54 protein-coding genes and 2 pseudogenes (1 of these 56 cut by a window edge) are annotated in these 55,732 nt (G+C 71.8%); 25 read left to right on the top strand and 31 right to left on the bottom strand.

What is annotated here, in order from left to right; translation table 11 throughout:
• Positions 1-289: the 3' portion of a nuclear transport factor 2 family protein gene (locus AB0F88_RS31400; RefSeq protein WP_362692206.1), read on the top strand. Its footprint begins 95 nt before the window's first position; the window shows 289 of its 384 coding nt (coding positions 96-384); its start codon lies off the left edge, out of view; it ends in the stop codon at positions 287-289.
• 83 nt (positions 290-372) lie between these two features.
• Here AB0F88_RS31400 and AB0F88_RS31395 read toward each other — a convergent pair whose 3' ends face one another.
• Entirely contained in the window at positions 373-720 is a 348-nt protein-coding gene (locus AB0F88_RS31395; protein WP_362692203.1) for a hypothetical protein, read from the bottom strand.
• Between the two features lie 1,003 nt (positions 721-1,723).
• Here AB0F88_RS31395 and AB0F88_RS31390 point away from each other — a divergent pair.
• Both AB0F88_RS31390 and AB0F88_RS31385 read left to right on the top strand, forming a co-directional pair.
• Entirely contained in the window at positions 1,724-3,136 is a 1,413-nt protein-coding gene (locus tag AB0F88_RS31390) for a serine hydrolase domain-containing protein (RefSeq protein ID WP_362692200.1), read from the top strand.
• A gap of 333 nt (positions 3,137-3,469) precedes the next feature.
• Positions 3,470-3,913 carry a recombinase family protein gene (locus AB0F88_RS31385; protein ID WP_362692197.1) on the top strand — a complete coding sequence of 148 codons (444 nt, stop codon included), beginning with the start codon at positions 3,470-3,472 and terminating at the stop codon, positions 3,911-3,913.
• A gap of 18 nt (positions 3,914-3,931) precedes the next feature.
• Here the strand turns inward: AB0F88_RS31385 and AB0F88_RS31380 are convergent, their stop codons facing one another.
• On the bottom strand, positions 3,932-4,114 hold the full coding sequence (locus AB0F88_RS31380; protein WP_362692194.1) for a hypothetical protein: 183 nt from the start codon (positions 4,112-4,114) through the stop codon (positions 3,932-3,934).
• Between the two features lie 266 nt (positions 4,115-4,380).
• Complete coding sequence (locus tag AB0F88_RS31375; protein ID WP_362692191.1) at positions 4,381-5,202, bottom strand: SDR family oxidoreductase; 822 nt, start codon at positions 5,200-5,202, stop codon at positions 4,381-4,383.
• Between the two features lie 86 nt (positions 5,203-5,288).
• On the opposite strand from AB0F88_RS31375, the gene AB0F88_RS31370 reads away from it, so the two are divergent.
• Together AB0F88_RS31370 and AB0F88_RS31365 are read left to right on the top strand one after the other, a co-directional pair.
• Positions 5,289-5,714, top strand: coding sequence for a MarR family winged helix-turn-helix transcriptional regulator (locus AB0F88_RS31370; protein ID WP_362692188.1), 426 nt, complete (start codon positions 5,289-5,291; stop codon positions 5,712-5,714).
• A gap of 87 nt (positions 5,715-5,801) precedes the next feature.
• Complete coding sequence (locus AB0F88_RS31365; RefSeq protein ID WP_362692184.1) at positions 5,802-6,851, top strand: hypothetical protein; 1,050 nt, start codon at positions 5,802-5,804, stop codon at positions 6,849-6,851.
• A gap of 188 nt (positions 6,852-7,039) precedes the next feature.
• Here AB0F88_RS31365 and AB0F88_RS31360 read toward each other — a convergent pair whose 3' ends face one another.
• Complete coding sequence (locus AB0F88_RS31360; RefSeq protein WP_362692181.1) at positions 7,040-7,999, bottom strand: DUF4394 domain-containing protein; 960 nt, start codon at positions 7,997-7,999, stop codon at positions 7,040-7,042.
• Between the two features lie 510 nt (positions 8,000-8,509).
• Here AB0F88_RS31360 and AB0F88_RS31355 point away from each other — a divergent pair.
• A complete protein-coding gene (locus AB0F88_RS31355; protein WP_362692178.1) occupies positions 8,510-8,809 on the top strand; it encodes a hypothetical protein in 300 nt (99 codons plus the stop codon).
• A 54-nt stretch (positions 8,810-8,863) separates the two neighbouring features.
• On the opposite strand, the gene AB0F88_RS31350 is transcribed toward AB0F88_RS31355, so the two are convergent.
• From AB0F88_RS31350 to AB0F88_RS31310, 9 genes and pseudogenes are all read right to left on the bottom strand, one after another.
• On the bottom strand, positions 8,864-9,451 hold the full coding sequence (locus tag AB0F88_RS31350; protein WP_362692175.1) for a recombinase family protein: 588 nt from the start codon (positions 9,449-9,451) through the stop codon (positions 8,864-8,866).
• A gap of 368 nt (positions 9,452-9,819) precedes the next feature.
• Positions 9,820-10,653 carry an ABC transporter permease gene (locus tag AB0F88_RS31345; RefSeq protein WP_362692172.1) on the bottom strand — a complete coding sequence of 278 codons (834 nt, stop codon included), beginning with the start codon at positions 10,651-10,653 and terminating at the stop codon, positions 9,820-9,822.
• Positions 10,650-11,543, bottom strand: a complete 894-nt coding sequence (locus AB0F88_RS31340; protein ID WP_362692169.1) for an ABC transporter ATP-binding protein — start codon at positions 11,541-11,543, stop codon at positions 10,650-10,652. The genes AB0F88_RS31345 and AB0F88_RS31340 overlap by 4 nt, the downstream gene beginning before the upstream one ends.
• A 122-nt stretch (positions 11,544-11,665) precedes the next feature.
• Positions 11,666-12,148, bottom strand: a complete 483-nt coding sequence (locus AB0F88_RS31335; RefSeq protein ID WP_362692166.1) for a Clp protease N-terminal domain-containing protein — start codon at positions 12,146-12,148, stop codon at positions 11,666-11,668.
• Positions 12,145-12,378, bottom strand: coding sequence for a hypothetical protein (locus AB0F88_RS31330; RefSeq protein WP_279779539.1), 234 nt, complete (start codon positions 12,376-12,378; stop codon positions 12,145-12,147). The genes AB0F88_RS31335 and AB0F88_RS31330 overlap by 4 nt, the downstream gene beginning before the upstream one ends.
• Before the next feature lie 109 nt (positions 12,379-12,487).
• Positions 12,488-12,730: pseudogene (locus AB0F88_RS31325) on the bottom strand (Tn3 family transposase); the annotation flags it as partial.
• A 25-nt stretch (positions 12,731-12,755) separates the two neighbouring features.
• Positions 12,756-15,320 (bottom strand): Tn3 family transposase, encoded by a 2,565-nt coding sequence (locus AB0F88_RS31320; protein ID WP_362692162.1) that lies wholly within the window; start codon positions 15,318-15,320, stop codon positions 12,756-12,758.
• A gap of 858 nt (positions 15,321-16,178) precedes the next feature.
• Complete coding sequence (locus AB0F88_RS31315; protein WP_362692159.1) at positions 16,179-16,760, bottom strand: dihydrofolate reductase family protein; 582 nt, start codon at positions 16,758-16,760, stop codon at positions 16,179-16,181.
• A 65-nt stretch (positions 16,761-16,825) separates the two neighbouring features.
• A complete protein-coding gene (locus AB0F88_RS31310) occupies positions 16,826-17,665 on the bottom strand; it encodes a helix-turn-helix domain-containing protein (protein WP_362692156.1) in 840 nt (279 codons plus the stop codon).
• Positions 17,666-18,160: 495 nt separating this feature from the next.
• On the opposite strand from AB0F88_RS31310, the gene AB0F88_RS31305 reads away from it, so the two are divergent.
• Positions 18,161-20,332: an ATP-dependent RecD-like DNA helicase gene (locus tag AB0F88_RS31305; RefSeq protein ID WP_362692153.1), complete on the top strand. Its 2,172-nt coding sequence runs from the start codon at positions 18,161-18,163 to the stop codon at positions 20,330-20,332.
• Here AB0F88_RS31305 and AB0F88_RS31300 read toward each other — a convergent pair.
• From AB0F88_RS31300 to AB0F88_RS31285, 4 genes are all read right to left on the bottom strand, one after another.
• Positions 20,307-21,062, bottom strand: a complete 756-nt coding sequence (locus AB0F88_RS31300) for a helix-turn-helix domain-containing protein (RefSeq protein WP_362692150.1) — start codon at positions 21,060-21,062, stop codon at positions 20,307-20,309. The two genes, AB0F88_RS31305 and AB0F88_RS31300, sit on opposite strands and share 26 nt — an antisense overlap.
• Positions 21,063-21,131: 69 nt before the next feature.
• Positions 21,132-21,467, bottom strand: coding sequence for an STAS domain-containing protein (locus AB0F88_RS31295; protein ID WP_362692147.1), 336 nt, complete (start codon positions 21,465-21,467; stop codon positions 21,132-21,134).
• 6 nt (positions 21,468-21,473) lie between these two features.
• The gene (locus AB0F88_RS31290; RefSeq protein ID WP_362692144.1) at positions 21,474-22,616 is read right to left on the bottom strand and encodes a cobalamin-dependent protein; all 1,143 of its coding nucleotides are present in this window, start codon (positions 22,614-22,616) and stop codon (positions 21,474-21,476) included.
• Entirely contained in the window at positions 22,613-24,295 is a 1,683-nt protein-coding gene (locus AB0F88_RS31285) for a SpoIIE family protein phosphatase (RefSeq protein WP_362692141.1), read from the bottom strand. Before AB0F88_RS31285 ends, AB0F88_RS31290 begins: the two co-directional genes overlap by 4 nt.
• A gap of 395 nt (positions 24,296-24,690) precedes the next feature.
• On the opposite strand from AB0F88_RS31285, the gene AB0F88_RS31280 reads away from it, so the two are divergent.
• Both AB0F88_RS31280 and AB0F88_RS31275 read left to right on the top strand, forming a co-directional pair.
• Complete coding sequence (locus tag AB0F88_RS31280; RefSeq protein ID WP_362692138.1) at positions 24,691-25,884, top strand: Ig-like domain-containing protein; 1,194 nt, start codon at positions 24,691-24,693, stop codon at positions 25,882-25,884.
• A gap of 249 nt (positions 25,885-26,133) precedes the next feature.
• A complete protein-coding gene (locus tag AB0F88_RS31275; protein ID WP_362692135.1) occupies positions 26,134-26,826 on the top strand; it encodes an HAD family hydrolase in 693 nt (230 codons plus the stop codon).
• 9 nt (positions 26,827-26,835) lie between these two features.
• Here AB0F88_RS31275 and AB0F88_RS31270 read toward each other — a convergent pair whose 3' ends face one another.
• The 3 genes from AB0F88_RS31270 to AB0F88_RS31260 all read right to left on the bottom strand — a co-directional run bounded on the left by AB0F88_RS31270 (position 26,836) and on the right by AB0F88_RS31260 (position 28,861).
• Positions 26,836-27,105, bottom strand: a complete 270-nt coding sequence (locus tag AB0F88_RS31270; RefSeq protein ID WP_362692132.1) for a hypothetical protein — start codon at positions 27,103-27,105, stop codon at positions 26,836-26,838.
• 219 nt (positions 27,106-27,324) lie between these two features.
• Positions 27,325-27,861 carry a malic enzyme-like NAD(P)-binding protein gene (locus AB0F88_RS31265; RefSeq protein WP_362692128.1) on the bottom strand — a complete coding sequence of 179 codons (537 nt, stop codon included), beginning with the start codon at positions 27,859-27,861 and terminating at the stop codon, positions 27,325-27,327.
• A 37-nt stretch (positions 27,862-27,898) separates the two neighbouring features.
• Positions 27,899-28,861 carry a radical SAM protein gene (locus AB0F88_RS31260; RefSeq protein ID WP_362692125.1) on the bottom strand — a complete coding sequence of 321 codons (963 nt, stop codon included), beginning with the start codon at positions 28,859-28,861 and terminating at the stop codon, positions 27,899-27,901.
• A 143-nt stretch (positions 28,862-29,004) separates the two neighbouring features.
• Here AB0F88_RS31260 and AB0F88_RS31255 point away from each other — a divergent pair, with 143 nt between their 5' ends.
• Both AB0F88_RS31255 and AB0F88_RS31250 read left to right on the top strand, forming a co-directional pair.
• On the top strand, positions 29,005-29,331 hold the full coding sequence (locus AB0F88_RS31255) for a multidrug efflux SMR transporter (protein WP_362692122.1): 327 nt from the start codon (positions 29,005-29,007) through the stop codon (positions 29,329-29,331).
• Positions 29,332-29,395: 64 nt separating this feature from the next.
• Positions 29,396-29,956, top strand: a complete 561-nt coding sequence (locus AB0F88_RS31250) for a GNAT family N-acetyltransferase (RefSeq protein WP_362692119.1) — start codon at positions 29,396-29,398, stop codon at positions 29,954-29,956.
• Positions 29,957-30,200: 244 nt separating this feature from the next.
• On the opposite strand, the gene chrA is transcribed toward AB0F88_RS31250, so the two are convergent.
• Positions 30,201-31,391, bottom strand: coding sequence for a chromate efflux transporter (chrA, locus tag AB0F88_RS31245; protein WP_362692115.1), 1,191 nt, complete (start codon positions 31,389-31,391; stop codon positions 30,201-30,203).
• A gap of 134 nt (positions 31,392-31,525) precedes the next feature.
• Here chrA and AB0F88_RS31240 point away from each other — a divergent pair, with 134 nt between their 5' ends.
• From AB0F88_RS31240 to nhaA, 9 genes are all read left to right on the top strand, one after another.
• A complete protein-coding gene (locus AB0F88_RS31240) occupies positions 31,526-32,329 on the top strand; it encodes an ArsR family transcriptional regulator (RefSeq protein WP_362692112.1) in 804 nt (267 codons plus the stop codon).
• Complete coding sequence (locus AB0F88_RS31235) at positions 32,326-32,733, top strand: VOC family protein (protein ID WP_362692109.1); 408 nt, start codon at positions 32,326-32,328, stop codon at positions 32,731-32,733. The genes AB0F88_RS31240 and AB0F88_RS31235 overlap by 4 nt, the downstream gene beginning before the upstream one ends.
• A 195-nt stretch (positions 32,734-32,928) precedes the next feature.
• A complete protein-coding gene (locus AB0F88_RS31230) occupies positions 32,929-33,789 on the top strand; it encodes an SDR family oxidoreductase (RefSeq protein WP_362692106.1) in 861 nt (286 codons plus the stop codon).
• A gap of 107 nt (positions 33,790-33,896) precedes the next feature.
• A complete protein-coding gene (gene abc-f / locus AB0F88_RS31225; protein ID WP_362692103.1) occupies positions 33,897-35,552 on the top strand; it encodes a ribosomal protection-like ABC-F family protein in 1,656 nt (551 codons plus the stop codon).
• A 284-nt stretch (positions 35,553-35,836) separates the two neighbouring features.
• The gene (locus tag AB0F88_RS31220) at positions 35,837-37,366 is read left to right on the top strand and encodes an FAD-dependent monooxygenase (RefSeq protein WP_362692100.1); all 1,530 of its coding nucleotides are present in this window, start codon (positions 35,837-35,839) and stop codon (positions 37,364-37,366) included.
• 120 nt (positions 37,367-37,486) lie between these two features.
• Entirely contained in the window at positions 37,487-37,837 is a 351-nt protein-coding gene (locus tag AB0F88_RS31215) for a DUF952 domain-containing protein (protein WP_362692097.1), read from the top strand.
• Positions 37,834-38,382, top strand: a complete 549-nt coding sequence (locus AB0F88_RS31210) for an NUDIX hydrolase (RefSeq protein WP_362692095.1) — start codon at positions 37,834-37,836, stop codon at positions 38,380-38,382. The genes AB0F88_RS31215 and AB0F88_RS31210 overlap by 4 nt, the downstream gene beginning before the upstream one ends.
• Positions 38,383-38,547: 165 nt before the next feature.
• Positions 38,548-38,817: a hypothetical protein gene (locus tag AB0F88_RS31205; RefSeq protein WP_362692092.1), complete on the top strand. Its 270-nt coding sequence runs from the start codon at positions 38,548-38,550 to the stop codon at positions 38,815-38,817.
• 422 nt (positions 38,818-39,239) lie between these two features.
• Positions 39,240-41,138 (top strand): Na+/H+ antiporter NhaA, encoded by a 1,899-nt coding sequence (gene nhaA, locus AB0F88_RS31200; RefSeq protein ID WP_362692089.1) that lies wholly within the window; start codon positions 39,240-39,242, stop codon positions 41,136-41,138.
• A gap of 167 nt (positions 41,139-41,305) precedes the next feature.
• On the opposite strand, the gene AB0F88_RS31195 is transcribed toward nhaA, so the two are convergent.
• Positions 41,306-42,478: a macrolide family glycosyltransferase gene (locus tag AB0F88_RS31195; RefSeq protein ID WP_362692086.1), complete on the bottom strand. Its 1,173-nt coding sequence runs from the start codon at positions 42,476-42,478 to the stop codon at positions 41,306-41,308.
• Positions 42,479-42,520: 42 nt separating this feature from the next.
• Here AB0F88_RS31195 and AB0F88_RS31190 point away from each other — a divergent pair, with 42 nt between their 5' ends.
• Positions 42,521-43,120: a TetR/AcrR family transcriptional regulator gene (locus AB0F88_RS31190; protein WP_362692083.1), complete on the top strand. Its 600-nt coding sequence runs from the start codon at positions 42,521-42,523 to the stop codon at positions 43,118-43,120.
• A 76-nt stretch (positions 43,121-43,196) separates the two neighbouring features.
• Here the strand turns inward: AB0F88_RS31190 and AB0F88_RS31185 are convergent, their stop codons facing one another.
• Positions 43,197-44,033 (bottom strand): class I SAM-dependent methyltransferase, encoded by an 837-nt coding sequence (locus AB0F88_RS31185; RefSeq protein WP_362692689.1) that lies wholly within the window; start codon positions 44,031-44,033, stop codon positions 43,197-43,199.
• A gap of 249 nt (positions 44,034-44,282) precedes the next feature.
• Positions 44,283-44,876: an XRE family transcriptional regulator gene (locus AB0F88_RS31180; RefSeq protein ID WP_362692080.1), complete on the bottom strand. Its 594-nt coding sequence runs from the start codon at positions 44,874-44,876 to the stop codon at positions 44,283-44,285.
• Positions 44,877-44,981: 105 nt separating this feature from the next.
• Here AB0F88_RS31180 and AB0F88_RS31175 point away from each other — a divergent pair, with 105 nt between their 5' ends.
• The 4 genes from AB0F88_RS31175 (at position 44,982) to trpA (ending at position 49,510) form a co-directional block, all read left to right on the top strand.
• The gene (locus AB0F88_RS31175; protein ID WP_362692078.1) at positions 44,982-45,983 is read left to right on the top strand and encodes an NAD(P)/FAD-dependent oxidoreductase; all 1,002 of its coding nucleotides are present in this window, start codon (positions 44,982-44,984) and stop codon (positions 45,981-45,983) included.
• Positions 45,984-46,095: 112 nt separating this feature from the next.
• Entirely contained in the window at positions 46,096-47,196 is a 1,101-nt protein-coding gene (locus AB0F88_RS31170) for a serine/threonine protein phosphatase (protein ID WP_362692075.1), read from the top strand.
• A 323-nt stretch (positions 47,197-47,519) separates the two neighbouring features.
• Positions 47,520-48,728, top strand: coding sequence for a tryptophan synthase subunit beta (gene trpB / locus AB0F88_RS31165; protein ID WP_362692072.1), 1,209 nt, complete (start codon positions 47,520-47,522; stop codon positions 48,726-48,728).
• On the top strand, positions 48,725-49,510 hold the full coding sequence (gene trpA / locus AB0F88_RS31160) for a tryptophan synthase subunit alpha (RefSeq protein WP_362692069.1): 786 nt from the start codon (positions 48,725-48,727) through the stop codon (positions 49,508-49,510). Before trpB ends, trpA begins: the two co-directional genes overlap by 4 nt.
• Before the next feature lie 66 nt (positions 49,511-49,576).
• Here the strand turns inward: trpA and AB0F88_RS31155 are convergent, their stop codons facing one another.
• From AB0F88_RS31155 to AB0F88_RS31125, 7 genes and pseudogenes are all read right to left on the bottom strand, one after another.
• A complete protein-coding gene (locus AB0F88_RS31155; RefSeq protein WP_362692066.1) occupies positions 49,577-50,227 on the bottom strand; it encodes a TetR/AcrR family transcriptional regulator C-terminal ligand-binding domain-containing protein in 651 nt (216 codons plus the stop codon).
• Between the two features lie 205 nt (positions 50,228-50,432).
• A pseudogene (locus AB0F88_RS31150) lies at positions 50,433-50,633 on the bottom strand (sulfotransferase); the annotation flags it as partial.
• A 117-nt stretch (positions 50,634-50,750) separates the two neighbouring features.
• Positions 50,751-51,926, bottom strand: a complete 1,176-nt coding sequence (locus AB0F88_RS31145) for an insulinase family protein (RefSeq protein ID WP_362692063.1) — start codon at positions 51,924-51,926, stop codon at positions 50,751-50,753.
• 1 nt (position 51,927) lies between these two features.
• Positions 51,928-53,148, bottom strand: a complete 1,221-nt coding sequence (locus tag AB0F88_RS31140; RefSeq protein ID WP_362692060.1) for a pitrilysin family protein — start codon at positions 53,146-53,148, stop codon at positions 51,928-51,930.
• Positions 53,145-54,044: a phosphotransferase gene (locus tag AB0F88_RS31135; RefSeq protein WP_362692057.1), complete on the bottom strand. Its 900-nt coding sequence runs from the start codon at positions 54,042-54,044 to the stop codon at positions 53,145-53,147. Before AB0F88_RS31135 ends, AB0F88_RS31140 begins: the two co-directional genes overlap by 4 nt.
• Entirely contained in the window at positions 54,041-54,622 is a 582-nt protein-coding gene (locus tag AB0F88_RS31130) for a flavoprotein (protein WP_362692054.1), read from the bottom strand. Before AB0F88_RS31130 ends, AB0F88_RS31135 begins: the two co-directional genes overlap by 4 nt.
• Complete coding sequence (locus AB0F88_RS31125; protein ID WP_362692051.1) at positions 54,615-55,628, bottom strand: LLM class flavin-dependent oxidoreductase; 1,014 nt, start codon at positions 55,626-55,628, stop codon at positions 54,615-54,617. Before AB0F88_RS31125 ends, AB0F88_RS31130 begins: the two co-directional genes overlap by 8 nt.
• Positions 55,629-55,732 lie beyond the last annotated feature (104 nt).

Genomic DNA, 55,732 nt, shown 5'->3' with positions numbered 1-55,732 from the left:
GACCGACGACATCGAGTGGACCGTGTTCGGCCACTACCGGATCACCGGCAAGGAGGCCTACGACGCCAACATCGAAGGGCCGGACCCGGTCGGCGTTCCCCCGAAGGTGACGATCACGCGGATGGTCGAGGAGAACGACGTCGTCATGGCGGAGATGGCCCTCGAAGCACTCCAGAAGGACGGCACCGTGATGCGCGCCGCGATGGGCGAGGTATTCGTGATGCGCGATGGTCTGATCCGCGAGCGCCGGGCGTACGTCGTGCCTCTGACCGAGAACGACTACAAGTGACGGACAGTCACGCAGCGGGGCTCTCTTCCTCGTTCCGATTCACCCCGCCTTCGCACCCCGAATAAGCAAGTTCACCTCATACATCACATATAGGACGATCCTGTCGCCAACATCTGCTTGCGCTGTTCACCGTGACCGCGATCATCGCTCCTGGACCGGACATGTTGTTCGTTCTGGGGTTTCGCGCCGTCCTCGGCCGCGCGGGTCAGCGCCGAGTGCCGGAGTTGGTGCAGTGTCCAGCCACCGGTGGCGCTCTCGAACAGCTCGGCCGCCCGACGATAGGACAGCCGCGCCTTCCCGCTGCCCGCGTCGACATCGGCCGGCGGCAGCTCCACCCGGACCCGCCGGTCGCGCAGATCCAGCTCCTCGACATCCAGACCCAGAGCCTCGGAGGACCGCGCCGCTGACTCATAGCTGATAGCCGACTTCACGCCGCAGGAAGGCAAGGCGCTGGCTGCCTATCTTTTCAGCAACAGCAATGCGGACTGGCACGACGCTGCGCTCCTGGCCAGCGCGTCCGACCCGAAAAAATTAGGTGAACGTGTCAGGCGAAAGCTGAAGCGGGCGATGACAAAACATCGGGAGTCGCACCCGCCTACAGCGTGCGCTCATGCGTTGGCTGACGACCAGAAGGACACGTGAGCTGGGCCGCGTGAGCGGACGGTATGGGACCGGGGAGGCGTAGCCGCAGACGATGATGCGGTGGCTGGCCAACGATCCGATACCGGTGCGGTCGCGCAGGCCGGGGCGACGGTGTGACCTCCCTCGGCAGGCTCTTGGCGATCGGGTCGCCCGCCGTCACGCGTGGGCGGTCCTGGCTTGCGCTTCAGCTATTCCGTGTTGCTAAGTACCAGTAGTCAGTGATACTTTCTACCAGTAGTCAGCAACGCTAGGTAGCTGGAAGAGGTGTTCCATGGGCAAGTAGATGACCGAGAGTTCTGGAAGACCTGGAGTTTCCTTGAGATCGTCGGGGACGACCCGGTGGAGTTCGCCGAGGCGTTCGTCAAGAACCACTTCGAAGGTGGCTACGCCCCGGCCCGGAAGCGCAAGCGGCTGATCAACGACATCGCGCGCCGCCGGCGAAGACACCGCAGACGACGGCAGGACTCTCTGATAACGACACAGCACATCGCGCCCCGGGGCCGTCGACAGGGCACCGCTTTCATCGGCTGTCTGCACTAAGCGGCCACGGGGTCATGTACGGCCGGCTACTTCCCGCCGCGTGTCAGTGGCGGCGTCAGCCCGGTGACGGCCCGGTATCAGCGCGGCCGGCGATGGTGGATGCGATGAACGGTTCAGCGACTACCGCCCTCGGGGCTGCGAACCGGCCACGCCGACCTCGCTCCCGGCCCTCGTGCGTCGCTGACGGCTGCCCATGAGCGCCATGCCGAGACGTGGCTCGCAAGATCGAAAACTGTGGATCGAACACTGTAGATGAGGACACTCATGATGGAACAAGGCAACCACGGCTTCTCCGCAGCAGGGCTGCGCAGACTGCGCGAGATGCTGGCACGGCATGTCGAGTCCGGGCGGATTCCCGGGCTGGTCAGCCGGGGCGGTCAGACGCAGGCCGAAGCGATGGGGACGATGCGCCGTGACGGTGGCGCGCCGAGGCGCCGGCACACCGTCTTCCGGCCGGTGGCGGTCACAGCGCTGGCGGCCGGGCTGCTGGCCGGGACGATCGCACCCGCGGTGGCCACGGCGGGTGCGGCCGCCGCGGACAGCAGCGCGGTCATGTCGAAGGACGCTCCCGGGCAGGACCGCCCGGAGCTGCAGAAGGCCGTCCAGGCGTTCATCGATGCCGGTCTCCTCGGTGTGCAGGTACGCGTGAACGATGAGCGGGGCGAGTGGGCCGGCAGCGCCGGGCGGCGCAAGCTGGGCGCGAGCGCGAAGCCGCCAGCGAACGGGCACTTCTGGGTGGGCAGCGTCACCAAGACCTTCGTCGCGACCGTGGTGCTGCAACTGGTGGCCGAGGGCGAGATCGGGCTGGACGCCCCGGTGGCCGGTTACCTGCCCGAGTTCGGGCTGGACCGGCGGATCACGGTGCGAATGCTGCTGCAGCACACCAGCGGCTTGTTCAACTACACCGGCGACCTCGACCCCGACGGGACATGGGTGCCCGGTCTCCCCGCGACGGGCGAGGAGTGGCTGGACAACCGGTTCCACTCCTACCGGCCACAGGAGCTGGTGCGGTTCGCCCTGTCCAAGCCGGTGAAGTTCGCGCCGGGGAAGGACTGGAGTTACTCCAACACCAACTACACGCTGGCCAGGCTGCTGATCGAGAAGGTCACCCGCCATTCGTTCGACGCGGAGCTGAAGCGGCGGATCGTGAGGCCGCTCGGGCTGAAGGGCACCGTGGTGCCGGGCAACCGGACACAGCTGCCCAACCCGTACGCCCACGGCTACTTCCGCTATCAGGACGCCGGCCAGTGGAAAGTGACCGACGTCTCCCGCCAGAACCCCTCCCTGCTGGCAGGCGCCGGTGACATGATCTCGACCACCAAAGATCTCCAGACGTTCTTCGCCGCGCTGAACGGCGGCAAGCTCCTGCCGGCCAAGCTGCTGGCCGAGATGCGCGAGCCGCACCCGAAGAGCGACCCCCTCTACGGCCACTACGGTCTGGGGATGTTCGTGAAGGACCTGGGTCCGGCCTGCGGCACCGTTCTCAACCACAACGGCAGCCCTCCGGCGGGTTACGCGGCGCTGATGTACAGCTCGCCCGACGGCGGCAAGACCCTGACCGCCTCGCTGACCACCGGCGACGCCGCATTCGACCTCGCCGCTTATCCGAAGCTGCTGGACGGGCTCGTCAAGGCGGCGTTCTGCGGCGGGCAGACCGCAAGCTGACCAGGCCAGGACGGCGGCAGTGGCCATCGGCATGATGCCGGTGACAGCTCCGACGCGCGCCACGACATGGCCACCGCCCGGCCGTCAGGCCCGGGGAGCACCCGAACCCCTGGGACTTTTGGCCTGAAGGCTCACCGCACACCACGACCCCGTCCGGCACGTCCGGCGGGGTCTGTTCACGCAGCTGATGGACACCGAGCGATGAGGGGTCGCGTATGTCTACCTGCATTCGCCGGCGGCCGGGTCCCGAAGTCCTCGATCCGGGTCACGTCGAAGGTTCCAGGGCTGTGGGGCTGAACGCCCTTAGTTTCTGGACACCGCCGGAGGCAGCCGGTGACCGTTTGGGCGTACGCGCGTGTCTCGACGCGTGATCAGAACCCGCAACTCCAGCTCGACGCCCTGGCGGCCAGCGGCTACGACGAGCTGGTCATGGAGAAGGAGTCGGGCAGGCGCGGGGTCGCGCGGCCGGAACGGGAGGCACTCCTGACGCTGCCCAAGGCGGGCGACACGCTGAAGTTCTGGAAGTCCGACCGGTGGGGCCGCTCGGCGGGGCACGTGCTGACCACGGTCAACGAGCTGCGCGACCGGGGCATCACCGTGGTGTCGCTGACAGAGAACTTTGATCTGGGTACCGAGGAGGGCCGGTTCATGTTCGCGGTTCTGGCCGCGGCCGCGGAGTACGAGCTGGAGCCGCGCGCCGAGCGCCAGGCCGAGGGAATCGCCGCCGCGTTCTGGCACCGCGCTCAACGGCCAACCACCCGCCAGCCGCGTCCCTAACCTCCCGAGTCAGTACGCCTAGCCGTCGTCGAGCCCGTCGACGTCGCCGGCTTCCTCGAGGCCACCACTGTCTCCTTCGGTGGCATCGCCAGCGAGCTCGTCGCCCACCAGGGCCAGCACGCGGCCGGTCGTCTCCGCATCCAGCCTGGCCGCGATCTTGGCGAACCAGGTCCCCTCCGCGTCGTGCAGAGCCGACCGCACGATCCGAGTGATCCGCCCCCGGACTCGGCGGCTCGATCCGAGGAAAGCGGCATGGACATTGAGGGAAGCGGCACGGACGCGCGCACGATCAAGAGCGCGGTCCCGTACCGGCGGGTGGTCTTCACCGTGAGCGAGATGAAGCGGCTGGGCCGCCGAGCCGCCGGCGATCGCCGGGGAACCGCGCCGTCACGACATCGAGCTGGAGCTGCCGGGCGGGCCTGCTCCGGAGCTCATCGCACAGACCCGGGTGGAGGCCCTGGCCGGCCTCAACGCCCCGAAGGGTCGATCTCGCGGGCACGGTGCAGGCCCAGTCTCCGGTTCAGGTGCCCGGTCAGCCGGGTGACCGTGGTGCGGGGCAGCGCGCGAGGGACCCACGTCGCCACCCTGTTGACCGCACGCCCCGGGTAGGAGTTGACGGCGCCTTTGGCGAAGGCGTCGAGGGTCTTGACCGCGACGCCTTCCGGCGCGTCGGTGAACGCCGGGTTCATGGTGGCGGAGGTGCCGTCGAAGAATCCCGTGTCGGTGGCTCCGGGGTGGGCTCCCATGACACGGACTCCCGTGCCGCGAAGCTCCTCGGCGAGCGACTCGGTGAACGACAGCACGAACGCCTTCGTCGCCGCGTAGCCGGCCTGGTACGGCATCGGCTGGAAGGCGGCCGTGGAGGCCACGTTGATGATTCCACCGTTCCCCCTCTCGACCATGCGGCCGCCGAGCACGTGGGTCAGGCTCATCAGGGCGGTGACGTTCAGCTCGACCGAGCTGACGTTCCGCCGGAGCGAGGAACTCAGAAACGGGCCGACGGCGCCGGCGCCCGCGTTGTTGACCAGCAGATCGACGGTACGGCCCCGCCGGTCCAGTTCCGCGATCAGACCCGTCACCCCGTCGGGTTCGGTGAGATCGGCCGTCACGGGGTCCACGTCGGCCTGGTGCGCCTCGCGGATCTCATCGGCGACCCTGCGCAGCGCGTCGCCGGAGCGGGCCACGAGCACGAGGTGAGCCCCTCTCCGTGCGAGTTCGTGCGCGTAGGCCGCGCCAAGTCCCTTGGACGCGCCGGTGACGAGTGCGGTGACACCGCGATATCTGTACATGATCGTCCAACTCCATTTACTTCGAGTCTCAAAGCAAAAGCAGGCTAACAGCTTCGAGCCTCGAAACAAACTGCTATCCTCCAGGCATGACGAACCAGGCGCTGGAGCAGGTGGTGCGGGCCAGTCATGAGGTCTTCATGCTGACCAGTGACCGCATCGCCAAGGCACTCGAGGAGCTCCGGCTCACGCACGCGACCGCGCAGGCCCTGTGGGCGATCGATCCCGAGGAGTCCGCACCGTCGATGAGGGTGCTGGCGGGCCGGCTGTTCTGCAACGCGCCCAACCTCAGTTTCGTCGTCAACCAGCTGACCGACCGCGGGTACGTCGAGCGTGCCGTGGACCCCGGCGACCGGCGTTCTCGAGTTGTCGTGCTGACCGAGCGGGGTCGGCGGGTGCGTGAGCGCGTCATCGACGTGACGCTCGCCGAGACCCCGTTCGCCGGCTGTGGCCCGGAAGATCTGAGCCGCCTCGCCGAAATCCTCCAGCGGGTCCTGAGCAGCACCGGCCGGTAAGGCCGGGGTTGTCCGGGTACGCGAACAAGACACTCACCTTCACCCCGTCAGCACCTTTGACCGCCGACCCTCGCACAGGAGCAGCGCATGGATGCCGATGACGTCGTCGCGCACTACCTGGACCTGTTGGACGAACACATCTGGCTGTCGAACGGCGGGCTCGGCTGGTCCGTCATCCAGAGGACCGGGGAAACCCGTTCGATCGAGCAACTGGCCTGCGAGACGTTCGGCGCGTTTCCCGAATTTCGCGACGTGGACTTCCGGGAGAGTGACCTGTTTCCCACCGTTGAGGTGTTCATCACCGGTGGCGACGGCCTTTTCCGCGTGCTGGAGCGCGGCGGCATCCATCAACGCCGTTCGGACTGGTTGCGCCGGCTGAGCCGGGACGCGCGGCTGTGGCACGTTTCATGGCACCCGCGTGGGGGCGAGAAACTCGCGTACGCCGTCGACGGGCGGGTGCTGGTCGACTACCCCCATTTCTGCATGGAGCAGGCGGTCTACGGCGACGCGCCGGACGCCTTGGGGGACGTGCTGCGTGTCCTCACCGCTTCCCCGAGCAGCGAGCGGCGCTTCAAGCGAGCCGCCGCCATGGCCGTGGTGGAGATCGCCGGTGGCCTGCGGCTGGGCGGGGACCTGCTCCAAGGCCGGCAACGCGCGCTCCTCGCCGACCGGCTGGTCGAGGACGCCCTCTCGCTGCGCGACGTCGACCCGGAGCTCCATGAGGCTCTGATCGCGACAGGTGCCCCCCATCGTCGCTGGATCTGCAAGCTCATCGCCGATCGCATGATCCAGCGATATTTCACTCAATGGCCGGAAGTAGCCAAGGCCACGCGGGCGGCGGCCGACCGGGACACCGCAACGGTCACCGCCTTGATGCCGGGGATCGTCGAGCAGAACATCCGGCTCGGCAAGCAGTGGTTCGACCGGCCCGGCGGCGAGTCCCGCGAGGAGGACCGCGGCTGGATGCGCTGGCAGGCGGCGATCGCGGCGAGGCTCGCCGTCACCGCGCTCGTAAGGGAAGCGGGCGACCTGCTCGTACGGGACGGCTTCGAGGTGCTCGTGCCCGCCAGGAACGCCCTGGGCAGGGGGTGGCCCGAGCTTCGCAGGCAGATCCTGAAGAGGATCGCCCCGACCTGAGGCACCACGACGTCCCGCTCCACGGGAGGGCGCGTCCATCGAGCAAACTCCCGATCAGAGTGACCCCGAGGGGCGATATCGACCGGGCCGCCAGATCGAGGCCGAGGCGGCGGCCCATGTCGATGTCGTCGGCCTTCACCGGCTTCTGGCCGGTGATCCTCTTCGCCCGCGGCGGCAGCTTGACCCCCTCAGCCGCGGTCGAGCCGGATGGCGATGTCGCGCACCTGCCGGTTGGCGGGGAAGAGGCCGTAGTTGTAGTTGACGGCGCCGGTGAGCAGGTTGATGCCGTAGAACCCGTAGCGCCCGCCGACCTTCAGCGCGGCGAAGGCGCTGTTGGAGACGGTGACGCCGTTGCGCAGCGAGCTGTGGACGTCGAAGCCCGCCGCGCCGGTCGCGGCCACGCGCAGGTTGCCGGTCACCACCAGCGTGCCCGCGTTGGCGGGGGACTGCAGGCTCACCCGGGCGGCCGCGGTGTCCACGTCGAAGAGCGTCGTGGCGGTGGCCGGGCTGAGGTCGTTGTTGGTGTATCCGGCGCCCGAGACGCCGGTCGCGACCGCTTCCGCGACGACCGGCGCGAAGGACGGGTCGCCCGGCGGACCGGCCGCCGGGGCGGTCTGCGGGCCGGTCAGCGGCCCGTCGGCCACGGTCTGCCCCGCGGCCGGCGCGCCCGTCGGGTCGTCGAGGTTGTGGCGCAGGTTCTGCCCGGTGTCGCTGATCACGCGCAGCCGGTCGGCGGCGGGGTTGAAGTCGACGCCGAAGTCGACGCCGCTCAGCGGCACGGTCAGCTGCGAGACCTTGACCGCCCTGGCCGGCCCGCTGAGCGTGTAGACGCCGCCCTGGTTCCCGACGCCGTAGAGCTTGCCGTTGCGCACGCGGTAGTCGATGCCCACGAGCGCGGTGTCGCCGGCGAGCCCGCGGACCCTGCCGAGGTCGCGGGTGCGGCCGGGGGAGCGGATCTCGAAACCCACCAGGCGCTGGTCGCCGGTGAGCCCGATGACGTCGACGCCGGGCCTGCGCCCGGCCATCGCCGGCGCGCTGCCCGTCACGCCGCCCGCCACCGTGCTCGCCACCGTGCCCGTCACGCCGCCCGCCACCGTGCTCGTCACTGTGCCCAGCGCCACCACGGCGGCGATGAGTGTCCTTCGCATGTGCCTCTCCTTCTGCGGTCGGGTGCCACGGCACCCGCGTCTTCGGCGACAAGGCCGTTACGGATCGCAGAGACTTCATCACACACGGCGACGGCGTGGCCCGTGAAAGGGCCCCGGGTCACCGGCGTGTCTGGGATCGGCCGCCGATCCGCCCCGCCCGCACCCGGACGGAGTCTGGCGAAACCAGCGAAACCCCGCCCTCGCGTCGCGGTCGCACGTTCCGTCGCGCCCGCCCGGGTCGGGCGAGGGCGGGAACTCCTCCGCGAGCGCGCGGACCGCGCCCTCCAAGATTTTTGACACCGACGCCGGGTGAATCGCCCTGTTCAACGGATTCGTGCGACGGACCAGGCCGGTGGCACGCCGGCCCGGAATGTTTCCGGTCGCCTTGAAGAGGTAGAGGTACGGCTCGAACAGCGCGATCACAACGGGGTCCGGCTTTTCGGCGAACGAAGGGGGATTGACATGAACGATCGTCGAGCTCGCTTATGGCGATATGGTCTTCTCGGTCTCATGGACATGCGAGAAAACGGGACTCCTTTGTCGCGAGTGGCTTTTTTCGGCCTCGTGGTAGGTACCGTCGGAGGCTTCCTGATAAGCCTCCTCTACATGTGGTTCGACACCGAGGCCGGACAGGACTTCGTCTTCAGGTGGCCGATAGCCGTCAGCTTCACGGTCGGCATGGGGCTGATGACGGCTGTTGTCGCGGTCTCCAGCATGCGCAGCCACCGGAAGAAGGCGGCCCGCACGGCATCCGGTTCGACGGAGCGCGCCACGGGGCTTGAGCAGCAACCAAGCGGCCAGTCACGATAAGGAGCCCGGCGGGCGGCTCTTACCGTGACTGGCCGTTCTGATGCGGGTGGCGGGTCAGTCTTCGTCTGCTGCGGGATCGAATGAGGCCTTGGCCTCTGCGAGGGTCTTGTGGACGACCCCGACGGAGACCTTCACCCCGGCAGCGATGGTGCGGATGGATTCCCCGCGCCGGCGGCGGTCGAGTATCGCGGCGCGCCTGTCGTCGTCCACCACGGGTCGGCGGCCGCCGACCTTGCCTTGCTTACGGGCGGTCTCCAGGCCGTTCTTGGTCTTGCGGACGATGTCGCGGCGGCGGTCCTCGGCCAGGGCGAGGGCCAGGTCGAGGATGAAGGAGCGTTCAGTGTGCTCGCCGACCGCGATGCCCTCCAGGACCTTGACGCCGACGCCTTGCTGGAACAGGTCGTTGAGGACGATGAGTCCTTCCAGGAGGTTGCGGCCGAGCCGGTCGACCTCTTGGACGGTCAGCAGGTCGCCCTCGCGGATGTAGGACAGCGCGGTGAGCAGGTCGGGCCGGTCGGCGGTGGCGAGCTTGCCGCTGGCCTTCTCCTCGATGACCTTCAGGCAGATTGGATCGAGGGCGTGGTGCTGTCGCTGGGTGTTCTGCTTGTCGGTGCTGACCCGGACCAGGCCGATGAGCGCCATCACGAAGCACCTCCGTTCATCAAACGCCTCATGCGAGGTATGTGAACGGTAGCAAAGAACGGCCGAAATGAACGGCAAAATGAACATCCGAACCGGACACGGCACACGGAGATCCCCGTTCGGCCGGATGTTCTCGGTTGCGTTCGTCAAACGTTCGTTAGATGAACATCCGGACACGGCTACGGAAGATCGTCTTGTTGTCGGCAGCGAGGACGTCAATGGGCGCTGCCGGTTGACGTCGGTGGATCGGCAGCGAAAACGAACGTGTCACCAGCCCAAGTGCGCCACCGCAATCGCCAGCAACATCACGCCCCGGGCCAGATCCGGAGCCAGGGATCGGCTGGTCACCGTCGTGACGGTCATGGCCTTCACCCGATCCGCTGCAGGGCACGCTCACGGCGTGCCGCCACTGTCGAGCCGGATTCCCCGCGTGCCATCCGCCGCAGCACGACCGGCGCCATGAGCAGGCCGAGCAGCGCCCAGGCGCCCAGCACTCCGGCGGTCTCCAGGTGTCGCCAGGACGCGCCGATCTCGACGACGACCGCCGCGTCCGGTAGCAGGGCCGACCGCATGCCGAGCCCCATCCAGTAGACGGGGAAGATCTGGGCGATCCACTGCAGCCACTCGGGCAGTACGGTGATCGGGTAGAAGATGCCGGAGATGCCGATCACAGCGAGGAACGGTAGCTGGACCAGTCCTTGGGCGCGGGCAGTGGTGAACATCGAGCCCAGGACCGCACCGATGGGCAGGGTCGCGACCAGGCCGAGCGCCAGTACCCAGGCCAGACCGGGCCAGGACTGCGGGCCGATCCGCAGACCCTCGACGAGGAGCACGGCGGGCACGAGGAAGATCATCAGGTCGGCGAGCAGGCCGCCGGACACCGAGATCACCTTGCCGATCAGGTAGGCGGGCATCCCGTGCGGGGTCGCCTTGGCACGCAGCAGCGTGCCGTCCTCGCGGTCGGCGGTGAGCTGCTGGCTCATGCCGATCACGCCGGTCGCGGCGTTCATGCCGAGGATGCCGGGTAAGGCCACGGCGCCGAGCAGGAGAGCGCCGACCGGCAGGTCCCGGATGAAGAACAGCGTGGCCACCATCAGGGCGGGCCACAGGAAGTGGGAGAACAGCTCGGCGCCGTTGGTGAACGACTGCCGCAGCTCGATCAGGCCCCGGGACCAGCCCGCGCGCAGTACGGTCGCGTTCATCGGGCCGCATCCTCGGCCTCGCGCACCAGCGCCAGGTACGTCTGCTCCAGCGAGGCCCGGTGGACCTCCAGCTCCCGGACGTCGTCGCCGTGGCGGGCGAACAGCGCGCGGGCGAACGTGGTCGAGTCGGGCGTCCGCTCGACGTAACGCCGCCCGTCGCGCACCCAGCGCACCTCGTCCTCGCCGACGATCCGCCGTGCCAGCTCGGCGGCGGTGCCGTCGGCGACGATCCGGCCGCCGTTCAGCACGAGAATGCGGTCGGCCAGCTTCTCGGCCTCGCCCAGGTCGTGGGTGGTGAGCAGGACGGTGGTCTCGCGGGCATCGGCCAGGTCGCGTACGAGAGCGTGGAAGTCGGACCTGGCCTGCGGGTCGAAGCCGGTGGTCGGCTCATCGAGGAACAGCACCTCGGGGCGCCCCACGAGGCCGATCGCGACGTCCAGCCTGCGCCGTTGGCCGCCCGAGAGTGTCTTGAGCTTCTTGCCGGCGTGCTCGGTCAGGCCGACTCTCTCGATCAGCTCGTCGGGGTCCCAGGGCCGCGAGATCCCGGGGACGGCGTAGGGGGCGTAGTAGGTGCCGAGGTGGGCGAGGAACTCGCGTACCCGCCATTTGCCGTGGTCGCGCCAGGACTGTAGCACGATCCCGAGCCTGGCCCGCCACTGCTCGTCGCCATGCGCGGGATCGGCGCCGAGCACCGAGACCCGGCCCTGCGACCGGACGCGGAAGCCCTCCAGTATCTCGATCGTGGTGGTCTTGCCCGCGCCGTTCGGCCCCAGCAAGGCCAGAACCTCGCCGTGGCGGGCCTGGAACGTGACGTCGTGCAGGACGTCGAGCGAGCCGTAGCGCATGCGCAGCCCGTCGACGTCGAGCACGATGCCGTTGCTCTTCGTCATGAAATGACCTCTCTTCGTGATCAGATGACCTCGTGCCGGAGCCCATGCCGGCGCAAGCCCGGCACGAGGGCATGGCGCATCGCGGCCCGAACCGGGCCGGAGCGTGGGGACAGGGGTGCTGGTTACCAGCTTTCGCGCACGAGCGTCTCCTGGAGGAGATCCATTAGGCTGGCCCGGTCGAGGCCGGCCAGGGCGAGCGCGCGCGGCACGGTACCGACGTCGGCGCTCAGGACGCCGAGCAGCAGATGGGCAGGACGCAGGTCCTTCTTGCCCTTGGCGGCGGCGAAGCCGCGTTCGAGTGCGAGCCGGGCGGAGGCGCCGGGCTTCGGGTGATCCTTGGGGTTGCGGAAGGGCTTCGGAAGGTCGTAGGCGGCGAGGGACACCCCGACCGCGTTGAGGCTGTGCTCGAACTCCCGGTCCAGCGCGTCCCTGATCGCCTGCCGCCCGAGCCCCGCCGCCGTCAGCACGCGGTGCGCGGCGGTGCCCTCGACGGCGGCGATGGCCAGCAGGAGGTGGTGGGCCTCGGTGGCGGCAGAGCCTTCCTCCCGCGCCTCGGCCGCTCCCCGCGCGATGATGTCGTTGATGTAATGGTCGATCGTGCTCACTGTCGTCTCCTCAGCGTCACGCCGGCGGCGATGAGTCGCTTGGCGTGCTTCTTGTGGACCGCCTGGCGGGTGACGCCGAGTGCCTCGGCGACCTCCGGCCAGCCCCACCCGGCGCGCATGGCCTGCTCCACGGCGGCGTCCTCGATCTGGTCGGCCAGGCGCCGCAGCGCCGCGACCGCCGCGAGCGCGTCGGCGGGATCCTGGGGTACGGGAGCGTCTTGTGCCGGCATGCAGGCAACCTTAGTTGCTTATTTCGAGAATAGTCAACTGTGGTTGCTTGAGTGCCCGAGGCTCGGGGCAGGGCGCCCCGGTCCGACCCAACACGGCGCCCCGTGTTGGTCAGATCTCGTCGTCGTCCTCGGTGGCGTCCGGGTCACGCAGGTCGCGGATGGCGCCGGGTTCGAGGTCGGGCAGGGCGAAGGTGTAGGTGCCGTGGACGCCGAGGTGGGAGTGGACGAACGGTGACAGCCGAGCCATGTCTTCCTCACGGACGGGGTAGCCCTGGGCTTTGAGCTGGCGGATGGCGGCGTCCAGGTAGACGGTCGTCCAGAGCGTGGCGCAGTTCAAAACGAGGCCGAGGGCGCCGAGCTGGTTTTCAAGTCCGCGTTCATAGCGGTGGTAGAGCTCGCCCTTCTTGCCGTTTCCGGCGGATCTTCCGCAGCTCGATCTTTCCCCGGGCGAATGTGTTCAGCGGTCCGTAGTCGGCCAAGGCGCTGATCCGCCAGCCCTTCTGGTCGGGCAGGTCAGCCAGGGCTGGCCGGTATGAGATGCCCAGCAGCTCCAGGAGGCCGAAGACGACGTCTGAGTAAGACCCTGTGTCCGAGACGACGATCTCCGGCAGGTCGCCGCCGTCCAAGCCGAAGATGACGTCCACCATGTGCAGGGAGTCGCGGATCGTCCCGGACACGACCTTGGCGCCGCGTCCCATGCCGCAGTCGTTCATGGCGTTCAGCCAGGTCATGCCGCGTTTGGAGCCGAAGTACTTGCGGTTGGGGCGGGCGAAGGCGGCCGGGACGGGGACGACGAACCGCATCCCGTCGACCGCAGCGACCAGGCCGCCGCCCCACGCCTGGGCCAGCGGCAGTCCGGCCTGCTTGTCGACCAGCGGCACGTTCGCCAAGCTGAGCGTTTCGGGCCGGAAGTAGTTCTGGTAGACGTGCGATAACCGCGACCGCTCCAAGGCTTCGACGCCCTTCTTGGCGATCGGCCGGTACCCGACGTTCAGCGAGTGCGCGGTCAGGCACGCGGCGATCGAGACCGGCAGGTCCTTCAGCCGGGACCGGCCTCCCGACACCGCGGTGAACGCCTCGGCGAGTTCGGGCACCCACGACATGACCTCCAGGATCGCCTCGGGCAGCTCCACGCGCGGCAGCATCGCCGTGGTGCGGGCCCGCAGGTCGACCAGGGACGGCGGCTCCTCGATCGCCTTCACCCCGGTCAGGTGGATCTTCCCCTCCCCGTCCACCCGGACGTCGGGGTTGGCGACCAAGCGCCCGCCGACTTCGCGGAGGGCGGCGTTCAGGGTGCGGGAGTGCTCGGCCAGCAGCGCGTCAGGGGCGGCGGGGAGGCTGAGCGCGGTCAGCGCGTCGGGCCGGATCGCCGCCCACTGAGCGCCTTGCAGCAGCTCGGCCTGGGGGTTGCGCCACTTGGTGGAGGCGTCAGCGTAGATCTCGCGGCGCTTCAGGCCGCGCCAGAACCGCTCCAGCACGCAGAAGGCGTAGGCGTGACGGTTCACCGCGCCACCGGAGTGGGCGGGGTGGCCGAACACCAGGTGCTTCCACGGGCCGGTGACCACACCGGCGTCGATCAGGCGGCCGGGGATCAGCGGGGCGGCCAGGCGGCTGCGGTGGGCCAGCATGTCCGGCAGCGCCTTCATCGCCTCCAGCACGGGCGTGCCCTCGGCGTTCGCGCCGAAGGCGATCGTCTCGGGCAAGACCCTCAAGAATCCGGACACGGTGGTGTACCGGCCGACCAGCTCGGTCCGCCAGTCATCGGGATCAGTGGCATCGGCCGACGGCACGTTCTCGTTCACCAGCACCAGCGCGGCCCGCAAGTCGGCGCGGGAGATAACCGTCTCGATCGCCTCCCACACCTCCGCCACACGAACCTCCTCGTCCTCGCCGCCCCACCCGTCGGACTCGAACAGCGCCTGCACCGCGACCGCCAGCCGGGCGGAGGCCTTGGCGAGCTTGGGGTGCTTGCGGACCTTCTCCTTGTTCGCCGCCATCTGCGCCTTGTTCAACAGCTCGGTCGCCATTAACAGGTCCAGCAGTTCCAGGGTGTCGTCGACCGACTTACCCTCCAGATGCCGGACCGTGGCCAGCAGAGTCGCCAGCCGACGGCCGTCACCGTGCCGACGCAGCGCCGAGGCGTCCGCCCGCATCCCGTACTTGGCCAGCTCACCCAACCGGCGCTGCGGCACCACAGCCTCCGCGCCCAGGTCCGCGAGCTCCAGCCCCAGGATCTCCGCCACCTGGTCGAGAGCTTTGATGATCGTCGGGCCGGACGCTCGCGGTGGCACGCCCTTGCGCCACCGCTCCAGATCCGACACCCGCGACCCCAGCGGTACTTCCAGCAGCTGGTCCAGGACATAACGCTGGCCGATGGTCAACAGGCCTTCCAGCACGCCCCGCAACCGCTTGGTCGTATCGTCGCGGATCTTCGCGACCAGCCGCGCCAGCGTCGTCACGCCCGGCAGCAACACCTTCCGCTCGCGCAGCCACCCCACTCCGTCGGTGAAAATCGCTTTTGGGCCATCCCCGGATGTCCAGGACCGGGCCGCCACCCACGCCACAAACTCGCCCTCGACCGAGGCGAAATCCTTCCACTGGTAGACCTGCCGGATCTCCTGCTGATGATCGAACGGCGTCGGTCTCCGCTCGGTGTACCGCTTCACCTGCGACGGGTCCTCAACCCCCAGCTGCTCAGCTACGAACTCCAGCACCACCCCCGGCACATCCAGGGGATCCTCAAGGAACGTCCCAAGCCACCGCACCGTCACGAGCTGGAGGGCGAACCCCAGCCTCATGCGCTCGCCGCGCCGCCGTCCGACCAACGCCCGATCCTCGTCATCGAGGAAGAACACCCGCTCCAGATCAGTCTGCGCCGGCGGCCCCGCGAACCGCCCGTACGCAGCCGCCTCATCATCGGTCAGGAAATCCACCATCGGCATACGCCGCAAAGCAGGACCGACCCACCAGTAACCGGACCCAGAGCCACCGAACCGTTACAAGATCCGTGTCCGCCCGATGCCACCCGCATCAGACCGGCCAGTCACGATTAACAGCGCCCGCCAGGCTCCTTATCGTGACTGGCCGCTTGGTTGCTGCTCAAGGGCCGTCACGACCGGCGAAATCCGATAGGCATTCCCATCTCACGGGTTCCGGCCGGGCGAATGGTTCTCGGCCGCGTTCTCCGATTCCGGCGGGCGAATCCGGGCGTGTGACGCGGGCATGTGGGCGCCGGCGTCACACGCCCGCTGAAACGGCTCTCGCAATTCACGGGGTATCGCCCGCGTCAGCTTCAAGCAGCGGCGGCCGGTGACCGCGCTCCGGTCCGGATGCGCCGCGCCCGGTTCCCAGCTGCTCACCCCTCCATGCATGCCGGGCCCGGCAGCCGCCGCGATACCGAGATCGTCGGCCAGGGCCGCCTGATCCTGCCTGGTGCCCCTCGCACGCGCACCGGGCCCGTTACCCGCGCGATCACCGCAGCCGCGCCGACCACCAGGCCACCCGCGCTCATCTCCGCAGGAGAATGTGAGATATCAGAAGCTCTGATGGGAGGGTGGCGTCGGCGCGTTGATCGGGCCCAAAGTCCCGAGGCCACGCTCAGGCCAAGTCCGTTCGGGGGTCGGCCAGGATACGACGGAAACCGGCAACCAGTGATCTTGAGGTGAACGTGCCGCGGGTGAGGTGCTGGGGCGGATCGGCGCCGGCTGCCCGACCAGGGACAGCGATGCGCGGACGCGGCCGGAGGCCCGATCTTGTGTCACCGTCGGCAGTGGACTTCTTCGCGTACCCGCTCAGATCGGTCAACGGCGCACCCGATAGCGCAGGTGAAGCACCCGGTTGCCCTGGATCACCACGTCAGGATCCTCCAGCAGGTGCTGCGCGTCGACCGACCCGAAGTAGCGCTTGCCGGACCCGAACACCACGGGTACGACGTCCATGCGCACCTCGTCGACCAGGCCCGCGGCAAGCGCCTGGCCGCCGACGTCGCCGGCGGCGACCTCGACCATGCGGTCACCCGCGAGCTCCTGCGCCTTGGCCACGGCCGCCTCGACGCCGTCGACGAAGTGGAACGGCGCCTCGGGGTCCCAGCCCTCGGGCATCGGCCGGTGTGTCACGACGACCACGTGGCCGATCCCGCCCGGAGGCTTCCCGTCCCAGCCGTCCGTGATGTCGAAGACGTGGCGGCCGGCGATCGTCACCCCGATCTGGTCCCAGTACGGCCGGGTGTGGTCGTAGGAGGTCTGCGACACCTTCAGCTCGCCGCTCCCGTCCAACGGGACGTCACCGCTGGTCAACCAGTCGAACAGCGGTCCGGGCTGGTCGTTCTCGTCCGCGATGAAGCCGTCCACCGACACCGTGCTGTACATGACGACCTTGCCCACGGGGCTCTCCTCTGCTTCGGGGTGCCCCAAACTAGCGTGGCGTGAGCTGTCGCTCTTGTAAGAAATCAATCGGCCGGCAGCGGCCAGCCATCAAACACGTGACCGGGATGTTCGCGCAGGAACCGCCGCCGGACTTCGACGTACCGGGTCGGCGTGAGCCCGGTGAACGCCCGGAACTCGTGGCCGAAGTGGGCCTGGTCGAAGTAGCCCGCGCCACCGGCGAGGTCGCCCCAGTCGACCGGTCCGGCGGGGTCGATCGCGAACACGGTGGCGGTGAAGCGGTAGGTGCGCGCCAGCCGCTTCGGCGTGACGCCGATGAGCTCCTTGAACCGCTGTGCCAGATGAGTGGTGCTGACACCGGCTGCCACGCTCAGGTCGCCGATCGCCACCGCCCCGCCGGCCGCCGCGATGACGCCGCTCGTATGGCGGACCAGCCCCAGGCCGGCGGTCTCGCACAGCCGTCGCATCAGCTCCTCCTCGAGCAGCGTCAGCATCTCGTACGGCCCGGCCGCCGTGGCCAGCCGGTCCCGCAACTCGGCGACGGCGGGCCGGCCCCAGACCTGCTCCACCGTCACCGGCCGGTCACACAGCTCGGCCGCGGGCATCGGCAGGAACGGCGCCAGCCCCCACGGCTTGACGTGCACGCCGACCGACCGGGTCCCCGGCGGATAGCCGAACTCGAAGGCGCGGGTGGGCATGGTGACCACGCAGCCGTCGGCGTACTCGGCCGTCTCGATGTCGGTGCCGGCGCGGATGCGGAACGGCGCCCCGAGGTTGACGATGAGCAACGCCGACGGACTCGGCGGCAGCGTCAGCCGGGCGTACGGCGGCGCACCCTCCAGGTAGTAAAGGTCGTCGATCAGCCCGTCCAGCGGCGGTCGCGGCACTCTGGACACGTACTCCACGCCCACAGTATCGCCGACGCCCCGCCGGCATCGCGCGCCGGAATGTTCTCCACCGCGTTCAGCCCGGATTCGGTCTCCCGCTGAAGATCGCGGTCGCGAACCGGAATCGACGGCAGCCGCTCTGCTCGCACGAACAGCGTCACGCTGACCCTGGATGAGACAGGCCGGCTCCTCGACAGAGGGAGCACCCCGACTGTGCGCCGCGCGCGGCGTCGAGGACGGATGGAACATCACGGCGGGCGCGAGCGCGGGCGAAGATGCGGCCTGCGGCGGTCGGCGCCTCAGAACGAGTTACCACACCGCCATCATGCGTCTGATCGCATCTTCTGCGTCAATCGCGCCGAAAAAACTTTGCGGCGTGGCCGGAGGCCCGGAAGACGATCACCCGGGCGTCCTTCTGGCTGGTGGCCCTACACTTGCGCGAGCGGATTCAGGGCGGAGGGTGGCAGCGTGCAGACGGAGAAAAGCGGCGTCCCTGGTACCTGTTTAGACGCAGTGCTTGAACGCATCACCTACGCCAACGAGGAGACCGGCTACACCATCGCCCGGGTGGCCACCGACCGCTCCGGCGCCGACCTGCTGACCGTGGTCGGGCCGCTGCTGGGCGCCCAGCCGGGTGAGTCGCTGCGGCTGACCGGGCGCTGGGCCTCCCACCCCAAGTACGGCAAGCAGTTCGAGGTGTGGTCCTACGCCACCGTGCTGCCCGCCACCATCCAGGGCATCCGGCGCTACCTGGGCTCCGGGCTGATCAAGGGCATCGGGCCGAAGATGGCCGAACGGATCGTCGACCACTTCGGCGTCGACACCCTGGAGGTCATCGAGACCACCCCCGAGCGGCTGGTCGAGGTCCCCGGGCTCGGCCCCAAGCGGACCAAGATGATCGGCGTCGCCTGGGAGGAACAGAAGATCATCAAAGAGGTGATGATCTTCCTGCAAGGGGTCGGCGTGTCCACCTCGATCGCGGTCCGCATCTTCAAGCAGTACGGCGACAAGTCCATCACGGTCGTCAGGAGCGAGCCGTACCGGCTGGCCGACGACGTGTGGGGCATCGGCTTCAAGACCGCCGACACCATCGCCCAGGCCGTGGGCATCCCGCACGACAGCCCCGAGCGCGTCAAGGCGGGCCTGCGCTACACCCTTTCCCAGGCCGCCGACGACGGCCACTGCTACCTTCCGGCGCCCAACCTCATCGGCGACGCGGTGAAGATCCTGGAGGTTCCCGCCGAGCTGACCGCGCGGTGCCTGGAGGAGCTGGTCGCCGAGGAGGGCGTGGTCCGCGAGGACGTCCCGGTCGGCGACGGCAGTGTCCCGGCGGTCTACCTGGTGCCCTTCCACCGCGCCGAGCTGTCCCTGGCCGGGGCGCTGCGCTCCCTGCTGGCCTGCGAGCACGACCGGCTGGGCGCCTTCGCCTCCGTCGACTGGGACGCGGCGCTGAAATGGCTGCGCACCCGGACCGGCGCCGAGCTCGCCGAGGAGCAGGCCCACTCGGTACGGCTGGCGCTGACGGAGAAGGTCGCGGTGCTGACCGGCGGTCCCGGCTGCGGCAAGAGCTTCACCGTACGCTCCATCGTCACCCTGGCCCGCGCCAAGAAGGCCAAGGTGATCCTGGCCGCGCCCACCGGCAGGGCGGCCAAGCGCCTGGCGGAGCTGACCGGCCACGAGGCCACCACCGTGCACCGGCTGCTGCAGCTGCGTCCCGGCGGGGACGCCACCTTCGACCGTGACAACCCGCTGGACGCCGACCTGGTCGTGGTCGACGAGGCCTCGATGCTGGACCTGCTGCTGGCCAACAAGCTGGTCAAGGCCGTCGCCCCGGGCACGCACCTGCTCTTCGTGGGAGACGTCGACCAGCTGCCCTCGGTCGGCGCGGGCGAGGTGCTGCGCGACCTGCTGGCCGCCGAGGAGGAGATCCCCCGGGTGCGGCTGACCCACATCTTCCGCCAGGCCCAGGAGTCGGGGGTGGTCGTCAACGCCCACCGGGTCAACACCGGCCTGCCCCCGGCGCTGGAGGGCATGACCGACTTCTTCCTGTTCCCCTGCGAGGAGCCCGAGGAGATCGCGGCGCTGACCGTGGACGTGGTCGCCAACCGCATCCCGCGCAAGTTCGGCCTCAACCCGCGCCGCGACGTGCAGGTCCTCTCCCCGATGCACCGGGGCCCGGCCGGGGCCGGAAACCTCAACAACGCGCTGCAGGAGGCGCTGACCCCCTCCAGGGAGGGCATGCCCGAGCGCCGCTACGGCGGGCGGGTCTTCCGGGTCGGCGACAAGGTCACCCAGCTGCGCAACAACTACGAGAAGGGCGCGGCGGGGGTGTTCAACGGCACCGTCGGCATGGTCGTCGACATCAAACCCGACGACCAGAAACTGATCGTGCTGACCGACGAGGACGAGAACGTCGAGTACGCCTTCGACGAGCTGGACGAGCTGGCCCACGCCTACGCGGTGTCGATCCACCGCTCCCAGGGCAGCGAGTACCCGGCGGTGGTCATCCCGCTGTCCACCAGCGCGTGGATGATGTTGCAGCGCAACCTGCTCTACACCGGGATCACCCGGGCCAAGAAGCTCGTCGTCATCGTCGGCTCGCGCCGCGCGCTGGCCCAGGCGGTGCGCACCCGGGGAGCCGGGCGCCGCCACACCAGCCTCACCCACCGCCTGCGCGGCCACTGAGGGCCCGTACGGGAAGCGGTGCCGCGTCGGCCGCCAGGCCGGTGAGGCCCAGCAGGCGGGCCAGGGCCTCGTGCCCGGCGCGGGTGACGTTCAGGGCACGCCCTGAGCCGATCCGGCCGACCCAGCCGCGTTCCAGCGCGGTCGCGCACAGCACGGCCCCGGCGGTGCCGGCCAGGTGGTGACGGCGTTCGGTCCAGTCCAGGCAGGGCCGGGCCAGCGGGCGGCGCCCGCCGCCGGGCAGCGGCGCCCCCAGCTCGACGGCGAACCACGACAGTCCCTCGTCGCTGAGCGCGAACCCGGCGTCCTGGCGCAGCAGGCCGCGGGCGGTGAGCGCGTCGGTGATCGCCACGCCGAGCCGCCCGGCCAGGTGGTCGTAGCAGGTCCGGGCCCCGGCCAGCGCGCGGGCCGCGCTCGCGGCGCGCAGCGTCGCGGGCCGGGCGGCGGCCCCGGGGCCGGCGTGGGCGGCCAGGTCCTCGACGAGCCGGGCCACCTCCGGCCCGGCCAGGCGCACGTACCGGTGGCGTCCCTGGCGCTCCTCGGCCAGCAGGCCGCCGCCGACGAGCCGGGACAGGTGCTCGCTGGCGGTCGAGGCCGCGACCCCCGCGTGCCGGGCCAGCTCCCCGGCGCTCCAGGCCCGCCCGTCCAGCAGGGCCAGGCAGAACGTGGCGCGGGTGCCGTCGGCGAGCAGGGCGGCCAATGCCGCCAGCGGGACCGGGGTGGTCGACGTCATGGTCTCCATCATCGGTCAGGAACGCTTCGGCGCCGGCCGAAGCGTTCCGCTATCGCCGGCCGGCGGCGCTCACTCCTGCTCCTGGGGGAGCTTGAAGAGCTGGTCGAGGGCGGTCACCCGCAGCAGGTGGCGCAGGTAGGGGGTGAGGGCGACGATCCGCATGACGATGCCGTGCTCGCCGGCGGAGTTGTAGACGTTGATCAGGGCCGCCACCCCCGAGGAGTCGATGAACTCCAGTCCCGACAGGTCCAGGTCGAGGTTGCGCACCTCCCCGGGCAACAGCTCCTGCGCGAAGCCGAAGAGCTCGGGAGCCGTGTCGTAGTCGAGGTCACCGCTGAGGACGAGCAGGGTGGTGTCCGGAGCGATGACGCGCACCTCGGTACGGAACGGGGTCTTGTCGAACATCAACCGTCAAATCTCCTGATCGGTGCCGGGGGCGGGTGCCGCCTCGATCCCCTGGACCAGCATGTGGCGGGCACGGGGGAAGTCTCGCAGCTCGTCGTGGAAAACGCGCAATCCCACCGTCAGGGCCTCGGCGGGGACCCCGCGTGCCGCGAGCACGGCGCCGGTCCAGCCGATGAAACCGGTGAACAGCGGTGCGTCGTCGACGTACAGGGCCGCGGACAGGAAGTCGAGCAGGTGGCCCAGGTCGGCGGCGGTGGCGTCGAGCTGGTGGAGGTCGTAGGCGGCCATCGGCGGGTAGGCGCGGGCCAGGGTCTCCATCGCCCGGGTGAGCAGCTCGGCGCGCCGGCGCGTCAGGTGGGTGTACTCCTCGTCGGCGAGGTGGGCCGGCGCGTCGGCGAGGCGGGGCGGGCCGGTCAGGTCTCCGCGCTCCAGCCGGTCGGCCGCGACGTCGGCGGTGGGCGCCCAGGCGTCGGCGCCCAGCAGGCGGGCGTAGCGGCCGTCGGCGCCGAAGCCGGCCCCGCCGGCCATGACCGGCACTCCGACGGCCTGGCAGGCGGTGAGGGTGGCGTGCGCCCGGGGCAGGCGGGTGGCCAGCGCGCAGCCCAGCGCGACCGCGTCGGGCCCGGTCTGGTGCAGGTGGGTGATCAGGTGCGGGCCGGGCACGCTGGCGCCCAGGAAGTCGACCCGCCAGCCGCGCAGGCGCAGGACCTCGGCCAGCAGGCGGGTGGGCAGCGCGTGGTACTCGCCGTCGGCGCAGGCGACGGTGAGGCGCCCGCGGGTGGGCTCGGGCCGGACGCGGGCGGCGATCGCGGCGACGGCGCGCTCGCTGACGGCGGTGGCGCCGTGCTCGCGGGCGATGGACCACTCGTTGGCCGCCCACAGCTCGCCGACGCGCCGCTGGGCGGGGGCGATGAGCTCCAGCAGCAGCCGCTCGGCGTCCACGCCCTCCTCCAGCAGGCCGAGCACCAGGTCGATGGCGGCGAACTCGTCGGCCCGCCCGATGTGCTCCAGGTATCGCTCGACGGCCTCGCGCAGGCCCGCGACCGGCGGCGCGGCCGTGCCCCCCGTGCCCCCCGTGCCCCCCGTGCTTCTCCTGTCCGCCGTGCCCGTCGTGCTCCCGGGGCTCGGCGAGGTGCTCAGAGTGCTCATCGGGCCGGCCTCGCCTGCACCGCCAGCAGTGCCCGGTCGTCCTGGACGTCGCCGCCCAGCCAGTCGGTGCTGATCTGCTCCAGCCGCTCGACCAGTGCCGCGACCGGCATGCCCGCGCAGCCGGCCAGGGCGGCCTTCAGCCGCTGCGCGCCGTACATCTCCCTGCCCGTGGGGCCGCCGAAGGCCTCGGTGATGCCGTCGCTGTAGAGCAGGCACACCTCGCCGGGGGCCAGGTCGACGCCGACGGGGGCCAGGACGGTGTCGGCGAACGCGCCGAGCATGGAACCGTGGGCCGTGCTCTCCTGCACGGTGCCGTCGAGGCGCAGGATCAGCGGCGCCGGGTGCCCGGCGACCGCCAGGTCCACGTGTACGTGCCCGTCCGGGCCGGCGCTGAGCGTGCCGAGCACGAGGGTGGCGTAGGAGTTGGGCGTGGGCGAGCCTCGCAGGGAGCGGTTGAGCAGGGCCACCAGCTGCTCGGGGCGCTCCTCCAGCAGCAGCAGCGTGCGCAGGCAGTGACGGATGTGCCCGGTCAGGACGGCGGCGCGGGCGCCCTTGCCGCAGACGTCGCCCAGCACCACCAGCGGCTCGCCGGGCCTGCCGGTCTCGGGCAGGTAGACGTCGTAGAAGTCGCCGCCGATGAGCCCGGCCTGGCGGGCGGCGCGCAGCGATCCGGCCAGCTCCAAACCGGCCAGCGCGGGCAGCGGCGGGGGCAGCAGGTCGTTGCTGAGGATCGCGTTGGTGGCGCTCTGCTCCTGGTAGAGGGCGGCGGCGGAGATGGCCGCCCCGGCCCGGGCGGCGAAGATCCGTACCAGGGTCTCGGCGTCCTCGTCGAAGGGCGGGCCGTCCTCGTGGCGGGCGAGCACGAGGGCCCCGGCGGGCACCCCGTTGCCGGGCAGCGGGGTCACGAGGAGGTGCCCGGCCGCCCCGAACCTGTCGGGCAGCAGCCAGCCGGGCACCTGGCCCGGATCCAGCCAGCGGCTGGGCACGGGCGGGAAGCCCGCCAGCGCCTCGGCCAGGCCGGGCACCTGCGCGGTGTCGGCGACGGCGACGTTGCCCTCCTGCAGGGCGCGGTCGGTGCTGGTCAGGCGCAGCCAGCCGGCGTGGCGGCGCCCCGAGGGCGGCAGCACGACCATGGCGGCGTCTGCGAGGAAGGGGGTGGCCAGCTCGATCGCGGTACGGGCGCAGCGGCGCATGTTGAGCGAGGCCGACAGCCTGCGGCCCGCCTCGATGAGGAAGTCGGTGCGCCGGCGCTCGGCCAGCAGCGCGTCGGTCCTGGCGGACTCGGCGGTGACGTCACGCAGGTACCAGGCCCGGTGGGTGAGGCCGAAGACCTCGCGGCGCACCCGGATCCGGCGCCGCCCGTGATCGCTCTCGCGGCTCTCGCCCTCGGGGCGGTCGCCCTCGAACAGGGACGCGGCCGGGCCCGAGCACAGGGGGCGGCCGGGGACGATCTCGGGTGCCATCTCGGCCGCGGCGGCGTTCAGCATCACCACGACGCCGTCGGTGCCGCACAGCACGATCCCCTCGCCGCTGGCCTCCAGGATGGCGCGCAGCAGCTCCTCGCCCGGTGCCCGCGGGACGTCGCGCTCGTCACCCGCGTCGCGGTCGGCGTCCACGTCGGCGTCCAGGCCGGCGGTGAGCGCGTGGCCGGGGTCGCGCAGGGGGGGAGGTCTTGTCATCACCCAGGGCTTCCGTGTGGAGAGGGATCGATCAGATTATCTTCCGTCCGCCGTCGGGGCGGGCCAGGGGGGATCCGGTACGCGACGCCAGAGGGTCTTCGACTGTCCCATGCCCCTCGGGCGGCTGTTGATGCGGCCGGGGCGCGATGGATCGTGGCCAGATGTCGCCCGCATGTCGCCCGCGCGGGCGCTCACCCCGCCGGAGCGGCCCTTTTACGTCCAGCCCTGCGACGTGGGAACTTTGCCTTTTCCTGACTCTCGGTTGGCATTTTTCTGACTTTACGAAGAGTCCGAAACGTTACCAAATCGGGCGCAACCATGTTCAGTCATCATGCATCTCCTATTAGTGTTTTAAGAGCAGTTTGCTGTAGTTGGGGAGAGAAATTGTGCTGATCGTGGAACGCCGACGCCTCAGGACGCCGCTGGCCGGTCTGGCCCTGGCGACCGCGGCGGTGCTGGTCACCGCCTGCTCCGGAGGAGCGGCCCCGGAGGCCTCCGCCGGTCCCGGCGCCGGATCGGGCGCCGTCGCCGCCACCGCTCCGGCCGCGACGGAGATAAAGATCAGCCCTGCCAAGGGCAGCAAAACCGTGCGCCCGAACAAGAAGGTCGTCGTCGCGGCCTCCAACGGCGCGTTGGAGGAGGTCACCGTGGAAAGCGGCGGCCGCAGGCTGGAGGGCGACTTCGACGCCGAGCGCACGAAGTGGATCTCTTCTACGCCCATGATGCCGGACAGTGACTACACCGTGTCGGCACGGGCGGTGGACGGCACGACCGCCGCCGGTTCCTTCAGGACGCTCAAGCCCGAGCACGAACTCGAGGTGGCGGACGTGACCCCGGCGATCAAGGGGGAGAAGGTCGGCGTGGGGGCGCCGATCATCGTCACCTTCAACCAGCAGATCGCCAACAAGGCCGGGGTGGAGAAGGCCCTGGAGGTCAAGGCACAAAAGCCGGTACAGGGCGCGTGGCGGTGGATCAACGACACAACCGTGATCTACCGGACCGCCAAGTTCTGGCAGCCGCACCAGAAGGTGACTTTCACCGCCCGCCTCAAGGGCGTGCAGGGCGGCAAGGACATGTACGGCGTCAAGGACATGACCAAGGTCATCCAGATCGGCGCGGCCCAGATCTCCACGATCGACACCCGCAAGCACAAGATGATCGTCAAACGGGACGGCAAGGTCGTGCAGACCATGCTGATCAGCGCGGGCAACGCCACCACCCGCGAGTACACCACCACCAGCGGCGTCCACCTGGCGATGGGCAAGGCCAACCCCGAGCGCATGATCTCCCCGGGCCGCAAGAAGGGCGACCCCGGCTACTACGACCTGATGATCAACCACGCGGTCCGTTTCTCCAACAGCGGCGAGTACGTGCACGCGCTGAACAACGTGTGGGCCCAGGGACGCCGGAACGTCAGCCACGGGTGCATCAACTCCCGCCCCGACCAGGCCCGGTGGTTCTACAACCAGGTCCAGCGCGGCGACGTGATCACCATCAGGGGCACCGACCGCGAGATGGAGTGGAACAACGGCTGGGGCTTCTGGCAGATGTCGTTCAAGGAATGGCGCAAGGGCAGCGCCCTGGCCTGACCACCCCGGCTCCGGAGCCCGCCTGCGGCGGCTCGCGGGCGGGCTCCGTGCCGGGTGATCCCAGACGTGATCTCGGGGCGTGATCTCTCGAGGTGTGATCTCGGGGCGGCGGTGAGGGCGGCGAAAAACGGGCCGCGCCCGGCCGGGCGGGCGCGGTAGCGTGTGCGGCGAACACGACGGCGGGCCGGCGGCGGTCGGCGGCGGGCGCGCTGGGCGTGGCCGATGAGGACGTTCTCGGGGGAGGACCGTGTGAGGCTCCAGGCGCAGGTGCTCATTTTCGACGCCGACGACACGCTGTGGGAGAACAACGTGCTGTTCGAGCGGGTCGTCGAGGACTTCCTCGACTGGCTGGCGCATCCGACCCTGGAGCGGGCCCAGATCCGCGCCGTCCTCGACGACATCCAGGCGGCCAACGCCGTCACCCACGGCTACGGCAGCACGATGTTCCTGCGCAGCCTCGGCGAGTGCTTCGAGCGGCTGAGCGAGCGCCCCGCGACCGAGGCCGAGCGCCGCCGCATCGACGAGCTGGCCCTGGCCCTCGTCGAGCGCCGGGTGGAGCTGGTCGAGGGCGTCGCCGAGACGCTCACGGCCCTGGGCGAGCGCCACGAGCTGCTGCTGCTCACCAAGGGCGACCTGGACGAGCAGCGGCGCAAGCTGGAGGCCTCGCGGCTGGCCCACCACTTCCGCGACGTGCACATCGTGGCGGAGAAGGACGTCGGCACCTACCGGTGGCTGGCCCGCGAGCACGCGCTGGCGCCCGCGACGACCTGGATGATCGGCAACTCCCCGAAGTCGGACATCCTTCCGGCCCGGCAGGCGGGGATGAACGCCGTGTTCATCCCCAACGACCACACCTGGGCGCTGGAGCAGAGCGACCTCGACCCCGGTGACGAGCGGGTGCTGCGACTGGGCAGGTTCCCCGAGCTGCTGGACCACTTCTGAGGGGTGGCCTCAGGTCCCGCCGGCGGAGTCGGCGGCGGCCACGCCGGGCCGGGTGAGGCGTTCGGGATCGACGACCCGGTCGTAGAGGGCCTCCTCGACGCCCGACCTCAGGGCGGCGTCCCTGAGGGTGAGGTCCTCGCGCAGCGCGCGGTGGGCGATGCGCGCGGCCTCGTCGTAGCCGATGGCCGGGCTGAGCGCGGTGACCGTCATGAGCGACCGGTCGACGTTGTCCTCCAGCCTGGCGGTGTCGAGCCGGACGCCCTCGACGAGAGACGACACCGTAGGCGTGGTGGACGGCCTTGGGCATCCGGTCCTCGCCGATGTCGAAGTGGATCAGCGAGCGCTGGGTCTGCGCGCTCCGGTAGTGGTCGGCCGGAACCTGGATCTCGCCCGTGGAGTCGCTCTCGGTACGGGTGCCCGAGGCCCGCAGCCCGATCGGCACGTCGAGGATCTCCGGCGCGGCCTCCTTCTCGCGGCGCGGACGGCGGGCGGCCACCGTCAGGTCCCCCTGACCGGCCGGTAGCGCGGCTGCCACATCGCGTCCTGGACCTGCTGGACGGGGTCGGGCAGGTCCACGCGGGCCAGGCCCTCGGCGGCGGCCTGGCGGGCGACCGCGACGGCGACGGTCGCCGAGACCTCCCGCAGGTCGCCGACCGGCGGCAGCAGCGAGGCGCCGGGGGCAGCGCCCTCGGCGACGTCGGCCATCGAGCCGACCGCCTCGGCCGCGGCCTGGAGCATGCCGTCGCTGACCCGCCGGGCGCGCGAGACGATCACCCCCAGTCCCAGCCCCGGATACAGCAGGGCGTTGTTGGCCTGGCCGATGACGTGGGTGAGGCCGTCGTGGGTGACGGGGGCGACCGGGATGCCGGTGGCGACCAGGGCGCGGCCGCCGGTCCAGCGGATCAGGTCCTCGGGCATCGCCTCGATGCGGCTGGTCGGGTTGGAGATGGGGAAGATGACGGGCCGCTCGACGGCGGCGGCCATGGCGCGCACGATCTCCTCGGTGAAGGCGCCGCGCGCGGTGGAGGTGCCCATTTGCTGCTTGTCGGCCCTTCTTGGAGAACCGCCGTTCTCAGAGGAGAGCGAGCTGTGCCTGCCGGGGCAGGGCCAGCGGCAGGGGCTGCTCGGGCCGCGTCGGGCCCATCCCGTAGCGGGCGGCCAGCCGCGACACCTGGCCGGTCAGGCCGCGCACGTAGCCGGGCTCGGCGTCGGCGCCCCTGCCGTACAGCTCGGCGTAGCGAGGCGCCAGGGCCGGATGGTGCTCGCCCAGCCAGGCGAGATACCACTCACGGGCACCGGGAGGCAGTCGCAGCACGTGCGGGACGAGGCTGACGGCCCCGGCGTCGGCGACGCGGCGCACCGTGGCCGCGAGCTGGTCGGGGGAGTCGGTCAGCAGCGGCAGGATCGGCGCCATCGCCACCCCGCACGCCACCCCCCGCTCGTTCAGCTCGGCCACCAGCTCCAGGCGTTTTTGCGCGCTGGGGGCACCGGGCTCCACGCTGCGGCGGATCCGGTCGTCGACGAAGGCGATCGAGACCACCACCCCGGCCCCCGGGGTGGCGGCCAGCAGATCGGCGTCACGCAGGATCAACCGGCTCTTGGTGAACACGGTGAACGGCGCCCCGGCCTCGCGCAACGCGGTGACCAGGCCGGGCATCAGCCGGTAGACCTCCTCGACGTCCTGGTAGCAGTCGCCCCCCACCCCCACGGTGACGTGCTCGCCGTCCCAGCGCGATCCCAGCTCCGCGCGAAGCCTGCGCACGATGTTGGTGCGCACCACGATCCGGGAGTCGAAGTCGCCTTCGGCGTTCAGTCCCAGGTAGCGGTGCCCCCGGCGCACCGAGCAGTAACGGCAGGCCTGGGCGCACCCCCGGTAGGGGCTCACCGCCCAGCCCTCGGGAACGCGGTCCAGCGCGGTGCGCGCCTGCACCTCGTAGCAGGTCAGGGCCCCGTGGACCCTGGTCAGCGCGGAGCGCTCGATGCGCGGCCTGACGTCGGGCGGCGCGTCGAGCAGGGCGGGCGCGTCCCATGGCATGCGGCCCAGTGGAACACGCTTTCGACACCGCTCGCAAGCCGGGCAGGTCGTGGCGCCGGACGGTCTCGCCGCCGGGGGCCCGGCCATCCCCGATCAACGAAAAATGATACGTTTATGCCCGTTTTTGGGGGAGTGGGGGAATCATGGCGTGGTTGGTACTGGCCGGGGCGATCATCGCCGAGATCGTGGCGACCACCGCCCTCAAGCTGAGCGACGGGTTCGCCCACAAGGGCTGGACGGTCCTCGTCGTCGCCGGTTACATCGCCGCGTTCGTCCTGCTGGCCCAGGCGCTCAAGCTGCAGATGGAGGTCGGCACCGCCTACGCGGTCTGGGCCGGGGCGGGCACCGCGATCATCGCCGCCATCGGCGTGCTCTTCCTCGGCGAGACGATCAGCTTCGCCAAGGTCGCGGGCATCGTCCTGATCATCGGCGGTGTCGTGGTGCTCAACCTGGCCGGAGGCGCCCACTGAACCCCCGCCCCGGGCCGCCGATAATGGCTCGCCCGCCGCGCGGCGGGCGGCCTAACCTGGCCCGGTGCTGAAGCCTTCCTACCCCATCCGGACCGACCGCCTGATCCTGCGGCCCTACACCCCGGCCGACCTCGACGGCTTGTACGCCATCCACAGCCTGCCCCAGGTCGCCCGCTACCTGTACTGGGAGCCGCGCGACCTCGAGCAGACCCGCGAGGCGCTGGAAAGAAAGATCGGCGAGACGGCGCTGCTGGAGGAGGGACAGTCCCTCACCCTGGCGGTGGAGCTGGCCGCCACCGGCGAGCTGCTCGGTGACGTCCTCCTCATCTGGCACAGCCGCTCACAGCGCGCCGGCGAGATCGGCTACGTCTTCCACCCCGGCCACCACGGCAGGGGATACGCCACCGAGGCCGCCCGTGTCATGCTGGAACTCGGCTTCGACGGCCTTGGCCTGCACCGCGTCGTCGGCCGCCTGGACGCCCGCAACGAGGCCTCGGCCCGGGTGCTGGAGAAACTCGGCATGCGCCGCGAGGCCCACTTCGTCGACAACGAGATCGTCAAGGGCGAGTGGACCAGCGAGCTCGTCTACGCCGTCCTGCGGCGCGAGTGGCGCGCCCGGTCCTGAACCACCCCCCGCCCGGGCCCCTGTGGACAAGGCAGGGGCCACGCGACCCGGCTTCGCCCCGATGCCGAAGTCCTCGAGCCGCAGGTACGCCCCCCACGCGGGAGGACGCGCCCCGGGCCGCGGCGCCCGGCCGGCGGTCGGGGGCGAGTGGGCGCGGCGTCGTTCAGCGGCGTCGCTCACCGGCGTCGCTCACCGGCGTCGTTCAGGCGGCGTCGCTCACCGGCGTCGGTCATCGGGGAGTCCTTCAGGTCAGCAGGGTGTGGGCCAGGCCGATGGCCGCACCGGCGGCGACGTACCAGGCGTTGTTGAGTTTGGTCCGCCACAGCAGCGCCAAGGTGGCCAGGGCGATCGCGGCGGTGAGGGGATCGACGATCGCGGTCCGGCCGAGCTGGAAGGAGACGCCGGCCATGAGGGCCAGGGCGGCGACGTTGAGGCCGTCGAGCAGGGCGGAGGTCCAGGCGCTGGAGCGGAGCCTGTCGGTGAGCCTGGTGAGCAGGCCGACGAAGACGAAGGACGGCAGGAAGATGGCGACGGTGGCCAGGAACGCTCCGACGGGGCCGGCGACGAGATAGCCGATGAAGGTGGCGGTGGTGAACACCGGGCCCGGGGTGACCTGGCCGATGGAGACGGCGTCGACGAGCTGCGGGCCGGTGATCCAGCCGAGCCGCTCGACGAAGTCGCCGCGCAGGAAGGCCAGCAGCACGTAGCCGCTGCCGTACAGCACGGATCCGATCTTCAGCATGGTGAGGAACAGCTGCGCCAGCTGGCCCCCGGTGGGATCGGGGAAGAGCGGCGAGCCCAGGCCGAGCAACGGCAGCGCGAGCATCCCGTGCGCGGCCTCCCGGTGGCGGCGGAACCCCTGCGCCGCCGCCGCGAGCATCGCGCCGGCGGCCAGCACGAGCAGCTCGTTGACCCCGAGCAGGTAGGCGGCCAGGGCGGCGACGGCCAGCAGCGCGAACCACACGTTCTTGATCACCGTGCGGAGAAGGCCGAACAGGGCGTGGGCGATGATCGCGATCACCGCCGGGACGATGCCGTACAGGATGCCCGCGACGGCGGGCGTCGTCCCGTAGGTGACGTAGGCCCAGGCCAGACCTGTGACGATCAGCGCGGCCGGGAGGATGAAGCAGAGGCCGGCGGCCAGCAGGCCGCGCCAGCGGGCGCGGTCGAAGCCCAGGTGGATGGCCAGCTCGGTGGAGTTGGGGCCGGGGATGAGGTTGGTGGCGCCCATCAGGTCGACGAACCGCTCGTCGCTGACCCAGCCGCGGCGGCGTACCAGCTCGTCACGCATCATCGCGGTGTGCGCGGCCGGGCCGCCGAAGGCGATGGCGCCGAGCTTGAGAAACAGCAGCGCCACCTCCCGCACCGTACGCCAGGACACCTTGCCGTCCTCGGACCCGCCGGCCGGACCGCCGGCGGCCTGTTCGTCTGTCACTGTCGCTCTTTCCCGTGGTCGTGCGGATCACCCGGCGCGAAGGCCCGCATCCAGGCCCGGGCGACGGCCCGCGAGCGGGCCGACCGTCCCCGCCGAGCCGAATGCATCAAATGTGTTTGATGTATTATCACGAGATGGTGACCCAGGCTCAACCCGCCCCGGCCTTCGTGCGGCTGGCCGGCCATCCGCTGCGATGGCGGCTGCTGACCGAGCTGGCCACGAGCGACTACCGGGTGCGCGAGCTGGTGGACCTGGTGGATCACCCGCAGAACCTGGTCTCCTACCACCTGCGGCTGCTGCGCGACGGCGGCCTGGTCACCACGCGGCGCAGCAGCGCCGACGCCCGCGACGGCTACTACCACCTGGACCTGGACCGCTGCGCCCACGCCCTGGCCGCCACCGGCCTCGCGCTGCACCCCGCGCTGGACCCTGCGCTGCACCCCGCGCCGGGCCTCACCCCGGCCCCGCTCCGGCCACCCCGGTCACCCCGGTCACTCCCTGTGCCCGCCCGCCCGCCCGCCGTCCTGTTCGTCTGCACCGGCAACAGCGCCCGCTCGCCGATCGCCGAAGCCCTGCTGCGCCACCGTGGCGGCGGCCACCTCGAGGTCGCCAGCGCGGGCAGCCACCCCCGGCCGAGCCTGCACCCCGACGCCGTCCGGGCCCTGCGCGAGGGCCACGGCATCGACCTCGGGGACCGGCGCCCCCGGCACCTGGACACCCTGGCCGGGCGCCACTTCGACCACGTCGTCAGCCTGTGCGACAAGGTCCGCGAGGTCTGCCCCGACTTCGGCGACCGCTCCCGGCGCATCCACTGGAGCATCCCCGACCCCGCCGCCGAGCAGGCCGGATATCCCGCCTTCGCTCGCATCGTGGCGGAGATCGACACTCGTGTCCGCCACCTGCTCCCCGTCCTCACACCCCGAGAGGCCCCGCCATGACCACACCCGACCAGCTCGCCGCCGTCCGCTACCTCGTCGACGACGTGACCGCGGCCGTCGACTTCTACACCGCCCACCTCGGCTTCACCCTGCGCCTGGACGCCGCGCCCGCCTTCGCCGACGTGGTACGCGGACCGCTGCGGCTCCTGCTGTCCGGACCCGCCAGTTCCGGCGCCCGCGCCACACCCCCGGGCACACCCGCCGGCCGCAACCGCATCCACCTCGTCGTCGACGACCTCGACGCCGAGACCGACCGGCTCCGCGACGCCGGCCTGTCCTTCCACGGCGACGTGGTCGCCGGCCCCGGCGGACGCCAGATCCTGCTCACCGACCCCGCCGGCAACCTCGTCGAACTCTTCGAACCCGCACACGCTCCGGCCGCCGTCACGCCGGCCCGAGCCTGACCGCACGCCGGGTGGCCTCGTTCCGGCGGGTCGTGGTCGATAGGGGCTTGCGCTGTGTCGTCACGCCGTGAACCTGCCACATGAATTAGGCGAGACGATACGTATTGACTCGGTGAAGGGGAACCGGTACCGTCACGGTTCAAGACGATACGGATCGTCTCGTTAAAACACGCGCAACCGATCGGAGCTCCGCATATGCGCACCCCGGACACCGTCTCCTCCCGCATCTGGTTCATCACGGGAGCCGGTCGCGGCCTGGGACGTGCTTTCACCCTCGCCGCGCTGGAGCGCGGCGATCGGGTGGCCGCCGCCGCCCGCACCATCACGCGACAGGACTTCGACGACCGGTACGGAGATCGGCTCCTTGCCCTTCCCCTGGACGTGACCGACCGCGGCGCGGTGTTCACCGCGGTGAACACCGCCGTCGAGCACTTCGGCCGGCTCGACATCGTGGTGAACAACGCCGGGACCATGTCCTCGGGCATGGTCGAGGAGTTCACCGAGGCCGAGGCACGCGCCCAGCTGGAGGTCAACCTCTTCGGGGCGATGTGGGTCTGCCAGGCCGTCCTGCCGCACCTGCGTGCCCAGGCATCCGGCCACATCGTGCAGGTCTCCAGCATCGCCGCCCTGGGCGGCTTCCCGAGCACCGGGATGTACAGCGCGAGCAAGTTCGCGCTGGAGGGCATGAGCGAGGCACTGGCGATGGAGGCCGCGCCGTTCGGCGTCAAGCTCAGCATCGTCCAGCCCGGCGGCTACTGGACCGACCTGTACACCAGCATGACGACGACGTCACCTTCTGCGGAGTACGGCCCACTGCGCGCCGAGCTGGAAAAGCAGTGGGCCGAGGGCTCGATCGACAGCGAGCCGCGTCTGGCCGCCGAGGCGCTGCTGAAGCTGGTCGACAGTGAGGACCCGCCGCTGCGGCTGCTGCTCGGCAGCATGGTCTACGACCTGGCCTTCGACATCTCCCGGCGGCGGATGGAGACCTGGGCCGCCTGGGAGCAGGTCAGCCGCGCCGCCGAACACGCCGTACCCGCCCCCGAAACCGCCGGTTGACCGGCGGACCGGCGTCAACGCCGGCCTTTCCGGCACCGGAACCGCCGAGCCGCCGGCTCCGGCGGCGACCGTCCACGCGGTCATGCCAACCTCAGGAGAACGCTTATATGCGCATCGGTCATCCCTCATCCGACACCCAGCTCGCCCTGTCCGGCGTCACCAAGCGGTATGACGACAAGATCGTGCTCAACGAGGTCTCGCTCACGGTCAGGCCCGGCGAAAAGGTCGGTGTGATCGGTGACAACGGCTCCGGGAAGTCGACCCTGCTGCGCCTGCTCGCCGGACGGAGCAGGCCCGACAACGGCTCTGTCACCGTCGCGGCGCCCGGTGGCGTCGGCTACCTGGCCCAGACCCTGGATCTGCCCGGAACCGCCCTCGTCGGCGACGCCATCGATCTCGCCCTGGCCGACCTGCGCGACCTGGAGCTTCGGATCCGGCAGGCCGAGCTCGGCCTGGGGGATGCCACGCCCGCCGAACTGACCCGCTACGGCGACCTGGTCGCCCGGTTCGAGGCCCGCGAGGGATACCGGGCCGACACCCGGGTCGAGATCATGCTGAACGCGCTCGGCCTGCCCGGACTGGACCGCGACCGCCCGCTGGGCCGTCTGTCGGGCGGGCAGCGGTCCCGGCTCGCGCTGGCCGCGACCCTGGCCGCGGCTCCCGAGGTGCTGCTCCTCGACGAACCCACCAATGATCTCGACGACCAGGCCGTCGCCTGGCTGGAGGACCACCTGCGAGATCACCGGGGAACCCTGATCGCGGTCACCCACGACCGGCTTTTCCTGGAGCGGGTCACCTCCACCATCGTGGAGGTGGACGACGATCTGCGCACCGTGCACCGTTACGGCAACGGCTACACCGGATTCCTGCAGGCCAAGGCGGCGGCCAGGGCGCGCCGGGCGCGAGAGCACCAGGAGTGGCGCGTCGAGGTGACCCGCCAGGAAGGGCTGGCCGACTCCCACGCGAAACGGCTGGCCGCCATCCCGCGCAAGGCGCCGGCCGCCTTCAGCGGGGCGGGCGCGTTCCGCGCCAGATCGCGGGCGCACGGGGCGATGAGCAGGGTCCGCGGCGCCCGTGAACGGCTGCGACGTCTCCACCTGGACCGGGTTCCGCCGCCTCCGGCGCCTCTGCGGTTCACCGCGCACGTCAGCGCCGCCGGCGCCGGCGTTGACGGCCCCCTCGTGGAGTTGACGGAGGTGCGGGTCGGCGAGCGCCTGTACGTCGAGTCGCTGCGCATCCAACCGGGAGCACGGCTGCTGGTCACCGGCCCCAACGGAGCGGGCAAGACCACGCTCCTGCGCGTCCTGACCGGGGAACTCACCCCCGACACCGGCACGGTCCGCCGGGTGCCCCGGGTGGGCCATCTGCGTCAGCAGGACGGCCTGGTGCACGGCGGGGGCACGGTCCTGGAGGCGTTCGCGGCGGGGCGACCGGGAGATCCGGCCGAGCACGCCGATGCGCTGCTCGCGCTCGGACTGTTCCGCGCCGCCCATCTCGCCTCGCCGGTCAAGGCTCTGTCTCCCGGCCTGCGCCGCAGGCTCGAACTCGCCCGCATGGTCAGCGAACCGGCCGACCTGCTGCTCCTGGACGAACCCACCAACCATCTGTCCCCGGACCTGATCGACGACGTGGAGAACGCTCTGGCCGGTTACGAGGGTGCGCTCGTCATCGTCACCCACGACCGGCGCATGCGGGCCGCCTTCACCGGCTCCCACCTGGAGCTCAAGGCGGGCAGGGTGACGCCGCCGTACGTGACCGTGTGACCACGGCGAGCCCGCCCGTCGCTCGCCGGCGCCTCCTCGCCGACCGTGACGGCGACGGCGACTCTCACGCCGTCACCCGACGGTTCCTCGTACGGGCCTCCGTGGCCGGCGTGCCCGAAACCCGCTGTACCTTCACTCATGATCCGAGGCGGACGCCTGGGATCGAACGACACGATTGGAAGACCCTCGACATGAGGCATGACGATCCCACCCCGACCACGCCGGGCCGGTATCACGAGGTGGACAAGCCTGGACGCGACGAGAGCCCGCGAGAGGAGCGGCCGATGACGGACGCCGATGTGGTCATCGTGGGCGCCGGCCCGGCCGGTCTCATGCTGGCCGCCGAACTGTGCCTGGCCGGGGTGCGACCGCTGGTGCTGGAGCGTCAGCCCCACCGCCGGGACACCCCCAAGGCCGGGGGCCTGGGCGGGCAGATCCTTGAGCTGCTGCGCTACCGAGGCCTGCTGGAACGCTTCGAGGCGGCCTGCACCGGCCCTGTCCCGGCGCCCAGGTTCCCGTTCGGCGGCGTGCATCTGGACTTCACCCGGCTGGCCGACCCCCCGCTGCACGCCCTGCCGCTGCCGCAGCAGCCGCTCGAGCGGCTGCTCGAGGAACGCGCCGGCGAAGTCGGTGTCGACCTGCGCCGCGGCCATGAGGTGACCGGGGTGAGCCAGGACGACGCCGCGGTGACCGTGGACGTGCGCGGCCCCGACGGGCCGTACCAGGTGATCGCCCGCTACCTCGTGGGATGCGACGGAGCACGCAGCCGGGTCCGTGACCGGGCGGGCATCGGCTTCCCCGGCACCACCTATCCGGAGGTCAACCGGCTGGCCCAGGTCACCCTGCCCGACGCGGTGACCGTGCTCGGCGACGGCGGCCTCGACGTCCCCGGCTTCGGCACGATCCGGCCGGGTTTCACCCGGACCGACCACGGCCTCTTCGGCATCGGAGCATCGCCCGGCTCCCAGGCCGTCTCGCTCTACACCATCGAGGACGAGAGCGCCGAGTACGACGACGACGCCCCGATGACCGTGTCCGAGCTCCAGGACAGCATCCGCCGGGTGCTCGGCGTGCGGCTGCCGGTGGGAGAGGCGCTCCGGTTGTCGCGGTTCACCTTCAAGGCCCGCCAGGCCGACCGCTACCGCCACGGCCGGATCCTGCTGGCCGGTGACGCGGCGCATCTGTTCCCCGCCACCGGGGTGGCGCTCAACGCGGGCATGCTGGACGCGGTCAACCTGGCCTGGAAGCTGGCCGCCGACCTGCACGGCTGGGCGCCGGCCGGCCTGCTGGACACCTACCACGGCGAGCGCCACCTCGCCGGCGCCCGCACCATGGTGCACACCCGCGCGCAGGTGGCCCTGCGGCGCGGGCACGACGCGGCCGCCGAAGCGCTGCGGGAGGTGTTCCAGGAGTTGCTCGCCGACGAGCAGCCGTTGCGCCGGATGGGCGCGCTGGTCGCCGGCAGCGACATCCGCTACCCGATGCCCGGCCCCGGCCACCACCCGCTGGCCGGCACCTTCGCCCCCGACCTCACCCTGCACACCGACCAGGGCATCACCGGCGTCGCCGAACTCATGCGCCCCGCACGGCCCATCCTCCTCGTCCTCGCCGACCGTCCCGACCTGTGCCGAGCCGCCGAGGCCTGGCGCCACCGGGTCGACATCCACACCGCCAAAACCGATCAGCGGCCGGCAGACGCCCTGCTGATCCGCCCGGACGCCCACATCGCCTGGGCCGCGACCGTCGACGAACCCGCCGACACCGCCGCGCACGCGCTGCGCGAAGCGCTCACCGGCTGGTTCGGCACCCCCTGAACGCCGATCACGATCCGCGGTCACCGGAGACACCTCGTCTCCGGTGACGCGGATCCGGGTGGGGCCGCCCAGGACGTCCCCGGTTGAACAACGGGCGCGGGCAGGGCAGCATGTCATCCGATGACCATTCTGCATCTCGCCCTGGCCTCCGACTGGGACGCCGCCCGGCGGGCGGGGGAGTACCGCGTCTCCACGATCGGCCGCACCCTCGACGACGTCGGCTTCATCCACGCCTGCGCCGACCACGAGCAGCTGCGCGGCGTCGTGGAGCGCTTCTACCGCGACGTCACCGACCCCCTGGTGCTGCTGAGCGTCGACCCCGCCGGGCTCGACGTCCGCATGGAGGAGGTGCCCGGTGACTCGCCCGAGGCGTTCCCGCACATCTACGGGCCGCTGCCGGTCACCGCGGTGACCGCCGTCCAGCCGTTCACCCCGCCCGGCCCCGGCCCGCTCAGTAGGCTCCGCGCATGACCGACGTATCCGGACCGACGATCCGCACCCTCGGCTCCATGGTCGTCTACACCAACCCGTGGATCAGCGTGCGCGAGGACCGCATCGAGCGCCCCGACGGCTCCCACGGCATCTACGGCGTCGTGGACGTGCCGGACTTCGCCATCGTCATGCCCATGGAGAACGACGGGTTCCACCTGGTGGAGGAGTACCGCTACCCGGTGGGGCGCCGCACCTGGAACTTCCCCCAGGGCGGGGTGAAGGACAGCCCCTCACCCCTGTTCACCGCCCATGCCGAGCTGACCCAGGAGACCGGCCTGCGAGCCACCTCGATGACCCACCTGGGACGCCTGGACAACGCGCACGGCACGACGGGCCAGAACTTCGACATCTTCCTCGCCACCGGCCTGACCGCCGGCGCCCACGAGCGCGAGCACACCGAACAGGACATGCGCCAGGACTGGGTGTCGCGAGCCGAGTTCGAGCGGATGATCCGGAACGGTGCCATCACCGACAGCAACTCGATCGCCGCCTACGCCATGCTCCTGCTGCGCGGGGCGGCCTGAGCGACCTGCCCGGCCTGAGCGACCTATCCGGCCTGAGCGACCGGCTCGGCCGTCCCGGAGGCGGAAAAACCCGATCGAGCATGGCCTGCAGGAGATCACCGCATCTGTACCGAATGTGGTGATAACATCCCCCGTTCGGCGGCTTCGCGGCGGTACGCTCAGCCCATGTCGAACCCGATCGTCATCCTCCTCCTGACGGCGGTCGTCCTGGCGGCGGTCATCGCCCTGATCGTCTTCGCGGTACGGGCGGCACAACGCCCCAGAAACGCCCTGGTCGGCGGGGGAATCGGCCCCGAACTCGTCGAACGGCTCCTGGAACTCAAGGCCTCCGACCAGTTCGACCAGGCCGTCTTCCTGGTTCGTGGCGAGACCGGCATGAGCCACCGCGCCGCCGCCCGCTTCGTCAGGAAACTCAGGTCATCACCCCCGCCCTGATCTCCCGCCCTGATCTCTCGCCCTGATCCCCTACCCCCGCCTCCGTCCCGGGCGGGCGCCGGCCGAAGCGCCCACCGCGCCCACCCGGCCCGCTCGGCTCCCGCTTCCGCTCGACTCCCGCTTCCGCTCGACTCCCGGCTCGGTCCGGCTCGGTCCGCCCCGGCGAGAACCGCCGGGGCGGACCCTTGGGTACCCTGGGGGCCACCTCGGCGGTGACGTCGGCGGTGATGTCGGCGACGCTCACGGCACGGGCAGGGCGGCGCGGCACCCGAACACGAGAACGCCGGCGCGAGAGCGCCACCCCCCGCCCACAGGCCACGGACGGCACGAACCGGCCGGGCGACACGTGATCCACCGGTCCGCGCGACGCGAGACCGCCAGGCACGGGGGGAGACCACAATGCGCCCGACGAGAGCCGGACGATGACGGCCCCCCGCCAGGAGGGCACCCCGCCGCCCGCGCGGACCGTGTGGGCGCAGACCTCCACCACCCCGCTGCGCGACTTCCTGCGCACCGAGACCGGCAGTGCCGTCATCCTTCTCGCCGCGACGCTGACCGCCCTGGCCTGGGCCAACGTCGCCCCCCTCGCCTACGAGCGGTTCTGGCGCATCCCGCTGGCCGTCACCCTCGGGGACTCGGGCGTCTCCCAGGACCTGCGCCAGTGGGTCAACACCGGCCTGATGACGTTCTTCTTCTTCGTCGTGGGGCTCGAAGCGCGCCGGGAGTTCGACATGGGGGAGCTGCGCGACCGCAGACGGCTCGCCCTGCCCCTCGCCGCCGGCGCCGGCGGCATGATCGTCCCCGTCGCGATCTACCTCGGTCTCAACGCGGGCACCCCTGCCGTCCACGGCTGGGGCGCCGCCATGTCCACCGACACCGCGTTCGCCCTCGGCATGCTCGCCCTGTTCGGATCCCGCCTGCCCTCCCGGCTGCGCACCTACCTGCTCACCGTCACCGTCGTCGACGACCTGCTCGCCCTCGCGGTCATCGCGATCTTCTACAGCGAGCACGTCACGCCGGTGCCGCTGCTGGCCGCGGCGGCCGTCTTCGCGGTGATCCTGGCCGTGCGCGCCACCGGCGTACGCCACGGGTTCGTCTACGCCCTGCTGGGCGCCGCGGCATGGGTGGCGTTGCTGCGCTCCGGCGTCGAACCGGTCATCATCGGCCTGGCGATGGGACTGCTGACCTACGCCTCCCCGGCCTCCCGCGGCGACCTGGAACGCGCCACCGACCTGTTCCGCCTCTTTCGCGAGCAGCCGACCCCCGAACTGGCCCGCTCGGCCCAGGGAGGCCTCACCTCGGCGATCTCGCCCAACGAACGACTGCAACAGCTCTACCACCCCTGGACGAGCTATGTCGTCGTCCCCCTGTTCGCCCTGGCGAACGCCGGGATAACCCTCAGCGGCGACTTCCTGGCGCGAGCCCTCGTCTCCCCGATCACCCTGGGCATCCTGCTGGCCTACACGGTCGGCAAGCCCGTCGGGATCATCGTCTCCTCCTGGCTGGTCACCCTGCTCGGCCGCGGCCGCGTCCGCCCGCCGGTCGGCTGGGCCGCCGTGACGGCCGGCGGCGCGATCGCCGGTATCGGCTTCACCGTCTCCCTGCTGATCGCCACCCTCGCCTTCGACGGCCCTCAGCTCCAGGAGGCCAAGTTCGGCATCCTCGCCGCGGCGGTGTGCGCGCCCGTCGTCACCTGGGCCGTCTCCCGCGCGACCGCGATGCTCCCGGTACGGCTGCGCGTCCGCGCCCTGCTGGGCACCGCCGAGACCATCGTCGACCTGGACGCTCCCGTCGACCCCGGCCGCGACCACCTTCGCGGCCCCGCCGACGCGCCGGTGACCGTCGTCGAGTACGGCGACTTCGAGTGCCCCTACTGCGGCCAGGCCGAACCGGTCGTGCGCCGCATCCTGGCCGATCTCGGCGACGTCCGCTACGTCTGGAGGCACCTGCCGCTCACCGACGTCCACCCCTTCGCCCAGCTCGCCGCGCAGGCCGCCGAGGCCGCCGCCGCGCAGGGAGCGTTCTGGCAGATGCACGACCGCCTGCTCGCTCACCAGGACCGCCTGCGTCCCTCCGACCTCATCGGCCACGCCCGCGACCTCGGCCTCGACGTCGAGCGCTTCCGCGCCGACCTCCACGACCCCGCGGTCGCCGCCCGGATCGCCGCCGACGTCGACTCCGCCGACGTCAGCGGCGTGTCCGGCACGCCGACGTTCTTCATCAACGGGCGGCGCCACCACGGCGCCTTCGATCTCGACGGCCTCTCCTCGGCCATCCGGTCGGCCCGGGCCCGGGCCGCTCTGGACCCGTCGCAGCGATAGGAACGATCCCCCGGCCGGGCGCTCGAACTCGTGCGCGGTGAACTCGTGCACGGTGAAACGGCCACCACCCGTTCGTCCTGCCCGGTCCGTGCGGCGTGCGTCGGCGGGGCACGGCGCCGGGGGCACGGTTTCGGGGGCGCGGTTTCGGGGTGGTTCACGGGGCCGCGTCAGCGGCGGCCGAGGATCTTCTCCACCGCGTCGGCCGCCGCCGGAGCCCCGCCCGCGGCGGCCATCTCCTGCCGCATCCACGCCAGCCGCTCGCGGACGTGCTCGTCTCCGGCCACCTCCTCCACGGCCCGCCACAGCGCCTCGGGGGTGACCTCGCCCGGCGCCAGCACCCTGCCGAGGCCCAGTCCGGCGATGCGGTCGGCGTTGGCCCGCTGCTCGGCCATCTGCGGCACCGCCACCATCGGCACCCCGAAGTGCAGGCTCTCCATCGTGCCGCCCATCCCGGCGTGCGTGACGAATGCCCGCGCGTGGCGCAGCACGGCCGGCTGCGGCGCGTGCCGGTGCACCTCCACGTTGGGCGGCACCGGTCCCAGCGTCCCGGGGTCCACCTCGCCCACGGCCAGCACGACCTGCCAGGGCCGGCCCGCCGCCGCGCGCAGCACGGTGCGGTAGAAGTCGGGCCGGTCGTTGTAGGCGGTGCCCAGCGAGACCAGCGCCACCGGGAGATCGCCGGAGGGTTTCCAGTCGCCCTGGTAGGAGCGCTCGGCGATGGCCGGGCCGACGAAGGCGTACCGGTCGGTGAAGGTCTCACCGGCGTACTGGAAGGCGCGTGGCAGCATCACCAGCCTGAGCGCGGCGTCGTCGCCCCGCATGAACGCCTGCATGTCGCGGAACCCCTGCGCCCGCAGGAAGCGGCCCAGCCGGACGGCCATGAGCAGGAAGCGCGGGCTCAGCGGGTTGAACCTCGTGTACTCGGTGGCCATCGACCAGTGCTCGTTGCCGACCAGGTTGGGCCAGGTCTCCACCGCGGGCACCCGCCACCGCCCGGCCAGGATCCGGCCCCACCAGCACAGCGGCCCGTCGTACATCACCAGGTCGGGGTGTGGGCCGTCGCTCAGCTGCGGGAGCATCGCTCTCGTCTCCTCGAGCAGCAGGACCATGGCGCGGGCGAGTTCCTTGCCGTGCATCTGCGGCGTGTCGATGTCGTCGCGTCCCTCCCAGGTGGAGGTGACCGGCACGACCTCGGCGCCGGTCTCGGCGACGCGCTCGGCGTATGCCGCGGTGGTGGCGTAGGTGACCCGGTGGCCGCGCCGTACGAGCTCGGCGGCGAGACCCAGCGTGGGGTTGACGTGTCCGGCGGCGGCGGGGGCGAAGAACGCTATGGTTGCCATACCGATGTATTATAATACGTACGTATGGAAAAAGGGGGGGGCATGCCGAAGCAGGTCGATCACGACGAACGGCGCCGGCACATCGCCGAGGCCGTGCTGCGCGTCGCGGGCCGCCACGGGCTGGATCGCGCCACGCTGCGCGACGTCGCCGTCGAGGCGGGCATCTCGCTCGGAGCCGTGCAGCACTACTTCCGCAGCAAGGACGAGCTGCTCCGGCATGTGATCGACTACACGGGCGAGCGGGTCACCGGACGGATCACGGCCGGACTCGGCGACCTCGGCGAGACCGTCTCCGCGCGGGCCGTCCTGCGGGTGATGGCCGCCGAGATGCTGCCGCTGGACGCCCGCCGCCAGGCCGAACGCCGCGTCGTCCAGGCGTTCGGCGTCCGCGCCGCGGACGCCCCCCACCTGGCCGAGCCCCTGCGGGAGGGGTACCACTGGCTGCACGAGCGGGTCGCCGAACTGATCGGCCAGGCCCAGCGGGCCGGCGAGCTGTGGCCCGAACTGGACGCCGAACGCGAGTCGATCGCGCTGCTCGCCATGATCGAGGGCCTGGCCTTCGACATCCTGCTCGGCGTGCGCGATCCCGACCAGGCCATGGCGAGCGTGCACTACCACCTGGACCGGCTGGCGGTCCGATAGCTCTCCCGGCCGGGCGGCCTGCGCGCCGCGGCACTCGCGGGCGGCGGGTGTCCAGGCCCACCGGGGCGGGTGAGGATCAGGTGGCGCGGTCCGGCCGGCCGGCGGGGTGAGCGGACCGTTCCTGTCGTCGCGCCGCCCACACGGTGCGTTCGGTGCGCACCGTCAGGTCGTCCCTGCGCAGGATGCCGTGAGGGCCGTCGGTGTCGAGCAACCGGTCGAGAGCGCCGAGGTCCTCGGCGTGGAGCAACGGGGCGACGGCGGTGCGTATGCGCCGGAGGCCGTTCAGCGCGTAGCGGCCGACCGCCTCGGAGTGCGGCGGCTCCAGGTTCACGGTGATCGTGCGTTCGCCCTCGACGGTGAAGCCGGCGGCGGCCAGCCGGGGGCCCCAGTCGGCGCCGCGGTGCGGCATCTGCTCGGCATGCCGATCGGCGAGCGCGGCGTGGCAGCGCTCCTCGAGGCCGGGCCGGTCCTTGGGGGCGTCCTCCGGCAGGAACCGCGGGAAGCCGGACAGCTCGACGACGGCGAGCAGCCCGCCCGGCGCGAGCGCGTCATGCACCTGGCGCAGGGTGCGGTCGGGATCGGCCATGTGATGCAACGAGGCCGACGCCCAGACCAGTTCGGGCGCGCCGAGCTCGGGCCACGCCCCGTCGAGGTCGGCCTCCACGGCGTGGACCCGGCCGGCCAGGCCCTGCGACGCCGCCTTGTCGCGCAGGCGGCGCAGATGGTGGGGCGAGGCGTCGACGGCGATCACCTCGGCCTCGGGGAAGCGCCTCAGCAGCGCGAAGGTGCCCGCCCCGGTACCGGACCCCAGATCCACGATCCGCCGGGGGGCGGCCGCGACGGGCAGCCACGCGACGATGGACGCGATGTGGTCGGCGAGCACCTCCGCGTCCAGGTCGAGCAGCTGGGCCATCTCGCCCTCGGTGTCGTGCTCTCCTCCGTGCCGGTGATCGGACCGGGCGTCGTGGTGATGGTGGTGCGCCGTGTGCGGGGCTGTGGATGTCATGGCGACCACGCTAGAAGCGTCATGCGCCGCAGGCGTGCAATCTTGCCGACAAGGCAAGACGATGACCTGCCGGGCCGCGTGGCGCGCAAGCGGCGTGACGGGCCGGTTTCCGGACGCGGGCCCTCCGGCGGGGGAGGAGCGGCCGTGAGGGACCGATCACCGCGGTGGGCGGCCGGCCTCGGAGGTGTCCTCGCGGGTCTGGTGACCGCGGCGGGCGTCGCGGTCGAAGATCCCGAGGACCTCGGCCGGGCCGCCGACGGCGCCGATGGCGTGCGGGAGCATCGTGGGAAACTCCGCGGCCTGGTTGGTCTCCACGCGAAAGCGGCGGTTGCCCAGCAGCAGGACCACGGTGCCGGACAGGACGACGAGCCATTCCCGGCCCGGGTGGGCGCGCAGGCGCGAGGGGTTGTCCGGCGGCGGGTCCACCACGCGCTGGCGGATGACGGTGACGCCGGGGTCCGCGCGCACCGTCCAGCGCATCTGCTGATGGGCCGCGTCGTGCACCGGGCTGCTGACGACATCCTCGGTGGCCGTCTCGACCAGCTGGTCGATGGAGGTGTCCAGGGCGCGAGCGAGCGTGACGAGCTGGTCCAGAGCGAGGCGGCGCTGACCGTTCTCGATCCGGCTGAGCGTGGAGGGACTGAGCCTGGCCCGGGCGGCCAGATCGTCCAGGGACCAGCCCTGCGCCAGGCGCAGAGCACGGATCCGCTTGCGCACCAGGCTGTCGAGCTCACCATCATCTTGCGTCATAGGCAAAATTGTATGCGCAAATCGCAAAGCGTGCTTAGTGTCGTCGCCACAGGGGCCCTGCCCGGGGTCCTGCGGACTGCGAGAAAGGCCATGCTCATGCCTCTCATGACCACCGAGTACGCAACCGGCAAGCCGCCTGGTGAGACCGTCGACGCCGTGGTGATCGGCGGCGGCGCCGCCGGGCTGAACGGCGCGCTGATGCTCGCCCGCTCCCGTCGCTCGGTCACCGTGGTCGACGGCGGCACGCCCCGCAACGCGCCCGCGGAGGGCGTGCACGGCCTGCTCGGCCTGGACGGCATCTCGCCGGCGGAGCTGCTGCGCGCCGGCCGCGAGGACGTGAGGCGCTACGGCGGGCGGATCCTGTCCGGCGAGGTGACCGCCGCCGCCCCTGCCGCCCCCTCCGCCGGGAACGACCCCCGCTTCACCGTCACTCTGGCCGGCGGCGGCGTCCTGCACGCGCGACGGCTGCTGGTCGCCACCGGGCTGCGCGACCAGCTGCCCGACGTCCCGGGACTGGCCCGGCACTGGGGGAGCGGCGTGGTGCACTGCCCGTACTGCCACGGCTGGGAGGTGCGCGACGAACCCATCGGGATCCTGGCCGTGGGTCCGGCCTCCGTCCACCAGGCGCTGCTGTTTCGGCAGCTGACCGGCGACCTGGTGTACTTCACCCACGGCACCGGCCTGGACGAGGACACCCGCGCGCGTTTCGCCGCCCGCGCCGTCCGCGTCGTGGACACCCCGGTGGCCGAGGTCGAGTCCACCGGGAACGGCATCACGGGCGTACGGCTGGCCGACGGGCGGATCGTGCCCCGCCGCGTGATCGCGGTGGCCACCACCATGCGGGCCCGCACCGACGGCATCACCGGCCTGGCCCTGCCGATGGAGGAGCCGCCCCACGGCATGGGCCGCCGCTTCGTCACCGGTCCCGCGGGAAGCACCTCCGTGCCGGGCGTGTGGGTGGCGGGCAACGCCGCCGACCTGTTCGCGCAGGTCGGCGCCGCGGCCGCGGCCGGTGCCCTGGCCGGCGCGCACATCAACGCCGACCTGGCGGCCGCCGACACCGACGCGGCCCTCGCCTCCTCGCGCCCGGGCGCCACCGTCGCGTGAGCACGCCCGGCGCGCCGGCCGCCGGCGCCGGCCGGCGGGCACGGGGCACGCACCCCGGGCAGGTGCCGTGTAGCGTCTCACCAGAGGCTTCGATCATGAGAGGTGCCGGGTGGTGAGGCTGCCGGACGCACGGCCGGACATGTCCCAGGCCGGGCGTGTCGGCAGGTACGGCGAGGTGGCGAGCGCGCTGGCGCTGCGCAGTGACCGGCAACTCGCCGCGTCGCTGGAGCGGGCGCAGGTCATGGGCTCGGGGATCGGCGGCAGCTCGGTGCTGCTGGACGTCGCCGGCGTACCGGTCTTCACCAAGCGGGTACCGCTGACCGATGTGGAACGCCACGCCGGCAACGTGATGTCGACGGCGAACCTGTTCGGGGTGCCCGCGTTCTGCCAGTACGGGCTTGTCGAGATCGGCGGGCCGGGCTTCGGCGCGTGGCGCGAGCTAGCGGCCAACGTCATGACGACCAGTTGGGTCCTGGCCGGGCGCACCGCGGCCTTTCCGCTGCTGTACCACTGGCGGGTGCTGCCGGGAGCGCCGCCACCCGGTGACGAGCACGCCGACGTCGAGGCGGTCGTGCGGTACTGGGACGGATCTCCGGCGGTACGGGATCGTCTCCACGCCCTCGCCCGCGCCTCGGCCGGCATCGTGCTGTTTCAGGAATTCATCCCGCACAACCTCGACGACTGGCTCGCCGCCCGGCTCGCGGCCGGCCAGGAGGCCGCGATAGCGGCGAGCGCCATGGTCGAGTCGTGCCTGCTCACCGACGTGGCCTTCATGAACGGCCAGGAGCTGATGCACTTCGACGGCCACTTCGGCAACATCCTCACCGACGGTGAGCGCCTGTACATCGCCGATCTCGGGCTGGCGACCTCCCGCCGGTTCGACCTGTCCGGGCAGGAGATCGAATTCCTGGAGCGCAACCGGACCCACGACATCGGGTACGCGCTGATGCGGCTGGTCAACTGGCTCGTCACCAACGTCTGCGGAGTGGCCGAGCCGCGAGAGGGCGGGCCGGCACGACGCGACGACTACATCCGCGCGTGCGCCGCCGGCGCGGAACCCGCCGGTGCTCCACCGGCCGCCGCAGCGGTGATCCGCCGGTACGCGCCCGTGGCGGCGGCCATGAACGACTTCTACTGGGACCTGTTCGGTGTCGATCGGGCGACGCCCTACCCGGGCGAGAAGGTCGAACGTGCCCTGAGCGCATTGCGCTGATCTTCGGGAAACCGGCGTTCCAGGCAGCCGGGCCGCCGCGAGGGCGGTTTCACCTCGCCGCACGACGGCCCCGGCACCCCCCGGGTGGCGGGCCGGTGCCGCACGTCTTCGCCGCGCCGGCCGGGCCCACTCCCCGCGAGCACGCCGGAGGCCGGCCCGAACGGCGGGATTCTCCACGACTTCGAGGTGGGTTCGCCGGATTTTTCGCGTTTACCGCCGGCCCTTCGGAACCCGGGGTTCGCCGATCGGCAGTCTTGGGCTACAGTTCTAGAACTTAAGAGACTGTTCTATAACTGTAGGAGGGAAGGACGATCATGGGTGAGATGTCCCGGTCCGGTCGGCGGGGCGTCGCGGCGCCCGCCGCCGCCCGCGCGATGAGCGACCCCGGCGCCACCGGCCGCTTCGGAACCTACGGCGGCCGGTACGTGCCGGAGTCGCTGATCCCGGCCTGCCACGAGATCGAGGCGGCCTTCCGCGAGGCCTGGAGCGACCCCGACTTCCGCGGCAGGCTCGACACCCTGCTCACGCTCTACGCCGGCCGCCCCACCCCGCTGACCCCCGCCTGGCGGCTGTCCCGCGAGCTCGGCGTCACCGTGCTCCTCAAACGCGAGGACCTCGCGCACACCGGCTCACACAAGATCAACAACGTGATCGGCCAGGCACTGCTCGCCCACCGGATGGGCAGAAAACGGCTGCTGGCCGAGACCGGCGCGGGCCAGCACGGCGTCGCCACGGCCACCGCCGCCGCGCTCCTGGGCCTGGAGGCGACCGTGTTCATGGGCGAGCGCGACATCGAACGGCAGGAGCTCAACGTCCTGCGGATGAACGTGCTGGGCGCGGAGGTCGTACCGGTCACCACCGGCAGCCGCACCCTCAAGGACGCCTGCAACGAGGCGATGCGGCACTGGGTGTCGTCGGTGGACGACTCCCACTACTGCGTCGGGTCGGTGATGGGCCCGCATCCCTATCCGTGGATGGTGCGCGAGTTCCAGCGGGTGATCGGCGAGGAGGCCCGCGCCCAGTGCGCCGCCGAACTCCCCGTCGGCGTGCCCGACTACGTGGTCGCCTGCGTCGGCGGCGGCTCCAACGCCGCGGGCACGTTCGCCGGCTTCGTCGGCACCACCGCCCGGCTCGTCGGGGTCGAGGCCGAGGGCGGCGCGGCGGCGACCTTCGGCAGGGCCGGGGTGCTGCACGGCTTCCGCTCGCTGGTCCTCCAGGACGAGGACGGCCAGGTGACGGAGGCCCATTCGGTCGCGGCCGGCCTCGACTATCCGGGGATCGGCCCCGAGCACGCCCATCTGCGCGACGCGGGGCGTGCCCGCTACGAGACCGTGAACGACGAGGAGGTCGTCAAGGCGCTGCTGTGCCTGGCCCGCACCGAGGGGATCCTGGCCGCGCTGGAGTCCTCGCACGCCGTGGCCTGGGTGATCCGGGCCGCCAGGTCCGGCGAGATCGCGCCGGGGTCGACCGTGATGCTGACCCTCTCCGGCAGGGGAGACAAGGACATCGCCTCCATCAAGGAGCTGCTGTGACCGGATCCCTGGAAGAGTTCCTGATCGCACGCCGTGGCACGGGGCGCCCCCTGCTGGTGCCCTACGTCACCGCCGGGGTCACCCCGGGGTGGACGGACGTCGTCCACGCCTACGCCGGAGCCGGAGCCGACGCCGTCGAGCTGGGCTTCCCCTTCTCCGACCCCATGCTGGACGGCGTCACGATCCAGGAGGCCTCCGACCGGGCGATCGCGGCCGGGACCACGGTCAGGGGGATCCTCGAGGAGGTCGCGACGCTCGACGTCGACGTGCCGCTCGTCGCGATGACCTACAGCAATCTGGTGGTGCAGCAGAGCGCCGGGGAGTTCTGCGCGGCGCTCACCGCGAGCGGGCTGCGCGGGCTGATCGTGCCCGACTCACCCCTGGAGGAGGTCGGGGAGCTGGCGGACGCCGCGGCGGCCGAGGGCCTGGATCTCGCGCTGCTCGCCGCCCCGTCCTCCTCCCGGGCCAGACTGCGCGAGATCGCCGGGCGCAGCCGGGGCTTCGTCTACGCCCTGACCCGCATGGGCATCACCGGCGAGCGCGGCGAGGTCCCCGAGCGGGCCGCCCGGCTCGGCCGCGAGCTCAAGGGACTCACCGACCGGCCGGTCCTGTTCGGTTTCGGGGTCTCCAGCCCGGCGCAGGCCGCCGAGCTGGCCGGTCATGCCGACGGCGTCGTGGTCGCCTCGGCGCTGATGCGCAAGCTCCTCGACGGCGCCCGGCCGCGCGAGCTGGGAGAGTACGTGGCGAGCATCCGGCGCGCCCTCGACCGGGGGGCCGGGTGAGCGGTACGCCCCGCCACGGGCCTGTCGCCGCACCGGGTCTCCCGGCGCCGACCCGAGACCGGATCTCTAGCGCCGATCTCCCCGCCCGTCCTCCTCGTCGGATGAGGCGGACAAAGGGGACGAGGCGATGCCGCCCAGCAGGTTGGCGACCAGGGCCTCGGCGAACTCCTCGGTCAACGGCTGGTCAGGGATGAGAAGCCGGTGGTAGCAGGCGCCCCACAGCTGGTCGACGACCACCTCGGGATCCAGGCCCGGACGCAGCTGACCGCGCCGCCCGGCCCTCTCCAGGGCCTGTACGGCCAGAGCCCGGCGCGGGCCCGAGTAGTGCTCGCGGTAGACCACCGCCAGATCGGGATCGGTCTGGGCCTGGCCGATGAGCTGCGGCACGACGGTCCCGGCCCGGGTGTCGCGCATCAGGCGTACGAACGCCTTCAGCTGTGCGGTGAGATCGGCGGCGATGTCGCCGCTGTCGGGAAAGGCCAGGACGGGGCCGACCACGCCGAAGTAGCCCTCCAGGGCCAACGCCCCCTTGGAGGGCCACCACTTGTGCAGCGTGACCCGGCTCGCGCCCGCCAGGGCGGCGACCTTCTCGACGGTGAAACCGGCCATGCCCTCGGCCAGCAGGAGCTCACCGGCCGCCCGCAGGACCTCCCGGCGCACCTGGTCGGCCGGGCGGCGCCCGCGCCCGCGTCGGGCGGGCGGGCTGGGGTGCGTCACGGTCCACCTCCCGGGAAGCGCGCACGCGGCGCGACCACATATATGTACAGAGTGTATATAGTTGTGCGGGGGAACCGCCCGCGAGCACCGTACCGACACGCCCGACCGGGTGACGACCGGAAAGCGGCGACGTGGCCGCCGGCCGGGGAACGCGCACGGCGCCGCCGCGGATGAGCGGCGATCAGCTCTCATCCGGCCCGGAGCGGGCCCGACCGCTTCGCCGCAGCAGCATGGCGGCGAGGTTCGCCCGGGCGTTCCTGTCGAAGTCCGCGCTGTCGTTGACCCGCGGAAACGGCCGCTCGATCACCTCCTTCATGTGGTGACACGGCCCGTACCCCAGCCGCTCCAGAGCCGTCTTGAGCGAGAGCGTTCCCGTACGGCCGAAACCAGCCCCGATGACCTGCATGATCTTTGCCATTTCCCCCGGAGACCGCGCGGCGACTACAGGGGAAATGTCTCATCATCGCCGGAGACCGGCGAGGAGCCCCGCCGGTCACAGGGACAGCGGCCACAAGGACAGCGGTCACAAGGACAGAGGGGAGGCGAGCGTGCCGGGGTCGGCGGCGACCAGGCCGGAGAAGCGCCCGGGCGCGAAGAAGTCCTTCGCCGCCGCCACCACGTCGCGAGACGACACGGCCGCCAGGCGGCGGGGGAAGTCGAGCAGCCACAGCGGGTCCCTGCCCTTGGCCGCCATGTCGGCGAGGGCGGAGGCGAAGGCCGCACGCGGGGCCAGGCGGGTGGCCATGGAGCCGAGCGCGTAGGCCCGGGCGGAGTCGATCTCCCGCTCGGTGGGAGGGTGCGTGCGCATCCGGCGCAGCTCGGCGGCCAGCACCTCGAGCGCGGCGCCGGTGGTGGCCGCCGCCGTGTCGGCCTCGACGGCCAGCAGCGCGCTGCCGGGGTGGGTGTCGAAGAAGGTCGTGACGCCGTACACGTAGCCCTTGTCCTCGCGCAGGCTCCTTGACAGCCGGGAGGACAGGTAGCCGCCCAGCACGTTGAGGGCCAGGAAGAGGGCCGGATAGCGCGGGTGCTCGACCGTCACCGCCTGCGCGCGCAGGCGGACGCGCGACTGCGGCGCGCCGGGCCGCGGCAGCAGCGCGAGCCGGCCGCCCTCGACGGGGGGAAGCGGCGGCAGGGGCGGGGCGGGGCGCGGGGGTGCCGGCCAGCCGGCGAGCGCCTCGCCGACGGCGTCGGCCAGGCTTTCGGGGTCGTCCCGGCCCAGGATCACCAGGACGGCGCCTGACGGGTCCAAGGGCCGCTCCGGCCACCGCCCGACGTCCTCCTCGCTCACCTGGAAGGCCACCGGGTGAGTGCCGAACAGGTGCCGCGCCAGCTCGTGCCTGACCGTGATGTCGGGGTGCGCGCGCACCATCTTCAGCTGGGCGGCCAGCTGCCCGCGCGCCGGCTCCGCCTCGGCCTCGCCGGGCACCGCCCGCACCACCTGCGCCAGCGCCGCCGCCAGCGACCGCGGCTCGGGGCCGTGGGCGGTGACGGTCATCTGGTGGACGTCGGCCGCCGCGTCGAGCTCCACGTCCGACTCCACGTCCTCGCGCCGCGACAGGCAGGCCGCCAGCAGCATGGACGAGGCCAGGTCGCCCCGGGCCGGGCAGGGCCGGGGCAGGTGCAGGCGCGCCTCGACCAGGGGGGTGACGCCGTGGCGCAGGGCCAGCACCCGCAGGCCGTTGGCGAGCGTACGGTCCACGTCATTCCTCCTTCGGGCGGACGGTGAGCAGCGCGCGCGAGTCCGGGCGCAGGCCGCGCGCCGCGGCCGCCACGTCCGAGGCGCTCACCCCGGCGTAGATCTCCGGCAGCCGCACGGCGCGCGAGGCGTCGCCGAACAGCAGCTCGAAGCGTCCCAGCAGGCGCACCCGGTTGGCGATGCGGTCCATGGACCGGTGATGGGAGGTGAGCCAGGAGCTGCGGCAGCGCCGCAGCTCCTGCTCGCGGGGCCCGTCGCCGGCCAGTGCCTCCAGTTCGGCGTCCACGGCGGCCAGCACCCGCTCGGCGGGCACCTCTTTCGGGTGCACCGCGGTGAGCACCCACATGTCGGGGTCTCGGGCGTCGAGGAAGTCGAACAGCCCGACACGCGCGGAGAAAGTGATGGTGTGCCCCGTCTCGCGGCGCAGGCGTTCGCGCAGCCGCGGCCTGCCGCCCCCGGTGAGCAGGCCCGCCAGGGCCGACAGCGCGACGTGGGCGCCGGATGCCGGGTCGGGCACCCGGTGGCCGGCGGCGAGGGCCGGCAGCGGCGCGAGCCGGTCGAGGTAGGAGGCCTGCCGCGGCCCGGCCGGCGGCTCCCACCAGGAGACGGGCGCGGGGACGGGCCTGGCGGGGATCTGCCCGAAGACGCGTGCGACGACCTCCAGCACCGCCTCCGCCGAGACGTCCCCCGACACCGTGACCACGGCGTTGGCCGGGCTGTAGTGGCGTTCGAAGAAGGCCTCGCAGTCATGGAGGGTGACGCGGCGCAGGGACTCGTGGTCGCCGTACCCGTCGTGGGCGTTGGCGGCGTCGCGAAACAGCACCGGCGACAGCCTGGGCCAGGGAAAGCCGCCGTACGGTTTGCGGAGCTTGCCCAGGATCTCCTCACGCACCACCGAGGTCTGTGCCCGCACGGCCCGCTCGGTGATCTTCGGGGCGCGCATGCGGGCGGCCTCCAGGGCCAGCACCCGGTCGAGGGCCTCGGCCGGGACGACGGTGTAGAAGTCGGTGTAGTCCTGCCGGGTCGAGGCGTTGCAGAACCCTCCGATGCCCTCCACCTGCTGGAAGTGCCCCTCGAACATCAGGTGCTCGAACAGGTGGGCGAGGCCGGGAAAGCCCTCGCCCCGGAAGCCGACGCCGTAGTGGACGGCGACGGCGGCCACCGGCGCGGAGCGCTCCTCCTCCACGACCACCCGCAGGCCGTTGCCCAGTGTCAGGCGCCTCATCTCCGGATCAACCTCCCGGCCCGCGCCGCGTCGATCACGTCGGCGACGATCCTGAGGTAGTCCGGCAGGATGCCGTGCCATTTGACGTACGCGGCGAAGTCGTGCACGTGGCTCAGGAAGCGCACCGTCGCGGCCCTGCCCACGGCGGCCAGGTCCAGGGGGGCGCCGTACCCCTTCAGCACGCGGCCGATGAGGGCGTCGTGGTCGAGGGTGGCGCGCCCGAACCGGCCGGCCAGCTCGCGAAACTCCACCAGTTCCCCGATGAGCCAGCCCACGTCGGACTCCGGCGCGCCGGCGCTCAGGTCCTCCCCGGTCAGCAGGGCGCCGTCACGCTCCGCCGTCAGGGGCAGCAGGGTGCCCAGGCTGGGGGCGCCGTGCAGCAGCACTCGCGGCCGCGCCGGCGCGCACCACGCCGCGACCGCGGCGCTGCGGCCGGGGCCGAGGATGTCGGCCGCGTGCCGGTGCAGCCGCGGCGCGGCGCCGGGCCCGTCCCCGTCCAGCAGCCACGACAGCAGCCGCCGCGGGCCCTCGGGGGCCGGCAGGCCGCCCTGCGGGGCTGGCGTGCCGTGCAGCCGGGCGAGGGCCGCGCCGGTCTGCGCCAGGGTGTCGGCGATCCGGGCCGTGCCCGACGCGCCCCGCAGGAAGACGCCCGCCAGCGAGCCGGCCTGATCGGTCCGGTAGCTCACGCCGGCACCGTCGCCCCGCTCGGGCAGCGCGAGCCTGACCGGTCCTGCGGGCAGCGCCCGGACGGCCGCGAGCACGGCGGCGCCGGGCATGCGCATCGCGTCGCGGCGCTCGGGCCCGGGCCGCCGGGTCCACAGGTAGTCGCCCTCGCCGTGCCGGACGATCGTGGTGTGCAGGAAGCCGGTGCCGAACGACTCGACGATCTCGCTCATCGCTCCTCCCGCTCGCGCCGTCGCTCCAGCTGTTCGATCAGGGCGGACAGGGGGGCGGCCGCCAGGGCGTCGCGCTCCCTGGTGTGGGTGCTCAGCGTGGGCACGGGGTCGGCGACCACGACGTTGGGCCGGTCCTTGAGCGCCGCGAGGTTGCGCCGGTAGGCGTAGGAGCCGGCCGCGCCGGGCGGCAGGGCGGGCGCGATCCCGATCAGCGCCGACGTGCACTGCAGCGCCAGCAGGGCGGGCGTGTCGCCGCAGCCGCCGGCGAACCGGCTCAAAAAGTGGTAGGTCGCCGGGTAGACCAGGACGGTGTCGGGCCAGCTCGCGTACTCCACGTGCGGCGAGCCCGGCTCCGGGTCCTGCGGCCAGACGTCGAGCGGCACGTCCCTGCCGGTGATGGCCGCGACCGACTGCCGGGTCACGAAGCGCTCGGCGCTTCGGGTCAGCACCACCCGGACCTCCAGCCGCGGGTAGCCGTGCCGCAGCCAGTTGAGCCAGTACGGCAGGAAGGCGGCGCCGAGCGATCCGGTGGCGAGCACGAGCAGGCGCTCGGCGCCGAAGGGCGGCGCGCTAGTCATCGGCGTCTGCTCTCTCGGTGTCTGCTCTCTTGATGCCGGCTCTCTCGGTGTCGGCCAGCGCGTCGAGGATCTGCTCGGCGTCGGCCAGCGCGGCCTTGTACCCCTCGGTCCGCATCACCCCCGCCGGGTTGAGAACGATCTCCTCGACGCCCGCCTCGCGGTAGCCGCGCAGGCGCTCGGCGACCTCCTGCGCCGTGCCGTACACGTAGACCCCCGCCTCCACCAGGGCGGCGGCGCCCGCGCGCGGGTCGGCCGGATCGGCGCTCACCCCGGCCCGCCTGAGCATGTCGGTGTAGTGCGGCGCCCGCAGGTGGTGTCCGGCCCCGGCTTCCGCGAGCCTGCGCGGGTCGCGGCCGGCGTCGGCCAGCGCCACGTGCACGACGGCCGCGACGCGAGGCGGCGCGCCGCGGTGCGCCGCGCCCTCGGCCAGGGCGGGCACCAGCGTGTCGCGCACGTAGGCGGGCGGCGTCATCCAGGTGATGGCCACGTCCGCGACGGCGCCGGCCTTGCGTGCCATGCCGGGGCGCAGCACGCCCAGGCCCACCTCGACGGGGGCGTGCCTCATCGGGGGCAGCCCGCCGCCGCCGGCGGCGTACGCCTCGCGGGAGGTGGGGGGGATCTCGCCGTCGAGGAGGGCGCGCAGCGCCCGGGCGTAGTCGGCCGCGGCCGTCGCGGGCCTGTCGTAGGGCGCGCCGCGCAGCGCCTTGACCAGCTCCGCGGTGGCGGCGCCGTACCCGGCGACGACCGGCCTGCCGGTGAGCACCGCCAGGCTGCGCGCCTGGGCCGCCGCCTCCAGCGGATGGCGCAGCGGCATCAGCGTCACCCCCAGCCCGGACGCCACCTTGATCCCCCGGCCCGCCAGGTAGGCGATCGTCTGGTGGGACTCGGCCATCACCGATTGCCCCAGCCAGAGCCGGCCGGCCAGGCCGCTTCTCACCAGTTCCCCGAAGGGCACGACCACATCGGGATGCGCGGGCTGGAGCGGGAACAGCAGTGCGGGAGCCATGAACCCTCCTAGGTGTGTGTGCCCGCTGCACTTCCTTTTCGGCAGCCCGGCGGGTGCCGGTTGCCTGGTCGTCGGCCTCGCGCTCGACGCCTGCGGGCTGTGGT

The organism is Streptosporangium sp. NPDC023963 (assembly GCF_040639135.1).
Classification (GTDB): domain Bacteria; phylum Actinomycetota; class Actinomycetes; order Streptosporangiales; family Streptosporangiaceae; genus Streptosporangium.
The sequence above is the reverse complement of the archived record's forward strand: the minus strand, read 5'-3'. Positions and strand labels throughout refer to the sequence as shown.

Coding starts and splice junctions, on each gene's coding strand:
- AB0F88_RS31390 (WP_362692200.1), top strand. CDS start 1,724: ATGAGGACACTCATGATGGAACAAGGCAACCACGGCTTCTCCGCAGCA.
- AB0F88_RS31375 (WP_362692191.1), bottom strand. CDS start 5,202: ATGTACAGATATCGCGGTGTCACCGCACTCGTCACCGGCGCGTCCAAG.
- AB0F88_RS31370 (WP_362692188.1), top strand. CDS start 5,289: ATGACGAACCAGGCGCTGGAGCAGGTGGTGCGGGCCAGTCATGAGGTC.
- AB0F88_RS31365 (WP_362692184.1), top strand. CDS start 5,802: ATGGATGCCGATGACGTCGTCGCGCACTACCTGGACCTGTTGGACGAA.
- AB0F88_RS31360 (WP_362692181.1), bottom strand. CDS start 7,999: ATGCGAAGGACACTCATCGCCGCCGTGGTGGCGCTGGGCACAGTGACG.
- AB0F88_RS31355 (WP_362692178.1), top strand. CDS start 8,510: ATGGACATGCGAGAAAACGGGACTCCTTTGTCGCGAGTGGCTTTTTTC.
- AB0F88_RS31350 (WP_362692175.1), bottom strand. CDS start 9,451: ATGGCGCTCATCGGCCTGGTCCGGGTCAGCACCGACAAGCAGAACACC.
- AB0F88_RS31345 (WP_362692172.1), bottom strand. CDS start 10,653: ATGAACGCGACCGTACTGCGCGCGGGCTGGTCCCGGGGCCTGATCGAG.
- AB0F88_RS31340 (WP_362692169.1), bottom strand. CDS start 11,543: ATGACGAAGAGCAACGGCATCGTGCTCGACGTCGACGGGCTGCGCATG.
- AB0F88_RS31330 (WP_279779539.1), bottom strand. CDS start 12,378: ATGCCGGCACAAGACGCTCCCGTACCCCAGGATCCCGCCGACGCGCTC.
- AB0F88_RS31320 (WP_362692162.1), bottom strand. CDS start 15,320: ATGCCGATGGTGGATTTCCTGACCGATGATGAGGCGGCTGCGTACGGG.
- AB0F88_RS31300 (WP_362692150.1), bottom strand. CDS start 21,062: ATGACGTCGACCACCCCGGTCCCGCTGGCGGCATTGGCCGCCCTGCTC.
- AB0F88_RS31295 (WP_362692147.1), bottom strand. CDS start 21,467: ATGTTCGACAAGACCCCGTTCCGTACCGAGGTGCGCGTCATCGCTCCG.
- AB0F88_RS31290 (WP_362692144.1), bottom strand. CDS start 22,616: ATGAGCACTCTGAGCACCTCGCCGAGCCCCGGGAGCACGACGGGCACG.
- AB0F88_RS31285 (WP_362692141.1), bottom strand. CDS start 24,295: ATGACAAGACCTCCCCCCCTGCGCGACCCCGGCCACGCGCTCACCGCC.
- AB0F88_RS31265 (WP_362692128.1), bottom strand. CDS start 27,861: ATGGGCACCTCCACCGCGCGCGGCGCCTTCACCGAGGAGATCGTGCGC.
- AB0F88_RS31260 (WP_362692125.1), bottom strand. CDS start 28,861: ATGCCATGGGACGCGCCCGCCCTGCTCGACGCGCCGCCCGACGTCAGG.
- AB0F88_RS31255 (WP_362692122.1), top strand. CDS start 29,005: ATGGCGTGGTTGGTACTGGCCGGGGCGATCATCGCCGAGATCGTGGCG.
- AB0F88_RS31240 (WP_362692112.1), top strand. CDS start 31,526: ATGGTGACCCAGGCTCAACCCGCCCCGGCCTTCGTGCGGCTGGCCGGC.
- AB0F88_RS31235 (WP_362692109.1), top strand. CDS start 32,326: ATGACCACACCCGACCAGCTCGCCGCCGTCCGCTACCTCGTCGACGAC.
- AB0F88_RS31230 (WP_362692106.1), top strand. CDS start 32,929: ATGCGCACCCCGGACACCGTCTCCTCCCGCATCTGGTTCATCACGGGA.
- abc-f (WP_362692103.1), top strand. CDS start 33,897: ATGCGCATCGGTCATCCCTCATCCGACACCCAGCTCGCCCTGTCCGGC.
- AB0F88_RS31220 (WP_362692100.1), top strand. CDS start 35,837: ATGACGGACGCCGATGTGGTCATCGTGGGCGCCGGCCCGGCCGGTCTC.
- AB0F88_RS31215 (WP_362692097.1), top strand. CDS start 37,487: ATGACCATTCTGCATCTCGCCCTGGCCTCCGACTGGGACGCCGCCCGG.
- AB0F88_RS31210 (WP_362692095.1), top strand. CDS start 37,834: ATGACCGACGTATCCGGACCGACGATCCGCACCCTCGGCTCCATGGTC.
- AB0F88_RS31205 (WP_362692092.1), top strand. CDS start 38,548: ATGTCGAACCCGATCGTCATCCTCCTCCTGACGGCGGTCGTCCTGGCG.
- nhaA (WP_362692089.1), top strand. CDS start 39,240: ATGACGGCCCCCCGCCAGGAGGGCACCCCGCCGCCCGCGCGGACCGTG.
- AB0F88_RS31195 (WP_362692086.1), bottom strand. CDS start 42,478: ATGGCAACCATAGCGTTCTTCGCCCCCGCCGCCGCCGGACACGTCAAC.
- AB0F88_RS31190 (WP_362692083.1), top strand. CDS start 42,521: ATGCCGAAGCAGGTCGATCACGACGAACGGCGCCGGCACATCGCCGAG.
- AB0F88_RS31185 (WP_362692689.1), bottom strand. CDS start 44,033: ATGGCCCAGCTGCTCGACCTGGACGCGGAGGTGCTCGCCGACCACATC.
- AB0F88_RS31180 (WP_362692080.1), bottom strand. CDS start 44,876: ATGACGCAAGATGATGGTGAGCTCGACAGCCTGGTGCGCAAGCGGATC.
- AB0F88_RS31175 (WP_362692078.1), top strand. CDS start 44,982: ATGACCACCGAGTACGCAACCGGCAAGCCGCCTGGTGAGACCGTCGAC.
- trpB (WP_362692072.1), top strand. CDS start 47,520: ATGTCCCGGTCCGGTCGGCGGGGCGTCGCGGCGCCCGCCGCCGCCCGC.
- AB0F88_RS31140 (WP_362692060.1), bottom strand. CDS start 53,148: ATGAGGCGCCTGACACTGGGCAACGGCCTGCGGGTGGTCGTGGAGGAG.
- AB0F88_RS31135 (WP_362692057.1), bottom strand. CDS start 54,044: ATGAGCGAGATCGTCGAGTCGTTCGGCACCGGCTTCCTGCACACCACG.
- AB0F88_RS31130 (WP_362692054.1), bottom strand. CDS start 54,622: ATGACTAGCGCGCCGCCCTTCGGCGCCGAGCGCCTGCTCGTGCTCGCC.
- AB0F88_RS31125 (WP_362692051.1), bottom strand. CDS start 55,628: ATGGCTCCCGCACTGCTGTTCCCGCTCCAGCCCGCGCATCCCGATGTG.